The organism is Singulisphaera rosea (assembly GCF_054877945.1).
The window spans coordinates 230,686-288,356 of sequence record NZ_JBTYIP020000012.1 but is presented as its reverse complement, the minus strand read 5'-3'; the positions used below and the strand labels follow the sequence as shown (position 1 = coordinate 288,356).

The 57,671-nt window shown below is 63.7% G+C and carries 41 protein-coding genes, 1 tRNA gene and 1 pseudogene (1 of these 43 running past the window's edge); 24 read left to right on the top strand and 19 right to left on the bottom strand.

The features are described 5' to 3' along the window. Positions 1 to 224 precede the first annotated feature (224 nt). Positions 225 to 650 carry a hypothetical protein gene (locus ACYOEI_RS21225; RefSeq protein WP_462851566.1) on the top strand — a complete coding sequence of 142 codons (426 nt, stop codon included), beginning with the start codon at positions 225 to 227 and terminating at the stop codon, positions 648 to 650. 35 nt (positions 651 to 685) lie between these two features. Further along, on the top strand, positions 686 to 955 hold the full coding sequence (locus ACYOEI_RS21220) for a type 2 periplasmic-binding domain-containing protein (RefSeq protein ID WP_462851565.1): 270 nt from the start codon (positions 686 to 688) through the stop codon (positions 953 to 955). A 94-nt stretch (positions 956 to 1,049) separates the two neighbouring features. Here the strand turns inward: ACYOEI_RS21220 and ACYOEI_RS21215 are convergent. The 3 genes and pseudogenes from ACYOEI_RS21215 to ACYOEI_RS21205 all read right to left on the bottom strand — a co-directional run bounded on the left by ACYOEI_RS21215 (position 1,050) and on the right by ACYOEI_RS21205 (position 4,216). Next, positions 1,050 to 1,121 (bottom strand) — tRNA-Ser (locus ACYOEI_RS21215). A gap of 252 nt (positions 1,122 to 1,373) precedes the next feature. Then, a pseudogene (locus ACYOEI_RS21210) lies at positions 1,374 to 1,823 on the bottom strand (IS3 family transposase); the annotation flags it as partial. Between the two features lie 473 nt (positions 1,824 to 2,296). Next, the gene (locus ACYOEI_RS21205) at positions 2,297 to 4,216 is read right to left on the bottom strand and encodes an ABC transporter permease subunit (RefSeq protein WP_462851564.1); all 1,920 of its coding nucleotides are present in this window, start codon (positions 4,214 to 4,216) and stop codon (positions 2,297 to 2,299) included. A 584-nt stretch (positions 4,217 to 4,800) separates the two neighbouring features. On the opposite strand from ACYOEI_RS21205, the gene ACYOEI_RS21200 reads away from it, so the two are divergent. The 7 genes from ACYOEI_RS21200 (at position 4,801) to ACYOEI_RS21170 (ending at position 14,116) form a co-directional block, all read left to right on the top strand. Beyond that, positions 4,801 to 5,682, top strand: a complete 882-nt coding sequence (locus ACYOEI_RS21200; protein ID WP_462851563.1) for a cation diffusion facilitator family transporter — start codon at positions 4,801 to 4,803, stop codon at positions 5,680 to 5,682. Further along, positions 5,679 to 6,719: an LIC_10091 family protein gene (locus ACYOEI_RS21195; protein WP_462851562.1), complete on the top strand. Its 1,041-nt coding sequence runs from the start codon at positions 5,679 to 5,681 to the stop codon at positions 6,717 to 6,719. The genes ACYOEI_RS21200 and ACYOEI_RS21195 overlap by 4 nt, the downstream gene beginning before the upstream one ends. A gap of 240 nt (positions 6,720 to 6,959) precedes the next feature. After that, entirely contained in the window at positions 6,960 to 8,618 is a 1,659-nt protein-coding gene (locus tag ACYOEI_RS21190) for a DUF6599 family protein (RefSeq protein ID WP_462851561.1), read from the top strand. A 126-nt stretch (positions 8,619 to 8,744) separates the two neighbouring features. Continuing rightward, a complete protein-coding gene (locus ACYOEI_RS21185) occupies positions 8,745 to 9,854 on the top strand; it encodes a DUF362 domain-containing protein (protein ID WP_462851560.1) in 1,110 nt (369 codons plus the stop codon). A 30-nt stretch (positions 9,855 to 9,884) separates the two neighbouring features. After that, positions 9,885 to 10,478 (top strand): Uma2 family endonuclease, encoded by a 594-nt coding sequence (locus ACYOEI_RS21180; RefSeq protein ID WP_462851559.1) that lies wholly within the window; start codon positions 9,885 to 9,887, stop codon positions 10,476 to 10,478. A 102-nt stretch (positions 10,479 to 10,580) separates the two neighbouring features. Beyond that, a complete protein-coding gene (locus ACYOEI_RS21175) occupies positions 10,581 to 12,263 on the top strand; it encodes a 4Fe-4S dicluster domain-containing protein (RefSeq protein WP_462851558.1) in 1,683 nt (560 codons plus the stop codon). 185 nt (positions 12,264 to 12,448) lie between these two features. Further along, positions 12,449 to 14,116 carry a hypothetical protein gene (locus tag ACYOEI_RS21170; RefSeq protein ID WP_462851557.1) on the top strand — a complete coding sequence of 556 codons (1,668 nt, stop codon included), beginning with the start codon at positions 12,449 to 12,451 and terminating at the stop codon, positions 14,114 to 14,116. 34 nt (positions 14,117 to 14,150) lie between these two features. Here ACYOEI_RS21170 and ACYOEI_RS21165 read toward each other — a convergent pair whose 3' ends face one another. The 5 genes from ACYOEI_RS21165 to ACYOEI_RS21145 all read right to left on the bottom strand — a co-directional run bounded on the left by ACYOEI_RS21165 (position 14,151) and on the right by ACYOEI_RS21145 (position 21,903). Next, on the bottom strand, positions 14,151 to 17,030 hold the full coding sequence (locus ACYOEI_RS21165) for an ABC transporter permease (RefSeq protein ID WP_462851556.1): 2,880 nt from the start codon (positions 17,028 to 17,030) through the stop codon (positions 14,151 to 14,153). An 83-nt stretch (positions 17,031 to 17,113) separates the two neighbouring features. After that, on the bottom strand, positions 17,114 to 18,070 hold the full coding sequence (locus tag ACYOEI_RS21160; protein WP_462851555.1) for an ABC transporter ATP-binding protein: 957 nt from the start codon (positions 18,068 to 18,070) through the stop codon (positions 17,114 to 17,116). After that, a complete protein-coding gene (locus tag ACYOEI_RS21155) occupies positions 18,067 to 18,483 on the bottom strand; it encodes a GntR family transcriptional regulator (protein WP_462851554.1) in 417 nt (138 codons plus the stop codon). The genes ACYOEI_RS21160 and ACYOEI_RS21155 overlap by 4 nt, the downstream gene beginning before the upstream one ends. A gap of 238 nt (positions 18,484 to 18,721) precedes the next feature. Then, on the bottom strand, positions 18,722 to 19,555 hold the full coding sequence (locus tag ACYOEI_RS21150) for a sulfotransferase family protein (protein ID WP_462851553.1): 834 nt from the start codon (positions 19,553 to 19,555) through the stop codon (positions 18,722 to 18,724). A gap of 272 nt (positions 19,556 to 19,827) precedes the next feature. After that, positions 19,828 to 21,903 (bottom strand): carboxy terminal-processing peptidase, encoded by a 2,076-nt coding sequence (locus ACYOEI_RS21145; protein WP_462851552.1) that lies wholly within the window; start codon positions 21,901 to 21,903, stop codon positions 19,828 to 19,830. A 543-nt stretch (positions 21,904 to 22,446) separates the two neighbouring features. Here ACYOEI_RS21145 and treZ point away from each other — a divergent pair. From treZ to ACYOEI_RS21115, 6 genes are all read left to right on the top strand, one after another. Beyond that, positions 22,447 to 24,276 (top strand): malto-oligosyltrehalose trehalohydrolase, encoded by a 1,830-nt coding sequence (treZ, locus tag ACYOEI_RS21140; protein ID WP_462851551.1) that lies wholly within the window; start codon positions 22,447 to 22,449, stop codon positions 24,274 to 24,276. 263 nt (positions 24,277 to 24,539) lie between these two features. Next, positions 24,540 to 27,188, top strand: a complete 2,649-nt coding sequence (gene treY, locus ACYOEI_RS21135; protein WP_462851550.1) for a malto-oligosyltrehalose synthase — start codon at positions 24,540 to 24,542, stop codon at positions 27,186 to 27,188. A gap of 99 nt (positions 27,189 to 27,287) precedes the next feature. After that, positions 27,288 to 30,638, top strand: coding sequence for a maltose alpha-D-glucosyltransferase (treS, locus tag ACYOEI_RS21130; protein WP_462851549.1), 3,351 nt, complete (start codon positions 27,288 to 27,290; stop codon positions 30,636 to 30,638). A gap of 199 nt (positions 30,639 to 30,837) precedes the next feature. Beyond that, positions 30,838 to 32,820: an alpha-1,4-glucan--maltose-1-phosphate maltosyltransferase gene (locus tag ACYOEI_RS21125; protein WP_462851548.1), complete on the top strand. Its 1,983-nt coding sequence runs from the start codon at positions 30,838 to 30,840 to the stop codon at positions 32,818 to 32,820. 294 nt (positions 32,821 to 33,114) lie between these two features. Then, complete coding sequence (locus ACYOEI_RS21120) at positions 33,115 to 33,792, top strand: 7-cyano-7-deazaguanine synthase (RefSeq protein ID WP_462851547.1); 678 nt, start codon at positions 33,115 to 33,117, stop codon at positions 33,790 to 33,792. 36 nt (positions 33,793 to 33,828) lie between these two features. Beyond that, positions 33,829 to 34,230: a 6-pyruvoyl trahydropterin synthase family protein gene (locus ACYOEI_RS21115; protein ID WP_462851546.1), complete on the top strand. Its 402-nt coding sequence runs from the start codon at positions 33,829 to 33,831 to the stop codon at positions 34,228 to 34,230. A 109-nt stretch (positions 34,231 to 34,339) separates the two neighbouring features. On the opposite strand, the gene ACYOEI_RS21110 is transcribed toward ACYOEI_RS21115, so the two are convergent. The 4 genes from ACYOEI_RS21110 to ACYOEI_RS21095 form a co-directional block, all read right to left on the bottom strand. Further along, complete coding sequence (locus ACYOEI_RS21110; RefSeq protein WP_462851545.1) at positions 34,340 to 35,146, bottom strand: DUF4190 domain-containing protein; 807 nt, start codon at positions 35,144 to 35,146, stop codon at positions 34,340 to 34,342. 144 nt (positions 35,147 to 35,290) lie between these two features. Then, complete coding sequence (locus ACYOEI_RS21105) at positions 35,291 to 35,821, bottom strand: hypothetical protein (RefSeq protein ID WP_462851544.1); 531 nt, start codon at positions 35,819 to 35,821, stop codon at positions 35,291 to 35,293. A gap of 330 nt (positions 35,822 to 36,151) precedes the next feature. Continuing rightward, positions 36,152 to 37,189, bottom strand: coding sequence for an SMP-30/gluconolactonase/LRE family protein (locus ACYOEI_RS21100; RefSeq protein ID WP_462851543.1), 1,038 nt, complete (start codon positions 37,187 to 37,189; stop codon positions 36,152 to 36,154). 318 nt (positions 37,190 to 37,507) lie between these two features. Continuing rightward, entirely contained in the window at positions 37,508 to 40,318 is a 2,811-nt protein-coding gene (locus ACYOEI_RS21095) for a tetratricopeptide repeat protein (protein ID WP_462851542.1), read from the bottom strand. A 259-nt stretch (positions 40,319 to 40,577) separates the two neighbouring features. On the opposite strand from ACYOEI_RS21095, the gene ACYOEI_RS21090 reads away from it, so the two are divergent. Further along, positions 40,578 to 41,120, top strand: a complete 543-nt coding sequence (locus tag ACYOEI_RS21090; RefSeq protein ID WP_462851541.1) for a peroxiredoxin — start codon at positions 40,578 to 40,580, stop codon at positions 41,118 to 41,120. A gap of 480 nt (positions 41,121 to 41,600) precedes the next feature. Here ACYOEI_RS21090 and ACYOEI_RS21085 read toward each other — a convergent pair whose 3' ends face one another. After that, entirely contained in the window at positions 41,601 to 42,329 is a 729-nt protein-coding gene (locus tag ACYOEI_RS21085) for a TIGR03067 domain-containing protein (RefSeq protein ID WP_462851540.1), read from the bottom strand. Between the two features lie 376 nt (positions 42,330 to 42,705). Between ACYOEI_RS21085 and ACYOEI_RS21080 the strand changes: the two genes are divergently transcribed. Beyond that, positions 42,706 to 43,662, top strand: coding sequence for a DUF6599 family protein (locus ACYOEI_RS21080; RefSeq protein WP_462851539.1), 957 nt, complete (start codon positions 42,706 to 42,708; stop codon positions 43,660 to 43,662). Positions 43,663 to 43,835: 173 nt separating this feature from the next. On the opposite strand, the gene ACYOEI_RS21075 is transcribed toward ACYOEI_RS21080, so the two are convergent. The 5 genes from ACYOEI_RS21075 to ACYOEI_RS21055 all read right to left on the bottom strand — a co-directional run bounded on the left by ACYOEI_RS21075 (position 43,836) and on the right by ACYOEI_RS21055 (position 47,642). Continuing rightward, positions 43,836 to 44,870, bottom strand: a complete 1,035-nt coding sequence (locus ACYOEI_RS21075; RefSeq protein WP_462851538.1) for an aldo/keto reductase — start codon at positions 44,868 to 44,870, stop codon at positions 43,836 to 43,838. Between the two features lie 164 nt (positions 44,871 to 45,034). Beyond that, positions 45,035 to 45,226 (bottom strand): hypothetical protein, encoded by a 192-nt coding sequence (locus ACYOEI_RS21070; protein ID WP_462851537.1) that lies wholly within the window; start codon positions 45,224 to 45,226, stop codon positions 45,035 to 45,037. Positions 45,227 to 45,405: 179 nt separating this feature from the next. After that, on the bottom strand, positions 45,406 to 45,999 hold the full coding sequence (locus tag ACYOEI_RS21065) for a hypothetical protein (protein WP_462851536.1): 594 nt from the start codon (positions 45,997 to 45,999) through the stop codon (positions 45,406 to 45,408). 64 nt (positions 46,000 to 46,063) lie between these two features. Then, positions 46,064 to 46,810: an SDR family NAD(P)-dependent oxidoreductase gene (locus ACYOEI_RS21060; RefSeq protein WP_462851535.1), complete on the bottom strand. Its 747-nt coding sequence runs from the start codon at positions 46,808 to 46,810 to the stop codon at positions 46,064 to 46,066. 76 nt (positions 46,811 to 46,886) lie between these two features. Beyond that, complete coding sequence (locus ACYOEI_RS21055) at positions 46,887 to 47,642, bottom strand: ThuA domain-containing protein (protein ID WP_462851534.1); 756 nt, start codon at positions 47,640 to 47,642, stop codon at positions 46,887 to 46,889. Positions 47,643 to 48,045: 403 nt separating this feature from the next. Between ACYOEI_RS21055 and ACYOEI_RS21050 the strand changes: the two genes are divergently transcribed. Together ACYOEI_RS21050 and ACYOEI_RS21045 are read left to right on the top strand one after the other, a co-directional pair. After that, positions 48,046 to 48,660, top strand: a complete 615-nt coding sequence (locus ACYOEI_RS21050; RefSeq protein WP_462851533.1) for a sigma-70 family RNA polymerase sigma factor — start codon at positions 48,046 to 48,048, stop codon at positions 48,658 to 48,660. Positions 48,661 to 48,737: 77 nt separating this feature from the next. Next, positions 48,738 to 50,036 (top strand): anti-sigma factor family protein, encoded by a 1,299-nt coding sequence (locus ACYOEI_RS21045; protein ID WP_462851532.1) that lies wholly within the window; start codon positions 48,738 to 48,740, stop codon positions 50,034 to 50,036. 12 nt (positions 50,037 to 50,048) lie between these two features. Here ACYOEI_RS21045 and ACYOEI_RS21040 read toward each other — a convergent pair whose 3' ends face one another. Then, positions 50,049 to 51,143: a S49 family peptidase gene (locus tag ACYOEI_RS21040; RefSeq protein ID WP_462851531.1), complete on the bottom strand. Its 1,095-nt coding sequence runs from the start codon at positions 51,141 to 51,143 to the stop codon at positions 50,049 to 50,051. Between the two features lie 134 nt (positions 51,144 to 51,277). Here ACYOEI_RS21040 and ACYOEI_RS21035 point away from each other — a divergent pair, with 134 nt between their 5' ends. From ACYOEI_RS21035 to ACYOEI_RS21015, 5 genes are all read left to right on the top strand, one after another. Further along, the gene (locus ACYOEI_RS21035; protein ID WP_462851530.1) at positions 51,278 to 52,201 is read left to right on the top strand and encodes a hypothetical protein; all 924 of its coding nucleotides are present in this window, start codon (positions 51,278 to 51,280) and stop codon (positions 52,199 to 52,201) included. 182 nt (positions 52,202 to 52,383) lie between these two features. Continuing rightward, on the top strand, positions 52,384 to 53,337 hold the full coding sequence (locus tag ACYOEI_RS21030; RefSeq protein ID WP_462851529.1) for an ABC transporter ATP-binding protein: 954 nt from the start codon (positions 52,384 to 52,386) through the stop codon (positions 53,335 to 53,337). 2 nt (positions 53,338 to 53,339) lie between these two features. Further along, positions 53,340 to 54,104 (top strand): ABC transporter permease subunit, encoded by a 765-nt coding sequence (locus ACYOEI_RS21025; RefSeq protein WP_462851528.1) that lies wholly within the window; start codon positions 53,340 to 53,342, stop codon positions 54,102 to 54,104. 48 nt (positions 54,105 to 54,152) lie between these two features. Further along, a complete protein-coding gene (locus ACYOEI_RS21020; RefSeq protein ID WP_462851527.1) occupies positions 54,153 to 55,967 on the top strand; it encodes a GldG family protein in 1,815 nt (604 codons plus the stop codon). A 119-nt stretch (positions 55,968 to 56,086) separates the two neighbouring features. Next, positions 56,087 to 57,671: the 5' portion of a DUF4340 domain-containing protein gene (locus ACYOEI_RS21015; RefSeq protein WP_462851526.1), read on the top strand. Its footprint extends 761 nt past the window's final position; only the first 1,585 of its 2,346 coding nucleotides appear in the window; its start codon is at positions 56,087 to 56,089; its stop codon lies beyond the right edge, outside the window.

Below are 57,671 nucleotides of genomic sequence, written 5' to 3'. Positions count from 1 at the left end.
CCGCCGTCTTCTCCGGCCGTTACGGCGCCGTGACCCGGCAAAGCCAAGCAAGTCATATGCAGTCGGCACGCCCTCTACGTGCAGGCCCATCGGCTCGAGCTACGGTTGCATGCCACGGACTCCGCACCCCCTCTGCCCAACAATCCCGTCGCGCAAGAGCCCCCATTGCGCCCACTGTCCTGAAGGTCGCCACGTCGAAGCGACGAGGCGTTGATGCTCGGGGCGTGGCCGGGGCCGCCCGCGCCGCCTGGGACCGGGCGTGCCGGTATTTTGCCCACACCGAGTGCCTCGAATCCGCCTGGGGGCGGGCCCATGCGTCATTGGACCTGTTCGGCCCCGACGACCGGCTCAACGCCCGGACCCATGCCGGAGGGGAGATCGCCTCGTTCTTGAAGGACCTGATCAACGAGGACTGGGCCAAGGTCCGGAATTTCCTGAAGGACCGGCGGAGCCTGTCGTTCCCGGACCGGATGCACCGGCGATTGGAATCGGTCGAGCCGTGGGGTGAGGCGATGGCTTGGCGTTGGTGGTTACGGCACCGTCGTCCGACGTCTCCGGGCCGGCTGTCGGGCCTGATCCGGTCGGTGGGCCGAGATGGGGAGTTGGCTGAGGGGGCCGCGCCTCGTACGAGAGGGTGTCGTCGGCCTTGAAGGGGACGGTCCGTTCGAGTAGCTCCGTGGAGTGCATGAACAGCGTGATCTGGATGCAGGCACGCCATCGGAAGAAATCATCGGGGGGCGGCATCCGGGAGGAATGGAAGTCATCGCTTCGTATTTTCGATCTCGCCGCGCATCTCACCGGCTATTTCCTCCTCATCGAAGAGGAAACCGGTGTCAGGTCCGCACGCGGGTTCATTGCAACCGAAGACGGGGCCTGCATCGTCTCGAGAATACACCGGAAGTCCAGGCAGCCGGTGCTCCGCGTGGCCGACCAGATCCGGGCGTCACGGCGGTAGATGGCCGAAATAATGCGGGTGGTTTCGCCGTCGGCGAAAGTGCGGGGCGTGGGGACAAAATGAGAATTGCGGCCAGGCGAGGGACGTAAGATTGCGCAGGGGGCGGGATTTGAACCCACGGCTCCGGGGTTCTAGCCCGGTGAGTTGACCGCTACTCCACCCCTGCGAAGACCTTGCATTGCAAAATTACCCGGTCATCACGGCTTCTTGGGCGGCGGGGTCGCGGCCTTAACTGGGACTGCCTTCGGGGCCTGGGACTTCTTGGGCTTCTTCTTTTCCTTGCCCTGCGAATTGTTGCCTTTCGCCATCGCGTACCTCGGTTCCTGAGCGAGAATTGGCCTGGTGTGGCCAATCTGGCCTCCTGGCAATTCAAGCAAACCACGCTTCGAGAATCGCGTCAAGGAGACGGCGGCGGCCGTCACAGCGATTGGATAACGGAACGTGGGGGTGGTTGCCGCGAGGCCGAAGTCCGGATGCTCCTCGCGCAGCGGATCTGCCCCAGGCGAACGAACGTTAGGGCTTGGTATCGCTGAATCCAATGATCCCGGAATGGCCGAATTGCGTATCGGCCTTGAATCAGGCTCTGTCGCGCAACGAGCGGGCTGTGGCTTCGGCGGGTTGACAGTTTGAGCGGACGACCGTCCTCCGTACGATCGTGTATAAAATCGTATGTCCAAATGTCGTTCTTGAATCGCGACGGCCGGCGCGTGCAGATGTTGGCGCTCACGCCGGACTTGGGGCCGAGTTCCCGCGGTTTTCTCAGCCTGATCGGGCTCTTCAGGCCCAGTTCTTTGCGGAGCCGCCTCACTCGTTGGACGCTCACCGACCAACCCTGCCGCGCCAACATCGCATGGATCCGACGATGCCCATGGCACGGTCGTTGTTAACCTGGGCCGGGACGTGACGCCGCCTCCATCGCTAATATGTCGTCCCGGCGATGGCGACCTTTCGGCAGATGTCAGAGATTGTCGGACCTTTGGCCAAGTCGCGGTCGAAGTCGCGAGACTTCCTCGGCCGTCCTTCGTTTCTTCATCGGTCCCTCCTTGGCACGGTTTACCGAGGGACTCCCATTTCGAGTGGATCGGTTTTCGGGGGAATTCCACGTCGTTCGACTTCCGGGAACTGCTCCGGACCGACCTCAGCCGGCTGGTGCAAAGACTGTCAACCGTTCAAAATACGGAATGAGACAGTCCCGGCGAGCTGCCGCGCAATCCCGCCGGGCCCTCGGCGATCAACATCGTCGATTCCACGATCAGCCGAGGCCTGGGTACGTCGTCGGAGATGTGCTTTCGGAAATTCCTCCATCCCGGCCTCTTTCCGAGAGACCGGGTGTGGAGACGTTCAACCTTGAATGGCACTGGTGCGGCCGAGAGCGATATCGAAGTCGCTGACCGCGGGGACGAGCATCGCCAGGAGGGCGAAGCCGTAGACCCCGACGCTGACGAGCAGCGCGGCCATGATGTCGCCGTTGAGGAGGCTGATCACGCAATAGAACGAGCAGAAGGGTGTCAGGAGCGCCACGAGGGCGATCGCATGCGACGGGTTCTTCGCACCGAGAGAGCCGAATAGGGCGACGCTCCCCGCCCCGATGAAGATCAGGAAGCTCAGGAGCTGCCGGCCGAATTCGCGGTCGCTCAGCAGGATGAGGAACGCACAGACGAGGATGCCGACCATCAGGAAGAAGATCGTCCCCAGGCTGTTGGCCACCGCAGTGCGGCTGTTCGTGTATGTGATCGCGGCATGGATCCCCAGCATCGCCGCGAAATGCGCGAGCAGTAAGAAGTCGATGATCACGTAGGCCGCTGATTCGAGCGTCATCGCCCCGATGATCGCGAACCAGGCGGCCAAGAGGACAGGTAACGCGACCATCTCCTTGGCGTTATAGAGGACGCCATAGAGCTTCCCGTAGATGAATTGCTTGGGAGAGAGCTCGGTCACGAGGAGCAGGTCGAGGGCCCCCGAATCGCGTTCGCTCGTGAGCGAGGTGACCCCCTGGGCGTTCACGAGCACGAGGCTCAGGATGGCGAGCGGGATCAAGGCCCGGGCCGGCCTCCAGGGGTCGTTTTCGACATCAGGGTTGGCATAGAAGAAGGCCACCGCGAGCGCGAAGGCGAGGATGTAGGCCCCCTTGATGATCAGCGGTTTCGTCCCGTAGGCGCGAGTCATCAGCTCTCGCCAGAGGATCGGGTGATCTCCCCACGGCCGGCGGTATGAGCCGATGGTCTTGACGATCCGGCGATGGGTTCGCCTCGGCACATGCAAGCCGGTCGTGACGCCAGGGTCGTCCGGCAACCCAGCCCCCGCCATTGCCGGGGTGCCCGCGGTCGAGGGAGGGACGTTCGCGGAGGAGCCGACCAGCGTGGTGGATACTCCGGCCCCGACGAGCACGGGCTCGGCCATCTCCTCGACCTCGATGAGCGTCTCCACAATCTCTTCTTGCTCTCCTTCGCGTTGCTCGCGAGGTTCTTGGTTTCCGGGGTTCCAGACGCGGAGCCGGAATACCCCGAAGACCAGGAGTGCAAATGCCAGCGAGGAGGCGACCACGACGAAGCTCAGGCTTGGCCGGACCATACCTCCGGCGGACCCTTCCGCCTGGTGGATGATCGCGAAGATCGTCCGATAAGGGTTGAGAGCCGTCGCGATCGGCGTCCCGAAGAGCCGGGCCTCGGGGAAGGCGAGACCGACGGCCTCGATGCCGATGATGGCGAGCACGACGAGCAGGACGGTCAGGGCCAGCGACTGGAAGGTCCGGTCACGCCAGAGCGCGACGAGCAGCCCGAGCGATCCCCCCGCCACGCCGGCGGCGGCGGTCACGCCGATGATGTCGACGATTTGGGCCGGCGCGATCCCACCCATGAGCATGCATAAGAAAAAGACCGGGGTCGACGTGGCGAGAAAGGTCACGATCTGGAGCAGGCTGGCCATCAGCTTCCCGAGGACGATCTCGGTGTCGCTCAGGTCGGTCATCAGGAGGAGGACGAACGTTCGGCGATCCTTCTCGTGGGCGACGGACGTCGCTGCGGCCAGGGGAGCAAAGAAGAGCATCAATGTGAGCTGGATCAGGACGAACAACTGGAAGAGCAGGCCGCCGAACCGTGCGATGACACCGAACTCGCGGATTTCGCGCCAGCCGATGAAGGACTGCCACGCCGTCCACATCAGCACGAAGAGCAGACCGACGTAGGACGCACGCGCCACGTAGAACCTGAGCGGCCGAGGGGCGGTGATCACTTCTCGGGCGATGATGGGGCCGGCGAACAAGAGCAGTCCTCCCAAGGAGTGTCGGCGCGAACGGACGAACGCGGGCCCCGGGACCCACCTTTTGTTTGTCGCTACGCTCGTCGGCAATAAAAAGATCGATCCGCAGATGAATCCAACGCGATTTTCTCGCGGGGTTCGGGTCACGTCGACCACGCTCGCACAATTCTCGACCCCGGCAGGTCCGGGACCCGCCGGGATCCTCACAGGTCTCTTGGAGGAGCCATTGGCCTGCCTCCACTCTTGCCAGTCTACCAAACCGCTCCGACGCTTCCCAAGAGCGAGAAGCCACCTTCTACAAGTCCTCCTCCTTCCTTCATCGATAGCCCTCGTTGAATCTTCGGGGCCTAGATGGCAGACTCGATGGTCGAGACTTCGGCCGGAACGGCGGATCGCGAGGGCGGGCGGGTCAGTCGCTCGCCCATGGTCTGGCCTAGCAAGGCCTCCGCCGTCCGCAGCCGAACATTTGGGACGGGAGATCGAGAGCCGGACGGGGATGGATCCACACTGCCCCATTCGTCGCGGGTCGGAGACCGCATCCTTGTTCTCGTTCGACCGTCGAGAACCCGAGAACCCCCGGGACGGATATGGGCGATACGCATACTCTCTACCGACAGGCGCGGCAGGCGGCCGCCCTGGGGCTCGGGGTGAACCTTAGCTTCGGTCTGGTCAAGCTCCTTGGCGGAATCTTTGGGCATTCGTTCGCCCTGGTGACCGACGCCTTCCATTCGCTCATCGACGCGGTCATCTCCGGAATGCTCCTCGGCGCCCTGATCTACGCCGAACGTCCGGCGGATACCGAGCATCCCTATGGGCATACCCGCGTCGAGGCCGTCGCCGGTGCATGCATCGCACTATTCTTGATGGTGCTCGCACTCGGAATCTGCTGGGAGGCCTGGAGCCGTCGCAATCAACCACATTCGACCCCTCATCTGGTGACACTGTTGATCGCGGGAGTCGGAGCCGTCGTGCAGGAAATGCTTGCACGCTACGCCGCGAGGACGGCCCAACGGACCGGGTCGAACGCACTCCTCGCGACCGCCTTCGACTATCGGATCGACGTCATGGGATCGGTGGCGGTCCTGCTGGGAGTCGCGATCACACGTTGGGGAGGCCCGGAGTGGGCCTGGGCCGATGACGCGGCCGCCGCATTCATCGTCGCCATGATCTTGATCCTGGCCGGCCGGCTCTTTCGCGACAACGTCCAGGAGCTCATGGATCGTCAGGCCGAACCCGGGATGCTCTCCGAAGTCCGCCGAGAGGCGTTGGCGGTCCCGGGTGTCCGGGGCGTCGAGAAGTTGAGGGTCCGGAAGGCGGGCCTGGAATATCTCGTCGACATCCACGTCGAAGTCGACCCCGAGCAGACCGTGCGCGAGGGGCATGCCATCGCCCATGCGGTGAAGGATCGCGTGATCCACCAGGTCGTGCCGATTCGCGACGTCCTGGTCCACATCGAGCCCTCGGAATGAACCCCGAGGCGCGTTCACTCTCGGAGATCCTCTTCCCGGCACGGGATGCACGGTTCGATGCGATCATCGAGGCGCTCTCCGTCCCCGAGACCGGGCCCGCCTCCGATAATCTTATCAGCAACGAAGATTCTTATCCGCGCGTGGCCGGTGAGATCGCACGCGAAGTCGGCCCCGAGGGGGTCTACCTGGGCGTCGGGCCCGACCAGAACCTGACGCTCCTCGCCCACGCTCGACCGAGCCTCGCCTTCATCCTCGACTTTCGCCGAAAAAACCTCCTCCTCCACCTCGTCCACAAGGCGTTGATGACCCTGGCCGAGGACCGAGTGGATTACCTTTCTCGATTGACCGCCCGACGTCCCGGGCGGCTTCCGGCCGATCCGACCGTCGAGGACTTGGTGGATGTCTTCGGTGCGGCACCATTCGACCACGCCCGCTTAAGCGGTGTGATCGCCGACGTTGCCAGGGTCTTGAAGCCTCTCGGTGTCGTGCGCGAGGGCGAGTGGGCTACGATCGCGACCATCCAGGCGAAGCTCGCCGGGCCGGGACTAGGGGCGCGCTTCCTCGCGCTCAAGATGTACCCGACCTTCGCTCGGCTCATGCTCACCAAAGATCGAGATGGGCAGCCGGCCCATTTCCTCGCCCGAGAGTCGACATATCAGCTCGTGCGATCGCTGCAGGTCGGCGAACGGATCCTTCCGCTGGTCGGCGAGTTTGGCCGAGGACCGTGCCTGGAGGGGCTTGGCCTTTGGCTTCGGCGGCATGCGCTCTCGATTTCGCTCATCTACATCTCGGATGTCGAGTTCTTCCTGTTCCGCTCGGGTCGATTTCCGACGTACCTCGATGAGCTGGGGCGGCTTCCCTGGACCAGGGACGCGCGACTCGTTCGGACGAGTACCCGCGAGATCGTCCACCCCGATCGAGTCCCGGGCGACAGTTCGACGACCTCGATCGTCCCGGTCGCGGCCTTCCTTGCGGCCGCCCGCGCGAAGGCATACCGCTCGGTCGACGATCTGTTCGGGATCGACGAGCCCCAATGACCGCCACGCCGAGGCTCGGTCCAAAATAGTTGGGCCGTGGATTCGAGTTTCGTCGCTATTTCCCCTGTGGGACGATATGCGCAAGACGTTCCGAGTCCCCTCCACCCCTGCCTGGACGATCCCAACCCGGCTCAGACCAGGCGATTGCTGACTGATTCCCCCCTCCGCTATAATACGGAAAACCACGATCGATCACGCTTGGGTGATCGCCGGATTCCCGCACTCGAGGCCGATGCCACGATGAATTCCACGGCGACCGCGGCGAAACTCCGAGACTTCTTCTGGAACGATCCCCTCATGGCGATCGCGGTCGCCGCGGCCATCTTCGCCATCGCGACGACGCCGATCGCCTTCGCGATCTTGGGCCGGCTCGACTGGTTCAAGGCCCGTCGCGGCCGGGTGATGCAGCGTCCCGAGTTCTCGTCGATCGTGTGCGGCATGCTCCTCGTGATGGGCATCCCCGCCATGTTCACGGCACTCGTGATCAAGAGTCAATATTTCGACAAGAATCGATACGAGTTCGACCCCAACCGCACGTGGTCGGTGCTGGAGCAAGGGCGCGGCTACGGCGACCTGAAGGACGCCGACGAGGCCGTGAAACGGGAGATGACGCGTCTGGCCGACGTCCGCAAGAACATGGTCGAGAACGTCAAGAAGCTCGACGAGGCGATGCTGGCGCTCCGCTCGGTCGCGGGCACGTCCCCCTCGGTGGCCAGGGCTCTCCCGGCCGTCTTGCAACGGCTGGCCAAGGTCCACGAGAGCATCAACCTCGATGGCCCGCAGCAGTTGATGGACTTCACCGCACCCCCGGCCGAGCTCGTCGCGGCCGGCGGAGCGATCCCGGCACCCGCCGTCGCCGCGTCGGTCACCCCGACGGCCCCCACGAGCCCGACCCTGGCAGCTCCCGCTCCTGCACCCGCCGAAGGCGACGGAATGACCAAGGCCTTGGCCGACGCCGAAATCGCGACCGTCCCCGAGCCGCAACGGCCCCTTGCGAACATGCTCCCCTTGACCGATCTCCCGGCCGGCTGGGTCGTCGGCAAGTCGGGGGACAAGCACCTCGAGTCGTTCAACGCCGAGAACCTCTTCGAGAAAATCGACGGCCGGGCCGAGAGCTTCATCCAGTACGACGTCAAGGGGATGGCCTACACCAACTATCACCCGGCCGGCGACGAATCAAACGAGCTTCAACTCTACATTTTCCAGATGGGTGACACGCTGAAGGCCCTGGGCAAATACGGCTCGGAGAAGCCCGAAGAGGCGAAAGCGTTGTCGATCGGCGCCAGCGGCTATACCTCGGCCGGGAGCACTCTCTTCTACTCGGGCCCCTACTACACCCAAATCGTCTCGACGACCGACGACCCCAAGTTCTCGGCGTTCGCCCTCGAGCTGGCCAAGCGGATCGCTGACCAACAGAAGCCGAAAACCGAAGCAGGCGGCTCGCCGGACCCGTCGGGCCCGGCTACTTCGACGCCCGACGCGATCTTCGCCCTCCTGCCGGCGGGTCACGGCCGGTCGACACCGAAATACGTGGCGCAGGACGTCTTCGGGTACAGCTTCCTCGCGGACGTCTTCATGGCGGATTACGAGGAAATGGGGGTGACCTGGCAGGGGTTCCTCCGCCCGTATGCGACTCCGAAAGACGCACAAGCCGTCCTCGACCAATACCTGGAAGGGGCGAAGAAAGATGGGGCCGAAATCAAGACTCTGGAGCAGGCAGGCGCCGACCGGATGGTCATCAGCTCGAACATCGGTTTGGTCGATGTCTTCTTCTTGAAAGGGAACGTGATCGGAGGCGCCAATGGGGCGACCGACCCGAAGCCCGCTGAGGCGTTCGCCCGCGAGCTCGTGACGGCGCTGCCGGCCACCGTCGTCCCCGTCGACACCGGCAAGAAATAATTGAGCCCAGGCCGTAAGGCGTCGAAGCCGAGACGGATGAGTCGACCCCCCCCCTGCCACGCGTCGGCTCGCTTCGACGACAACCTACCTTGACGGTTTTCGAGTTTCCCCTACCCGAGGGCCGCGATGAGCGAAAAACTGACCAGGACCCAGCAGAAGAACCTGGAACGGCTCGGCGGCGTGAACCCGGCCGACGAGATGTTTTCACGACGCCAGTTCCTCACGCAGGTTGGCGGGACGGGGCTCGTCGCCGGCGGTGCCCTCGCCGGGGGCCTGCTCGTCCGCGATCGTTGGGGGATGGAAGGGGTCAAGCCGCCACCCCCCGTCCGCCTCAAGGACTACTCGGTCAGCCTCTCGCCCAGCAAACCGAATCTGGTGGTCGTGCGATCGACCCCCCCTCGGCCCGAGCAATTCGACTCGCGCGAGGCCGAGCTCCAGGCTCGCGAGGACCAGGCATTCAAGATGGTGAAGGCCGCCCTCGACACCATGGGGGGTGACAAGGGGATCGGCCAGTTCATCACCAAGGGCGACGTGGTCGTCATCAAGCCCAACGTGGCGTTCGACAAGAACCCCGACCTCGCCGCCACGACCCAGCCGGATACCGTCTCTGCGGTCGTCAAGCTCTGCTTCGGGGCCGGCGCCCGCAAGGTCATCGTCGCGGACAACCCGATCAACAACCCCGAGAGCTGCTTCTTCAAGACCAAGGTCGGCGAGGCGGCCGTTCGCGCGGGCGCCGAGCTGATGATGCCGCAGGACAGTTACTTCGAGCAGCTCTACGTCGGCGGTGAGACGATCACCCATACCTGGCGGATGTTTTATAGGCCCTTCCGCGAGGCGACGAAAGTCATCGGCATCTCGCCGGTGAAGGACCACAACCTCTGCAAGGCGACCGTCACGATGAAGAACTGGTACGGGTTGCTCGGCAACCCCCGCAACCAGTTCCATCAGAACATCCACGGCATCATCTCCGACTTCGCCTTGATGATGCGGCCCACCTTCGTGATCGCCGACGGCCGCAAGCTCCTGATGCGCAACGGCCCGACCGGCGGTAGCCTCAATGATGTCAAGAAGTCCGACACGATCGTGGTCGGGACCGACTGTACGGCCGTCGATAGCTGGTGCGTCACCCGCCTGCTCGAGAAGCAGCGGCACGACATCATCTACCTTGATAAGGTGATCGCTCGAGGCCTCGGCAAAGACTGGCGCCCGCAGTGGACCCAGGAGATTACCGTCTGACGACCGCTCCCTCGTCTGGACTCGCGATCCATGAGTCGTCTTACCGAACCCCTGATGCTGAAATTCCGCCCGGGCCTCGTCCTGTCCGACGCGGAATTCGGGAAGCTCTGCGCGTCGCATCCCGAGCTTCGTCTCGAACTCTCTTCGAGCGGTGAGCTCGAGATCATGGCTCCAGCAAGTAGCGACACTGGGGGGCGGAACTTTCGCCTCACGGTTCGGCTTGGTTACTGGGTTGAGGCGACCGGACGGGAGAAGGCGTTTGACTCATCGGCCGGGTTTACCTTGCCGAACGGCGCAATCCGCTCTCCCGACGCCTCGTGGATCGACGAACGCCGTTGGAATCTCCTCCCTCCCGAGGAACACAATCGCTTTGCTCGAATCTGCCCCGACTTCGTCGTCGAGCTCCGCTCACCGACGGATCGTAAGAGTGTACTTCGTCGTAAAATGCGAGAATACCTCGATCAAGGTGCACGCCTCGGTTGGCTCATCGACCCCCTTAAGGAAACGGTCGAGGTCTACCGAACCAACCAACCGGTCGAGGTCCTCGCTCGCCCGTCGACGCTCTCGGGCGAAGCGGTCCTGCCCGGCTTCGTGCTCGACTTGAAGGGCATCCTGTTCGACTGAACTCGTTCGATCTTTTCTTCCTCTGACTCGGTTTCATTCCGCAACTAACCTGGTGATCGCGTCTCGAGTGGGGCGAAATCACTCGCCGGACGGAGAACGCTGATGGTCAAGATCCGACGAGCTTATGAAGCCCTCTTCCTCGGGCTCTTCTTGTTCTTCCTCCTGATCACCGACCTGCGCTATCTCAAGGGTTGGCCGGTCTCGATCTTCCTCGAAGCGACGCCGCTCGTCGCCGTCTCGACGGCGCTCACGACCCACACACTTTATCGCAACCTCGTCTGGGGCCTGGTGATCATCGCGATCACAATGGTCCTGGGGCGAGTCTGGTGCAACTGGATGTGCCCCTTCGGCATCCTGCACCACATCTTCGGCGTCATCGGCAATCGCCGAAACACGAAGCAGATGATCGAGGTCAACCGTTATCGCAAGATCTTCGCGATCAAGTATTATATCCTGACCGCTATGCTCGCGATGGCCAGCCTCTGGATCGTCCCCACCATCTTCTCAACCCCCGGCGCGATTTACTCCGCGTACACCAGCAAGGAACTGCCTCAGTCGGGCGTCTCTCGCGTCTTCGCGGCGATCGGCACCGGTGTCTCTCAGGCGGCCGAGGAGCACAAGACGGGCAACAGTACGCTCCAGATCGGGCTCCTCGACCCGATCGCGTTGACGGTCCGCTCGATGACCACGAGCGTCCTCCCGACCGCCCAGATGGCGACCGAGAGCATCTACACCGAGCCTCGCGAATACTGGCAGGCCTGGATCGTCGGGATCATCTTCATCGGGTTGCTCGTCGCGAACTGGTGGATCCCGCGCTTCTTCTGCCGGACGCTCTGCCCCCTCGGGGCCTTGCTCGGGATCTTCAGCCGGTTCGCCCTCTGGCGGATCGACCGCGACCCGGTCCGTTGCACCGATTGCGACCTCTGTCTCAAGAGCTGCGAAGGGGCGTCCGACCCGCAGGGTGACCTCCGCAAGAGCGAGTGCTTCGTCTGCCTCAACTGCATCGAGGATTGCCCCCATGATGCCCTCGCCTTCCGATTCTTGCCCAGGAAGGCGAGCGAGGTGGCCTATCCGCTCGTCGGACGTCGTCAGCTACTCCTCGCCGGCCTCTTCGGCATCCTCTTCTTCCCGATGGCGAGACTGTCCGGAGGCGTCCGAAAGAACTTCAACCGCGCCGTGATCCGGCCTCCCGGCTCGGTCGCCGAGGACGAGTTCCTGCGACGTTGCATCAAGTGCGACCAGTGTATCCGGGTCTGCCCGACCAACGTCCTCCAGCCGAGCCTGTTCGAGTCCGGGGTCGAAGGCCTCTGGACGCCGATCATGATCTCGAAAATGGGCTGGTGCGAGCTGAACTGCACCCTGTGCAGCCAGGTCTGCCCGACAGGGGCGATCCGCGAGATCTCGATCGCAGAGAAGCTGGGCGTTGGCCCGTTCGAGGCCAAAGGACCGATCAAGACGGGGACCGCGTTCTACAACCAGGGGCGATGCCTCCCCTGGGCGATGGACACGAGCTGCGTCGTCTGCGAAGAGGTCTGCCCGGTCAGTCCTAAGGCCATCTTCACCCGAAACGTCGAGATGACGGATCGCTGGGGAGCGACTATCGAGCTCAAGCGGCCCTACATCGACCCCGTGCGCTGCATCGGTTGCGGCATCTGCGAGCACGAGTGCCCCGTCAAGGACGATCCCGCAGTGTATGTCACGGCGATCGGCGAAACTCGTGACAAGAGCCGTTCGCTCCTCCTGACCTTGGTCGAGGACGACGTGCAAGAGATGGTTTCGATCTGAGCCCTCCTCGGGCCGGTCGTCACCTGCCTCCCTAATGAACCCGCTCCTTCTGGAGCGGGTTTTTTCATGCCTGCTCTGTTCTTGCACCGGGAGGGCGAAACCCCCCGCGTCGAGCTTCCCTTGGCACTCTCGGCCGCTTCTGCTCTAATCCGCCGCGATTCGACCCCTTCGCAACGGAGTGCGCGATGGCGGCAGCATCGGAGAACGCGCGGACCTGGGCATGGTTTCGAGGTCTCCTCGTCGGCCTCGTGGTCTGCCGAGGACTCGTCACGCTTTGTCTCGTGCCCCCGTTCGAAGGCTGGGACGAGTATCAGCACGTCGGCTACATCGTCCATATCCTCGAGACCGGCCAGCCCGCGATCCTGGGCGAAACCAAGGTCCCGCGGTCCCTGCTCGAGCACGCCATTGCGTTCCCGGAGCCGAAGGATGTTGCCGACCTCCAGCTCGGTTCCCTCGGCTTCGTCAGTTATGCCGACTACTGGAAGGCCGGGCCGGCGCCCCGGTTGAAACCGGGCGAGATCGACCTGTACCAGGCCCAGCACTCGTCGTGGTACTACTGGCTCGTCTCACCCCTCTTTGCGGCGTTGGGAGGTGTGGAAAACTTGCGAGCGTCGGTCGGCGGCCTCAGGCTGCTGAACCTGGCATTCATCGCGGGTGCGGTCTGGGTGGCCCTCGGCACAATCTCTCAACTCGTGACGCGGAGGCGTGACGCCGCGCTGATCGGGATCGTGATCGCCGCCCATCCGCTCTTCCTGATCAATGGGTTGAGGGTCTCCAACGACGCCCTCGGGGTCTTCCTGGCGACCCTCGCCGTCTCGGGCTGTCTGACGCTCCGCGACGATCGACTCATGCTCCGGTGCCTCGGGATCGGCCTCGCGACGGGGGCCGCGGTCCTGGCGAAGGCGGTCCACTTCGGGCTCGTCCCGTTCGTCGCATTCTGTTGGCTTGCCTTCGCTGTCAGGTATCGGCCTCGTCCCGGTCGTGCGGCCCTGGCGGCACTTACCTTGTCGGCCGGATTCTTGCTCGTGACCCAGGCGGAGCTGCGCTCGAACCTCGATCGCTTCGGCAGCCTGACTCCGATGCAGGAAGGGGTGGTGAATCGCTCGAAGGGGAAGACCGCGTCCGACCTCATGCGCACCGCCCGAACGTTCGACTGGAGCGGCCAGACGCGCCGACTTTGGTTGCGAGAGACCTTCTACGCGGGAGGCTGGAGCCATCTCGGGACGGCAGGAGGCTTCATCAAGGTTTACTCGACCGTATCGCTGATCGCGATCCTGGGTTATGCGTGGTGGCTCGTCTCTCCGAAAGCCCGACGTGAACCGGTCTATGCGTCGTCCTTCACGCCGTTGGCGTGCGCGGTGCTGTGTCTGAGCGTGACCGCGGCGCTGGGTTACCACATGGTCCAGTCGAAGCTGGCGTGGGGGCGGCCGACGACGGGCCCCTGGTACGCGAGTGCGGCGATCCCCTGGTTCCTGGCGATCGTCGGCGGAGGGGCCCTGGCCTGGCCATTGGGTTATCTTCGGGTCATCGTCCCGGCCATTTTGACGGTGACCTGCCTGGCGGCCGAATTTTCGGCACTCTGGGGCCGCATGGTCCCCACGTTCTCCGGCGGGGCCACCGGCTGGGAAGCCCTCCGGCGCCTCGGGTCCCTCCAACCGTTCTTCCTCGCGACGCCGACGCTGTTCCTGGCCCTGATTGGCCAGGCCCTGGTTTTTGCCCTGCTCGTCGTAATCGGTTTCACGCGCCTACGCGGGGCGGGCCACTCATCATTGCCGCCCAACACGCCTCTCACCTCAAAACGAATCGCTCGCCGAGGGGCCGTCAGTCCCGGGCGAGCGATCGAGTCGCGGTGAGGAGACTCTCCGTTCGCCTTGCCGTTCGTTGATTTCAAAGCGGGCTCGCCGGATCCGGGCCGCGGCCCGCCTTGCTGAGGTGATGGAGGGCCGTATTGTCGTCGAAGTAGAGCTTCAACTTCGACGTCTGGTCGATGCCCGTGCGGTAGAGCAAGGCATCTCCGGGAGAGATCTCTTCTCGCGTGCCCTCCGTAATCAGCGGAGAAGCCTCCCCGGAGTTGAGCTGAGCGGCGAGTTCCTCGCCGACCAAAAGATAAAGGAACGGCCGGCCCGTGAAAGGATCCAACGGGATCCCGGCAAGGACCGATGGGACCAACTCCTCGAGCGCTGTCGGAAACGTCCCATTGTGCTCGAGCTGCCAGACCCTGAGGGCGAGGCTCAACTCCAACTCCCGGGCGCGTGAGGCTAAGTACTGATAGTTGCGATACGGCCCGAAAAAGTTGGGGGCAATCATCCTCGCCAGCATTGAGGTACTGAGAAGCTGAGTTTCTGGGATGCTGACCCCTTGATAGGAGCCCGGCGAACCCCTGCCCTCATACATGACCGCCGAACGCAATCCGAATCGTGCGTCGAGGAGCCGGCCATCGCTAACCTGACCGCGGGCCTCCGGGGCGATTTGCCGTAACACGCGTTTGGCGCGTTCGCGTTCCCAAGGGGTATAGAGGACGAGGTTTTCCAGGACTTGCATCCACGGGACTTGATCCTTGCGGGATCCCTGGTGAAAGCGGTCGATGAGCTCTTCCGTCGGCAGATTTAGGTCCTGCTCGAGGAGGTAGAGATCCACGGTCAGCGCCAACTCCGGCGAACGCATCAGGGGCAAGCGCTGGAGATCCGTCAGGGCCGTGCGGAGGTGGGCGGCAGTCTGACCCGGCTCGGCCACCCAGGAGAATGCTCCATCGATCGCGATGGTTTCGATGTTGTCCGCGACGAGCCAATGCCAGATGGTGGCCGGAGGCCTGCTGAGCTGGTCGGCCATGTGGAAGAGGACTCGATTCGCATCCCAGGCCGCCGCGAACTCTTTCTTGGGAAGCCGCTGATCGCGATCGAGGGCCACCAGGTGGGCCAAAGTCATCATCTTCGCGACCACGGGATCACCATCCCCGCTGATGCTTTCGCGTGAGAAGCTCGCTTCGGGCATGGCCGCGGCCGTGCGGACTAACTCCAACGCCTCTTGATTCTCGCGCCACCACGGGATCCCCAGGTTCTCTCGCTGCTGCAAGAGTCCGTCGGACCTCGCTTCGAATGAGGCACTCTGCCGACCGCCGGCCCTCCACCTCTGCGGCTCGTTCCGCGGTCGGTTGGCATCGAACTCGGCGGCCGGGATCACGGGGCCGGGGTTGGGGATGTCGTAGGATCGGAAGACGAGCTTGTCGATGGCCTGGCCGTAAACCTTGGCGGCATTCTGGCCATCCGGGATTTTCAAAGGCTCAACCTGGGCGAGGTTGTATGCGGGCCCGATATCGGGGATGTCGTAGGCCCGAAACGCGACGTACAGGCCTCCCTGCAGGACAACGGGCACGGTCAGGAGGAGGGTCAGACGGATCGATCGGCCGAGTCCTGGGCGGTCGAACATCCATTCTCCGACCCAGACGAAGCTCATCAGCAGGGCGAGGGCTGGGGTCAGAATCAAGCCCCATTCCGGGATCATATTCGCCCGGACGAGGCCAACCTGCGGCATCATGATCAGGAAGAGCAAGAGTAGCGAGACGACGCCCGCGGTAATCCCGCGTCGGATCAGCATGCCGCAGAGTTGGGCGATCGCGAATGCCTCGAAGAAGGCCAGGATCGCCATCAGAGTACTCTCAACCGAGTGTGCCCACGCCACATTCAGGAACCAAAGGCTCAGGCCACCCAGGATGACCGTGGCGAGTAATCCCACTGTCCAGACGAAGACCTTCACGGTCCAGAGTAGCCTCGGCCTGACCCCGTGATGGACGTAAAAACGGAAGGTGCGTTCGGGAGACTCGCCCCCGAAGACCGAGACCCCGGCGACGACTCCAAGGACCACGCCGAAGGGGAGCGCGATCGTCATTCGGTCGTACCACTGGATCACGTGGGAGAGGACGAACTCGGAAAGGAGTAGTGCGAACCCATAGATCAAAAGCAAGGTCCAACGCGCTTCCCGTATCGTCTTCCAGACCAGGCTCCGGATCGCCCGCGATTGGAGGTCGAGGACCTGGATTCTCGCGGTCGACGACAGGTAGCGAGTCATCCGGCTCCCTCGGCTCCGTTGCGCACCGACCGAGGTCTCCACGAGGGTCGGTACCCTGGGAGCCCTGGGCCGTTTTGGTCGATGTCTGGAGACGATTTGATATCGTGAAACAACCATGGCGGCGGCCGCCAGGGCGAGTCTCCAGGGGGCGGTCTGGGCGAGAAGCACGTCGTCGATGAGCCCCGGCTCCCCGGTGATCAGCATGGCGACCACGCCGACCGTGGCCATGCCGAGGACGGCCGCGATCAGGGCATTGCCCGCGAACGACGAGAAGAAAAGCGACCAGGCGAGCGTCTCGAGTATGAGCGACCCGAAGCCGGCGATGATTCGCCCCAGGGGGTAGATCGTCTCATCCCGTTGTTGAGTGCCGAGTGCCGCGGTCGCGAGCAAGACCAACGCCAGTGCCAGTGACGACAAGACGCCGAACGTCACCTTGCCGAGCCAGAGCGTCCGGCGTTCGACGGTGAGCGTGTCCAGGAGGGCGAGTGTGCCGGTCTCTCGCTCCCCGGCGAACGCCGTCGCGCCGACCGCACATGCAAAGAGGCTCGCCCACCCGAGGGCGATCGGCGTGAGGATCCCGGCGTGGAACAGAGGAGTGCCGCTGCGGAGTAACGCCCACTGCATCAACAATGCCATCAGGCCGACCGCCACCATGAGCGGCGCGAATACCCGGAACTCCTTCCACCAGAGTCTCGACAACATCGCCATCTCTCCCCTTTCGGATCGATCGGGACGCTTCCCATCCGGTCTAATTCCCAACTCACCACCGATGATCGCCATCGCCGTCAGGCCACGTGCGCGATCTTCGGCGTGAAGCCCGCGGGACGCCGCCTCCGCATATAGCCAATGTAGATGTCTTCGAGACTCGGTGAGACGATCTGCACGTCCGTCACGCCTGGGAAGGCGCGGAACGGCTCGAGGGCCAGGGGAGAATCCGCGTGCACGAGCCAACGCGCCTGCCGAGGGGTGTCGTCGACGTCGATCAACTCGATCGACGTGGCCGGCGCGAGGGTCGTGGGGTGTTCTCGGCCGGTGAACGCGAAGGAAATCAGGAAGGTGCGGGCCTTCAACTCGTCGAGGGGTTCCGCGAGGATCAACTTCCCTTGATGGAGCAGCGCCACGTGGCTGGCCACCCGCTCGACTTCGCCGATCTGGTGGCTCGAGAGGAGGACCGTCCTGCCCACGCCCGCGAGGTCGACCATGCTCTCGAGGAAGTCGCGCCGGACCAGGACATCGAGGCCGGACGTCGGCTCGTCCAGGATCAGGAGCTCCGGCTCCGAGGCCATCGCCAGCGCCAGCGAGACCTTGGCGCGCATGCCCTTGGAGAGCTCGCGGATCTTCCGCTTGGGGACCAGGCCGAAGCCTTCGCAGAGGGTGCGGTAGCGCGTCTCATAGCCGGGGACCCCTCCCGGGCTCCGGGAGTGGAACCCCGCGGCGAACCATCCGATCTCCGTGACCGTCATCCACTCGTAGAGGGTCGGCCGCTCCGGGACGTAGCCCACCCTGCGGCGGACTTCGAGGCCGAAGTGGCCGGGTTCCAGCCCCAAGGTTTCGACCCGACCCTCGTCGGGCAGGATCAGTCCCAGAAGCGACTGGATCGTCGTGGTCTTGCCGGCCCCATTCTCGCCGAGCAGCCCGAATACGGAGCCGACCGGCACCTCGAGGGTCATTCGGTCGACGGCGACGTGCCCCTTGTATCGTTTCGTCATTTCCGAGATCTTGACCGCCAACGCCGGACTCATGCGGATTCCCCCTCGGCCCCATGACCCGAAGACTTCCCGTTCGTCCTGACCCACTCCTCACGGAGGATCACCTCGATCTCCGACGGGTCCAGGTCGCTTCGCCTGGCCTCGTCGATCGCCGTCCGGAGCCGCTGCCGGACGAGTTCTCTCCGCTCGGCCTGGCAACGCCTCGGGGCGTCCTCCGTCACCTGGAGCCCCGTCCCTCGCATCGGTTCCAAAAGCTGTCTCGCCTGCAACTCGCGATAGGCCCGAGCCACCGTGTTCGGGTTCACCACGAGCTGCCGCGATAGTTCTCTCACAGACGGCACCATTTCGCCCGGCCGAAGCATCCCGGACGCCACTGCATACGTCACTTGGTCCGCGATCTGGGCGTAAATCGGCCGATCATCCGTCGTGTTGAGACGAAAGAGCATGATTGGCCCTCGAGTACTGTATGGCTACGCTAATACAGTATTCAATGACAAACGTGGGAGGTCAAGAGGTCGCGGGAGTATTTTTCGGGGAGGGGGCCGAGAGGAAATGAAGAGAGGACTTGAGAAACGCGGACGTGGTGCCGCGTATCGCTCTGCGAGATATCAGATCCGGTGGGGGATGCTCAAACTACCGCGGTGCTCGCGATTCCCCGAGCGGGGCATCGTCTACCAAAGCCCATTAAAACTCGTCCCGATATCCGAATCGCTCCATGAATTCGAGGACAACCTGGCTCTCCCGGATGCGGTCGAGGTGTTCGGCGGAGAGCGTCGCTCGCCAGGATGTGATACGCCTGGGTTCGAAGTCTTGCTTCATCCCCGTGGCGTAATCCACGGCGGTGGACCAGAGGAACCGTTCCGGAAACGCCCTGCGGAACGACATCAGGAATCGTTGGGAAGGTCGTAAGCCGAGGTGTTGATAGACCAATGCCATCGTCTCCGACGGGCTGGCGACGAGGTCCTCATAGCGAACGATCAGGATGTTCGGGGAGTCGAGATGCGGCTTCCATGCGAGATAGTTCTGGATGAGGCTCTCCCAGCGGATAGCCTTCTCCTCGACCGAGGAGTCATCCTGGCCCTCGATACTCGAGAAGATCGCGCGAGGGTCGCGGACCGAATACAGGAGGGGGTAACTCTCGGAGAGGTGGCGGATGAGCGCCGGGCTCCGGAAGAGGTCCGGGCTCTTGTCGCCGAGCATGACGACGTTTTCTTTGCCGTAGAGGTCGGACAATCTCGGGAGCACGGCCGAGTACCAGCCCTTGAAGCTCGAGAGGTCGTCCTGCTTTCGGAGGTTGAGGAAGCCGATCGCCTCGTCGAGCGTCAGGCCGTGGGCCATCATCCGCCAGTAATGGTACTGGACGTCATATTCCGGGAAGAGTGCGCGATTGACCTCGGATTCGCAGAGGCAAATGCAATCGGGATGATCGTCGAGACATCGCGACAGCAAAGACGAGCCCGTCCGCAACGGTCCAATGATGAAGAAGCGGCCCGGCGTGGAAGTGGCAGGATTGGCCATTTGGGGGCACTCTCGGGCGATAGTCGAGGATGTTGGAAGTGGCCCACGGGGTTCATCTCGTTGCCAACAAACGTCGGCTTGCCTCAAGGTTATCATAAGGCAGAAATTACGGTCGCGACGGCAGCGCGAGTCCACAGTGCCGTCGTGGATCGCGATGCGCATAAAAAGAGAGAGGCGAGGACCAGGCCTCGCCTCTCTCCATCGTCGGACGAATTCGTGTCGAGCTCGGCTTCGATCCCGTCACGGGATCTCGTCGCCGCGTTCGAGCGACCTTAGCGATCGCTGGCGATGCGTCCCGAGGCGTTGGCCAGGACTTTCGACCCGAGGGTCAGGTAGTCCGTGACGATCTTGACGATCTCGTCGTTGTAGAAGCTCGGCTCCCAGGCCGGGTGGTCGGCATGCTTCTTACGAGGAGTGGCCTTATTATCCTTCGCCTTGGGCTTGTCTTCATCCTTGACGATGTCCTCGTCGGGGATGAACTCGCTGCGGAATTTGGCCTCGTTGAGCGAGATCGAGTGTCGCGCCTTGCGCTCGGCGAACTTGTTGATACGCTCTTCCTGCTTCTGGAACTTGGGGTTGGCCTTGCGACGGTCGAGCGAGCGGGTGGCCAGTTCCTGGACCAGGTCCGGGGTCACGCGGTTGAGCTTCGCGTGCGGCAGCTCGGTGACCTGATCGAACTTCATCGCGTTGTCCATCTTCCCTTCGCCGAGGTCGAGCTGGTCGCGGATCGAGGGGATGTGGATGTCGGGCGGTACGCCTTTGACCTGGGTGCTCTCGCCGTTGACGCGGTAGAACTGCTGGATGGTCAACTTCAAGGCGCCGAGTTTCGGGATGTCTTCGCCGCGACGGAGCTGGTCGTTAATCGGCACGATGCTCTGGACGGTTCCTTTGCCGAATGTGCTCGAGTCGCCGATGATGAGCCCGCGGCCGTAGTCCTTGATCACGCCGGCGAAGATCTCGCTGGCGCTGGCGCTCAGGTGGTCGATGAGGACGACGAACGGTCCCGTCCAGGCGGCGCCTTCGTCGTTGTCGTCGATGTGCTTGACGCCCGAGTTGTCCTTCACCTGGACGACGGGACCGCGGTCGATGAACAGGCCGGAGAGGGTCCGGGCTTCTTCGAGCAGCCCGCCGCCGTTCCCTCGCAGGTCGAGCATCACGGCGTTGACGCCTTGCGTCTTGAAGTCGTTGATCAGCTTGCGGCAGTCCTCGGTCGCGCTCACGGCCTCGGGGTCCTGGTTGAGGACCGCGGCGGTGTCACCGTAGAAGGCCGGCAGCGAGATCACTCCGATCTTGATGAGCTTCCCGTCATCAGCCTTGGCGTCGATCACCTGGCCTTTGGCGTGCTGGTCCTTCAACTCGATCTTCTGCCGGACGAGCTCGTAGATCTTGCGGTCCTTGGTCCCCGCGGGCTGGACGATCAGGCGGACCTTGGTGCCGCGAGGCCCTCGGATATAGCGGACGACGTCGCTGAGCTTCTTCTCGACGAGGTCGATCTCGGTGCCGTCTTCCTTCGAGATCCCCACGATCTTGTCTTCGGCCTGGAGACGGCCGTCCTTGTCGGCCGCCATGCCGGGGACGATCTCCTTGACCACGGCGTACCCGTCCTCGGACTGCAGGGACGCGCCGATGCCTTCGAGCGACAGGTGGAGGGTCTGGCCGACCATGTCCTCGAGGGTCTTCTCGCTCATGTAGCTCGAGTGGGGGTCGAACGTCCGCGTGAGGCTGGTCAGGTAGAATTCCAGAAGCTCAGACATGTCCCACTGATGATAGAACCGGTTCCGGTCCTTGTAGCGAATCTTGAGGCGATCGACGGCGTCTTTGTCGTCGACCTTGTCGACCTTGAGTTGGAGGAGGTCGAGCTTGATCCGCTTCCGCCAACGGTCGTTGGCCTCGTCCGCGTTCGCCGGGTAGTCGATCAATTCGGGGTCGTCGACGATCGACTCGTCGAGGGTGAAGTCGGGCTTCTCGCCGAGCGCCGCCATTGCGGTCTTGAGTCGTTCGTCGGATCGCTTCAAGAAGCGGGCGAAGACGACGCGAGCGAACTCGAGGTTGCCCTCTTTGATCTTGTCGTCGAGGGTCGTGGCCTGGGCCATGAACTCATCGACGTCCGGCTTTTCGAAGTAGTATTTGAGGGGATCGAGATCCTTGAGGAAATTCTTGCACCACTTCTTGGCGATCTCGTCATCGATCTTGGGCTTGGCCATGTGGCCGAGCTCGAGGAGATTGACGACGACTCGCGCGGTGTCCTCATCCAGGGCCTTAGGGCTCGGGGATTGCGCACCGACGACCGCCGCGATCAGTGCCATGATCGCGATCGGCGCAAGAGGACGGAATGCGAGTCGAGGCATGTGATTGGATCCCATGGAGATAGGATTTGGTCGTCGGGCGGGACTCGAGAGCCCACCTGGGCATGATAACCATCGGTCGATCGATCAACAAGGCCGACCGCGAGGCCGATCCTCACGCATCCGAGACGCCTCACCTGGCGGATTTGGCGCGTCCTAAGCCGATCCGACGTGAGAAATTGACCCTTTCAGGAAACCCGCTTGTCGAAATCAGCGGCAGTCGGGAGAAGCTCGGCCACACCGATCGTTCTCTCTGCTGTAATCACTAGGCCGCCCACGTTCTTCCGAAACGGATCCCCAATCCGTCTTACGTCCCGACGACGAACTCAGTTCGACGAGCCCTCGAACATTCTTCGAAGAAGTTTCCGGTGGGCTGGCCCTTAGGAGATGACCATCCATAGGCTTACGAAGCCCTTCGCCGGGACGTGACCCAACGAATGTCGACAACGTCGGCGCAGGACTTGCCTGAATGAGCGGTGGATCCTGCTATCAGCAATCGGCTCGGGTCGTGTCATCGTAACTCTTCCCCAAAATAGGGTTGGCCCCGTGATCGACGATCCGGAACTGCCCAAGGTCGGACTCGCAACACAGGAGGGCTCCGACGCGACATGGTGCGTCTGGGCTCCGAAGGCGGAATGTGTCGAGCTTGTGCTCGAGGCCGGGGGCGATGCCCGGTCTTTCACGATGGTTCGGGACCAACGGGGCTACCATCAAAGCGTGACGCGGAAACCGGCTTTGGGCCAACGTTATGGCTTCCGCCTCGACGGAGGCCCCCCCCTGCCCGACCCTTGCTCGCGTTGGCAACCCGAAGGGATCAACGCGCTTTCCGCCGTCTTCGACCCGACGACGTTTTGCTGGGATGATGACGAGTGGATCGGCATCGACCGAGCCGACCTCGTCTTCTATGAGTTGCACGTCGGAACTTTTACCGAGGAAGGGACCTTTGACGCCGTCATTCCGAGGATTAACGCACTCCGCGCCCTGGGAATCACGGCGATCGAGCTGATGCCGGTCGGACAATTCGCCGGGACCCGGAGTTGGGGGTATGACGGGGTCCACCCGTTCGCCCCCCAGAATCGTTACGGGGGACCTCACGGCCTGAAGCGGCTGGTGGAGGCCTGCCACCGGCGCGGGATGGCGATCTTCCTCGACGTGGTCTACAACCATTTCGGGCCCGAAGGGAACGTCTTCCCGATCTTCGGCGACTACCTGACGGAGAAATACAAGACCGACTGGGGTCCTGCGCTCAATTTCGACGGCCGGGGTTGCGACGCGGTCCGGGCGATGGTCCTCGATAACGTCCGGCAGTGGATCCGCGACTATCGGTTCGACGGGCTCCGCATCGACGCCGCCGACCAGATCGTCGACCGAAGTCCCCGGCACATCCTCTCCGAAATCGTCGAGGTCGCTCACGAATCGGCCGCACGCCTCGGACGACAGGCGCATGTGTTCGCGGAGACCGACCTGAACGACGCCCCTCGCTTCCTCGAGCCCGTTCACCGCGGGGGCTTTGGGCTCGACGGCCAATGGAACGACGACTTCCACCACGCCGCCAAGGTCGCCCTGACGGGAGAAACCCGCGGTTATTACCTCGATTTCTCGCCCGGGCCCGTCGCGCTCTGCAAGTCGATCGAACGCGTCTTCGTGAACGACGGGGGCTATAGTGCCTACCGTGGCCGTCGCCACGGAGCACCCGTAGGTGAGCTTCCTGGCGACCGCTTCGTGGCGTTCGTCCAAAATCATGACCAGGTCGGGAACGGCCGAGGATCCGAGCGAAACGCGACGCGTCTACCGAGGCCTGCGGTCCGGCTCGCCGCCGGCATCCTTTTACTCTCCCCTCGCTTGCCCTTGCTCTTCATGGGCGAGGAATATGGAGAGACTCGGCCCTTTCCTTTCTTCTGCGACTACAGCGATCCGGAGTTGATCAAGGCGGTTCGCGACGGGCGCAAGGCTGAGTTCTCGGCCTTCTTCCACGACGCCGAGGTCCCCGACCCCGTCGCCCCTTCCACCCGAGATTCGGCGATCTTAGGTTGGAATTGGGATTCCCCGGAGCGCGCGGGATTGCGGCGACTCTATGGCGAGCTCCTCTCCCTCCGGCGAACCCTGGCAGGCCTTCGCGAGAACTCACGGGCAGTCGCACGCCTGCTCGGGGAGAATCTGATGGAGATGCGTCGGGGGAAAGGAGCGTCCGAGCTCTCGATAATCTTCAACCTCGCGAATGCCGAGTCTTTGCTTCCGATCTCTACTGGCGAGACCCGAGTGTGTTTCCGATCCGAGGCGGAGCGTTTCGGGGGAACGTTCCCGGATGAGACCGGATGGACGGGGTACTTGTTGCCGTTCGAATTCGCGATCTTCGAGAGGATAGGACTCGACTGAAAGCCTACCCATACCCCCACGAATGCCCGCTCAACCCAGAAGTCCCTGTCCTGGGAATTGCCCCGGAATAGGCTTGCTTTGGCATCAACTTTGCTCGACCAAGTGACCGATCGCACCGGGAACTGGACCTTGCCCGAGGGCGCTGGGATGATCCGGTCAACTCGGCAGACGTTCCTGAGGCGACGATCGCTGGCTGCCCTCGGGGGTTGGCCTCGCGAGGTCCTCGACGACTGACATTGTCACATGCTGGATTCTCACGGCTCATGCAAGTTCCGCTGGCAACATACCGCGTGCAGATGCACGCCGGCTTCGGCTTCGACGCCGCGGCGGCGGTCGCCGATTATCTCCACGAGCTTGGAATCTCCCACCTTTATGCCTCCCCCTACCTCCAGGCGGGCAAGGGGAGCACGCACGGGTATGACGTCCTCAATCACCGGAAGGTGAGCGACGAGCTTGGCGGTGAGGAGGCCCATGATCGCCTCTGCAGGACGCTGGGCGACAACGACCTCGGGCAGATCCTCGACATCGTCCCGAACCACATGAGCATCGCGAGCCGGGACAATGTGTGGTGGTGGGATGTGCTCGAAAACGGGCCTTCGAGTCGCTATGCCGGGTACTTCGACGTCGACTGGGACTCGCCCGAGGCGAAGCTTCACAACATGGTGTTACTGCCCGTGCTCGGTGACCACTACGGCCGAGTGGTCGAGGCGGGGGAGATTCAGATCCAGCGAGTGGGTGGGAGTTTCACGTTCCACTACTTCGACAACGTCATGCCCATCGCCCCGCGGTCGCTCAACGACCTGCTCCAGCGGGCGGCGAGGCGGTGCGACTCTCCAGATCTGGCGTTCGCGGCCGACGCGTTCGGGAACCTGCCCATCTCGACGGCGATCGATTGGGCCAGCGTGACACGTCGGCACCGCGACAAAGAAGTCCTCCGGAAGCAGCTCGAACGTCTTTGTGCGGAGGAACCCCGAGTCGCGGCCGCGATCGACCAGGTCGTCGAGGAGATCAATGCGTCGTCGACGGAGATCGACCTCCTGCTCGATCGGCAGAATTACCGGCTCGCCTACTGGAGGACCGCCGGCCAGGAGCTCGACTATCGGCGATTCTTCGACATCAACACGCTCGTCAGCATCCGAATGGAAGACGAGCGGGTCTTCAACGACACGCACGTCATGGTCTTGAAGTGGGTCCGCGAAGGCGTGCTCGACGGCCTCAGGGTCGACCACCCCGACGGCCTCCGCGACCCCGTCCAGTATTTCCAGCGGCTCCGACAGGCCGCCCCCGAGGGTTGGATCGTCGTCGAGAAGATCCTCGAGCCCGGCGAGTCGCTCCCCGAGGACTGGCCCGTCGACGGGACGACCGGGTACGACTTCCTGAATCGGCTCGGCGGACTCTGGATCGACGGCACGAATGAAGCGTCGATCAACGATATCTATACGCGTTTCACGGGGATGTCGACCGACTACCTGGCGATGGTCCACGACAAGAAGTATCTCGTCCTCAAGCAGCTCTTCGCCAGCGACGTTAGCCGACTCACCTCTCTCCTAATTCAGATTTGCGAACGCCAGAAACGATATCGCGACTACACCAGACGCGAGCTCAACGCCCTGCTCCGCGAGGTCATCGCGTGCTTCCCCGTCTATCGGACGTATGTTTGCGAGGAAACGGGCCAGGTGACCGCGCGGGATACTCGATACGTCTTCGAGGCCATCGAGGCGGTCAAGGAGCGTCGGGCCGACATCGACGTCGACCTGCTCGACTTCCTCCGCGACCTGCTATTACTCCGCGTCCGAGGGCCGCTCGAATCGGAACTGGTGATGCGGTTCCAGCAGAACACCGGCCCCGTGATGGCGAAAGGGGTCGAAGACACCGTCTTCTACAACTACAACCGGATGACTGCCTTGAACGAGGTGGGCGGGGATCCCGGTCGCTACGGGCTCTCGGTCGAAGCGTTCCATTCCGAATGCACCGAGACGCAAAGGCTCTGGCCGCGGTCGATGCTTGCCACAACCACCCACGACACGAAACGGAGTGAGGATGTCCGGGCGCGGATCGCGCTCCTCTCGGAAATCCCCGAAGCCTGGGCCGAGGCGATCGAACGTTGGGCGTCGCGGAACGGACGGCATAAGACGGCCGGAGCCCCCGACCGCAACACCGAATACCTGCTCTACCAGACCCTCGTCGGCGCCTGGCCGATCGACGTCCCTCGGCTAACCGAATATATGTTGAAAGCCGTGCGCGAGGCCAAGGCCGAGACCTCCTGGAACGACCCCGTGCCGGAGTACGAGGACGCCCTCAAGGACTTCGTCGCGGCGCTCCTCGGCGACGCTGGGTTCGTCGCCGACCTCGAGCGGTTTGTCGTTGGGTTGGTCGAGCCGGGGCGCGTGAACTCGCTGGCCCAGGTCTTGATCAAACTGACTGCGCCGGGGGTCCCGGACATCTACCAGGGGAACGAACTCTGGGATCTCAGCCTCGTCGACCCCGACAATCGCCGCCCGGTTGACTACGGGATTCGGCGCGAGCTCCTCGCGAGCTTGAAGTCGGCGACGGCCGAGCAGATCATGGCCCGATCCGACGAAGGGCTGCCGAAGCTTTGGGTGACGAAGCAGGCCTTGGCGTTCCGCAGGCGACAGCCCGAGTTGTTCGGGGCGGAGGGGGCGTATACGCCGGTCTTGCCGGACGGGCCGGCCCGGGAGCATGTCGTCGCCTTCCTGCGAGGCAACGGGTCCTTGACGGTCGTGCCCCGGTTGTCTCACAAATTGGCCGGGCGCTGGGAGGACACGTCCTTGCCGATCCCGGTCGGCCGTTGGCGGAACGAATTGACCGGAGACGAGATTGAAGGGGGACCGACCCCGTTGCGAGCGATCTTCTCCCGTTTCCCGGTGGCCCTTCTCTCAAAGCAGGGCTGAGACCTGTGTCTCCGGTGAGGATCCTACACCTCGAGACCGATCGGACCTGCGAGATTCGCACGACGAGACATTGAAGGCGGCGTGCTTGAGGAAACCTCGATGATCGAATCCGACCCGCTTTGGTATAAAGATGCCATTATTTATGAGCTGCACGTCAGGGCGTTTTTCGACAGCAACGACGACGGGATCGGAGACTTTCCCGGGCTGATCCAGAAGCTCGACTACCTCCAAGGGCTGGGGGTGACCTGCCTCTGGCTTCTTCCGTTCTACCCTTCGCCGCTCCGAGACGACGGATACGACATCGCGGATTATTACGGCGTCCACCCCGGGTATGGCACGCCCAAAGACTTTCGCCTGTTCGTCCGCGAGGCCCATCAGCGCGGGATGCGCGTGATCACCGAGCTGGTCATCAACCACACCTCCGACCAACACCCTTGGTTCCAGGAGGCGAGGGTTGCTCCTCCCGGCTCGGCGAAGCGGGATTTCTACGTCTGGAGCGACACCCCGGAGAAATACGCCGGGACCCGGATCATCTTCACCGACACCGAGAAGTCGAACTGGACCTGGGACCCGGTCGCGGGGGCTTATTACTGGCACCGGTTCTTCCACCACCAGCCGGACCTGAATTTCGACAACCCTCAGGTCCTCAAGGCGGTCTTCAAGGTCATGCGGTTCTGGCTCGACATGGGGGTCGACGGGCTCCGACTCGACGCCATCCCCTACCTGATCGAGCGCGAGGGGACGAACTGCGAGAACCTGCCGGAGAGCCACGAGATCCTCAAGCAGTTCCGCCGCGAGCTCGACGCACGATACAAGGATCGGATGCTCCTGGCGGAAGCGAACCAGTGGCCGGCCGACGTGCTTCCCTACTTCGGGGACGGCGACGAGTGCCACATGTCGTTCCACTTCCCGCTGATGCCCCGAATCTTCATGGCCCTCCGTCAGGAGGACCGGCACCCGATCGTGGAGGTGCTCCGCCAGACCCCCGACATCCCGCCCGACTGCCAGTGGGCCATCTTCCTCCGGAACCACGACGAGCTCACCCTCGAGATGGTGACCGACGAAGAGCGGGACTACATGTACCGCGAGTATGCCGCCGACCCCCGGATGCGGCTGAACCTCGGCATCCGCCGCCGGCTCGCGCCGCTCATGAACAACGGTCGGCGGAGCATCGAGCTGATGAACAGCCTCTTGCTCTCGATGCCCGGGACGCCGGTCATGTATTACGGCGACGAGCTCGGCATGGGGGATAACATCTACCTCGGCGACCGCAACGGGGTCCGCACCCCGATGCAGTGGACGAGCGACCGCAACGCGGGCTTCTCGCGTGCCGACTTCGCCAGGCTCTACGCCCCCCCCATCGTCGACTCGCTCTACGGCTATCAGAGCATCAACGTCGAGGCCCAGGAGCGCGACGGGTCGTCGCTCCTCAACTTCACGAAGCGTCTGATCGCGCTCCGCAAGCGATTCAAGGCCTTCGGCCGGGGCACGATCGAGTTCTTGCACCCGCGCAACCGCAAGATTTTGAGTTACATTCGTCAATATGAAAATGAGACGATCCTGATCGTCGCGAACGTCTCTCGGTTCGTCCAGCCGGTTGAGCTCGACCTCTCCCAGTTCCAGGGCTATGTCCCGAAGGAGCTCTTCGGCGGGGTCGCCTTCCCGAAGATCGGCGAGCTGCCCTACTTCCTCAGCGTCGGGCCGTATTCATTCATCTGGTTCCAGCTCGAGCTCGATCCCCACGCCGAGCTGGGCCTGGGCGGCGCGCCGAGGCCGGGCAAGGAGCCCGCGCTCGCCCCGCCAACCGAAGCGTTGCCGAAGCTCAAGCTCGGCGGCGGTTGGGACACCCTGATGGAAGGCAAGTCGCGGGCCGTGCTCGAGCGCGTCGTCCTGCCGAAGTATCTGCTTCGACAACGCTGGTTCGGGGCCAAGTCCAGGACACTCGAAACGGTCAGCATCCGAGATTGGGTCCCCTTCGTGGAGGGGCCGTCGCCCGTCTATCTCCTGTTCGTCAGGGCCTATTACAGCGACGGGCAATCCGATAAATACACGTTGCCATTGGGACTCGCGGCGGGCCTCGAGGCCGAGTCGATCGTCCTCCACCAGACCCCATCGCTCATCGCGTACGTCGAGGGCTCCGACGATTCGGGTGTCCTCTACGACGCGATCGTGAACGACCAGTTCTGCGCCCTCCTGCTCCGCTCGATCGACGAATCTCGCGAGTGGAAGACGCGCTCGGGTCGAATCCTCGGCCATCCGACGTCGGTCTATCCCTCGCTGCGCGGGGACGACGACCCGACGAAACAGATCGGTCGCGGCTCGGCCGAGCAGAGCAATTCGACGCTCTTCTACGATCGGCGGCTCCTGCTCAAGCTTTTCCGGAGGCTCGACTCGGGGCAGAATCCGGACGTGGAGATCGGGCGATACCTGACCGAGAAGGCGGAATTCCCTCGCGTGCCGAAGATGGCCGGTGCCCTCGAATATCAGCGGCCGCGCACCGAGCCGATCACGCTCGCACTCCTCCAGGAACTCGTCCCGAACCAGGGCCAGGGCTGGCAATGGATCCAGGACGTCCTGAGGCGATTCTACGAGCACGGCGGCTCCGAGTTGCATCGCCTCGACCGAATCCAGCTCGATGGCCGTTCGTTGCTCGAATTGAGCGAGGTCGAGACGCCTCCCGACGTCTTCGAGGTCGTCGGCCCGGCCCTCCACTGGCTGGGCATCCTCGGTCAGAGGACCGGTGAGCTCCACCTTGCCTTGTCCGCAGGCGCCTCAGGCGACGCCGAGTTCACGCCCGAGCCATTGACGTCCGGCGAGCTCGAGGGCCTGACCCGACACCTCCGAGAGCAGTCCAGGAAAGTCCTCGCGACCCTGGACGTGAAACGCGAAGCGCTTTCGAACTCGGCCCAAACGCTCGCGGCCCGAGTCCTGGCCGAGGCGCCGAGTTTGGTCTCGCGACTCGGCACGCCCGCCAAGGATCCTGAAGGCCTGGTCAAGATCCGATGCCACGGCGACTACCATCTCGGCCAGGTCCTCTGGCAGGAGAACGACTTCTTCATCCTCGACTTCGAGGGGGAACCCGGCAAGACGATCGCGCAGCGCCGGGCGAAGCAGTCGCCCCTTAAGGATTTGGCCGGGATGCTCCGGTCATTCGACTACGCCGCGTACAGCGTCCTGTTGAAACTCTCCAGCACCCAGCCCGAGGAATTCGACCGCCTCGAGCCCTGGGCGAAGATCTGGAAGTCGTGGACCTCCGCCGCCTTTTTGCGTGAGTATCGACGGGCGGTGGCCGGATCCTCGCTCTTGCCGAGCGACCCTAAGACCTTCGAAAATCTTCTCGACTTTTTCATGCTCGATAAGACCCTCTTCGAGCTCCAATACGAGCTGAACTACCGCCCGGATTGGGTGCTGATCCCCATGCTGGGGGTCTTGCATCTGAGCCGGGCCTAAACCGAAACGAACCGATTCGGCACGGGACTCCTCGGTTCCGGCCGAGTCTTAAACCTGGCTGCTTACCTTTTGTCGACGGGACCTGGGCACGCCTCACCTCTCTCGACAGAATGGGAGACCCGACGACGAGGGGTCGTCGCGGGGACCGGGCGGCAGCACCCCGGTCACAGGCAGGACGTTCCCACCGAGAGGAAACCTCATGGCGTCGGAAGGGCGGATGCAGCGCGTGGCCGGCAATGATCGGGCCCCCTCGCGGGTGATCATCGAAGGGGTCGAGCCTGAGATCGACGAGGGGCGGTTCTCGATCAAGCGGACCGTGGGCGAAGAAGTCGTCGTCTTCGCGGACATCTTCGCCGAAGGCCACGACGTCATCGTCGCCCTGCTGAAGCACCGAGACGTGGGGGCCTCGAACTGGGATGAGGTCGCGATGTCCTCCCTCGGGAATGACCGTTGGACGGGACGTTTCACGGCCCTCGCTCAAGGCCGGCATGAATACACGATCGAGGCGTGGATCGATGCCTTCGCCTCCTGGCGTTACGAGCTGACCAAGAAGTTCGAAGCGGCCCAGGACCTGACGAGCGAGCTGCTCGAAGGGTCCGAAATCGTCCGGCATGCCAGCGAGCGGGCCTCGGGCGAGGACGCCGACCGTCTACGAGCCTTCGCTCAACAACTCAAGAACAAGGACGATCAGCCGAAGCGGGTCCAGGCCGGGCTCGACCCCGCACTCGCCGAGCTCATGGCGAAGCATACCGATCGTTCACGAGGCCAGAACTACGGCCGATCGCTCGGAGTCATGGTCGAGCGTGAGCGGGCTCGCTATGGCGCCTGGTACGAGATGTTCCCCAGGTCGTCCGCACCCGAGGCCGGAAGGCACGGGACGTTCAAGGATACCGAGGCTCGGCTCTCCTACGTCGCGGGGATGGGATTCGACGTGCTCTACCTCCCGCCGATCCACCCGATCGGCCGGAGTTTCCGGAAGGGGCCGAACAACACGCTGACCCCGGGGCCCGGAGACCCCGGAAGTCCCTGGGCCATCGGTGCCAAGGAAGGGGGACACAAGTCGGTCCTGCCCGACCTCGGCACGCTCGAGGACTTCGACCGACTCGTGGCCAAGGCCCGCTCGCTCGGGATCGAGATCGCGCTGGATATCGCGTTCCAGTGCTCGCCCGACCACCCGTACGTCCGCGAGCACCCCCAGTGGTTCCGCCACCGACCGGACGGCACGATCAAGTATGCCGAGAATCCTCCCAAAAAATATCAAGATATCTACCCGATCGATTTCGAGTGCGACGACTGGGAAGCCCTCTGGGACGAGCTGCGCGACGTCTTCCTGTTCTGGATCGGCCGGGGCGTGAGCATTTTCCGCGTCGACAACCCGCACACGAAGCCGTTCCGATTCTGGGATTGGGTGATCCGCGAAGTCTGGGATCGGCATCCGGACGCGATCTTCCTGTCGGAGGCATTCACCCGCCCCAAGATGATGCGCCAGCTCGCCAAGGCGGGCTACTCGCAGTCCTACAGCTATTTCACGTGGCGGACCGCCAAGCACGAGATCATCGAGTATTTCACCGAGCTGACCCAGACCGAGTCGGCGGAGTACATGCGGCCGAACCTCTTCGCCAACACGCCGGACATCCTCCACGCGTCGTTGCAATATGGTGGCCGGCCTGCCTTCCAGGCCCGGTTCGTCCTCGCGGCGACGCTCGGCGCGACCTATGGGATCTACGGACCCCCCTTCGAGCAGTGCGTCGGGGAGGCGCTCCGGCCGGGCTCCGAGGAGTACATGGACTCGGAGAAGTACCAGGTCCGGACGTGGGATCTCGATCGTCCCGGGAATCTTCGAGACTTCATCTCTCGGGTCAATTGTGCCCGACGCGCGAACCCTGCCCTCCATTTCGACCGCAACTTGCGGTTCCACCACGTCGATAATGACCAGCTCCTGGTCTACTCCAAGTCGACCCCCGACCGATCGAACCTCATCGTCGTGGTCGTGAATCTCGACCCCTACCATACCCAGTCGGGCTGGGTCCAACTCCCGACCTACGACCTCGGCCTCGGCGGCTCGTACGAGCTCCACGACATCCTGGACGACGCCAAGTATCGATGGAACGGCGAGTGGAACTTCGTGCGACTCGACCCGGCCGTCTGCCCGGCCCACGTCTTCCGCGTCACGAAGCTCTGATCGCAGCAGAGACGGGAAGTCTCCGGACGCTTGTTCGGTCGACTCGGCTGGAGATTCACCACAAAGGCACGAAGGTCTCCGAGGAGACGCCCGCAAGGATGATCATTCTCTCAGCATGCTCCCTTTGAGATTTGGTGCCTTTGTGGTGGAGAGCCCTCTGGGTCGAGAGCCCATCAAATGGGTTGCTGCTCGAGGTGGGTAATCCTAGAATGACCAAAATCTTCGCCTCGGGCCCGCAACAACGGTGGTCGCACGCAGCGCCCGGCGATCCCGCGCTTTTTCGGTCAGCTCTCAATGGACGACGATTCAAAGGGCCGTGATGTGGCCGTCCTGGTCAGCGGCGGGGTGGACAGTGCGATCCTGTCTGTCGATCTCCTTCGCCATTTCCCTCGCGTCTTTCCGATCTACGTCCGGTTCGGACTGCGCTGGGAGGACGTCGAACTCGCCAGCCTTCGACGTTTCCTGGACTCGGCCGCGCGCGAAGGGCTAGCATCCCTGACCGTGCTCGACGAGCCCGTCGCGGACGTTTACGGTTCGCACTGGAGCGTCTCGGGGCCGGCCGTCCCCGGGGAGGAGACCCCGGACGAGGCCGTTTATCTTCCCGGCAGGAATCTCCTGCTCGTGTCCAAGGTCGCCGTCTGGTGTCGGCTCCGGGGCATCGAACGACTCGCGCTCGGTTGCCTCGAGGCGAACCCCTTTCCCGACAGCACGCCGGAGTTCTATTCGGCCCTGGAGGCCGTGGTCAACCGGGCGATGGAAGGTCGCTTGCGATTACTCCGACCCTTCGATCGGCTCAGCAAGTCGCAGGTCCTTCAAAGAGGGACCGGCCTACCGCTCGAACATACGTTTTCGTGCCTCAGCCCGATCTCCGGCCGGCATTGCGGGGCCTGCAATAAGTGTGCGGAGCGCCGCAAGGGCTTCCGCGAGGCGGGCATCACCGACCCGACGCCTTATGCCGCGGTCTCGTCCTGAAACGCCTCGGTCATTTCCTGGAGCGAGACCCCGATCATGTATCGTGTGACCCGCGAAATCCTCTTCTGCTACGGCCACCGCCTGCTCAACTACGACGGAAAGTGCAAGCACCTGCATGGCCACAACGGGCGGGCCATCATCGTCCTCGAAGGGGCGACCCTCGATGAGCGAGGGATGCTCGTCGATTTCGGGGACATCAAGCAGAAGGTCCAGCAGTGGATCGACGACCACCTCGACCACAATATGCTGCTCTGCCGCGAAGACCCGATCCTGCCGATCCTGCAGGCCCAGGGCGAACGGGTCTTCATCATGAACGAAAACCCGACGGCCGAGAATATCGCCCGACTGATCCACGACAGGGCCGTCGAGGCCGGACTCCCCGTCGTCGAGGTGACTCTCTGGGAGACCGAGAAATGCTACGCCTCGTACATGACCTGAGGTCGAGCCCATCAACACCACGGACCCCGACGTCCTTGGATGACGCGGGGTCCGCGGTATCATAGCGACTCGATGCGATCACCTGGCGGGGCCGAGTGCTGCGGGGCGATTAGTGCGCGTGGCCGTGTCCGTCGTCGACGGGCTTGGACTCGATCACGTACGAGGCGGGCTGATACGGGAACTTCGACTCGTCGATCCACCACTCGGGCTTGCCGTCGTGGACGACCTGCTTGAGCAAGAAGAGAGCGGTTTGCTCTTTCTCGGGCTCTCCCTTTTCGGGCGGCGTGTGGACCTCGATCAGTGCCGTCGCATAAGGGCTGATCCCGTCCAGACCATGCGTCTCGATGCCCGTGAAGTGGATTTCCGTACCCGGATGGTCCTCGACTTCCTTCTTGATGGCCAGGATCGCGCCGCTCTGCATCTGGAGTACGTTCTTCTCGGGGGGCTGGCTCTTCAGCATCTTGTAATATTCGTCGGGAGACTTCCCCTCGCGCATCGTGGGGGACGCCGTGTACCAGATGGCGTTCTCGAGCTTCTCGGACTTGAGGACGTCGGCATATTTGGCAGCGAACCGCGAGGCGTCCTGCTTCCGCAGGTAGCCCGTCACCATCGTCATGGTGATCGCACCGAATCCGAAGGCCACGCCGAGAGTGGTCCCGATCTGGGCCAGGGTCCGGCCCGTCCAGATTTCGGGATCCTTCTTGATCCGCCGGTCGGCGTAGAGTCCGAGGAGGACGGCGATGACCGAGAAGGTCAGGAAGTACGGGCTGGTGAAGCTCAGGAGCCCGAGGATCCCGAGAAGGACGCTCAGCACGGCATAAGGATTGATAGCCCGATAGGCCGGGATCTCATTATCGATCCCCGAGTACGATGGCGTCTCTCGAGTCGGCGGGGTCAGATTCTGGTCGACGGCCACGGCTGAAGCTCCTGAAATCGGGCGGCGTTGGGGTTCGATCCGAAAGGTCGGTGCGCGCGGGAGGACACGAAAGGACACGACGCAACCCGCCCGAGGGATCTGGCCCCTTCGAAGCTAATCGGAGGCAAGCGGACCGTCAAGCGATCAACGCGACGCCAGTCCGATGTAGCGGCTGGGGACGAGCGTCGAGAACGCCATCGCGACCCAGTAAACCCCGAGGATCCAGCCCGTGACGTTCGTCCAGGACCAGTGTCGTGCGCCGAGCCGGCAACGCCAGCCGGCCACCAGGACTGCGAGCATCGTCAGCCCCATCGTCTCGTATCCGAGCGGGGTGACCCAGGCCTGCGATCGCCACAATCCCCGGACGGCGGCGGCGCCGTCGAAAATCCAGACGAGGAAGCCGCCGGTCATCCAGAGCAGCTCACCCAGCCCGCGTTCGCTCGACTCGACTCGCGCGAGGACGAACGGGCCGACCATCGCCAGGCAACCGGCGACCGTGTAGATGCTGGCCATCAACTGGTGGGGAGGCCAGTTCACTCGCCCCTTCATGACCAGGAGGCCGAGCCCGTAACTGAGGGCGGCCGCGACCATCAATGCAGTGACCAACGGCGGCGAAGACGTCCCGCTCGACGACGGCGACGCCGAAGACTTGGAGTTTGCGCGTTTGGGGGGCATCGGTGGTGACTTTCCGGAGCGTCAGGAGGTTCAACTCGGGGGGACGTTCCCTCACCATCTCAGGCGGCGAGATGACTCGAGAGATTGATCCTTGCTTCGGACGACAACCACACCGGCATTCATTCGAAAACCGACAAGCAGGCTCCGAATCTGACGACCCCGCCGATGCTCGCGACCCTGCGGGATCCCGACTCGCGAGTCCGACGATCTGACACAAACCACCGGTACGATCGAACGCAGGGAACGACGCCTCGTTCCACTCCCCCTTATCGAAGCGGCCCATCACTCGCGCGGGGGTGGGCGATGGGCCGGTCTCGATACCGCGGGATTTCAGCGACTACCGAACCCAGTCCCGGTGGTGGTCAGTTTGATCCGGGCGAGATACATGTCGGCCGTGATGTAGAGAGTCGAGCCGTCTTCGCCCCAGCCGCAGTTGGCCGTGGCCTCGCCGGTCTCGATCGTCCCGAGGTGGGTCCCGTCGGCGTCGAAGATCAGGACGCCCCCCGGGCCCGTCGCGAACAAGTTGCCGGACCGGTCGACTTTCATCCCATCCGGGAGGCCCTTCTTGGACTTCGCCATCGGCGTCGCGTCGAAGAAGACTCGACCCTTGCCAAGCGTGCCGTCGTCCTTGACGTCGAAGGCCATCCAGATCGCCCGGGCCGAGTCGGAATTCGCGACGTACAAGGTCTTCTCGTCGGGCGAGAGGGCGATGCCGTTGGGGTAGGAGAGCTCCGTGGTCAACAGGGTCACGCCGGTCTTCGAGACCCGATACACCCCGTTGAACTTCAGCTCCTTCGCCGGGTCGTTGTTCTGCCCGAGGAGTCCGTAGGGCGGGTCGGTGAAGTAGAGGTCGCCGTTGGACTTGAACACCGCGTCGTTCGGGCTGTTGAACCGCTTCCCTTCGTAACGGTCGGCGATGTTCCCGAACGGCCGCCCTTCCCCTTCAAACAGGGCCACGCGACGATCGCCGTGCTGGCAGAGGACGAGCTGGCCGCTCGAATTCATCACCAAGCCGTTGGAGCCAGGCTCGCCGCCTCGAGGGGTGGTGCCTGTGTATCCGCTCGGCTTGAGGAAGACCTTGACCCCTTCTCCGTCCTTCCAGCGGAAGACCGTGTTCTGGGGCACGTCGGAGAAGAGCAGGAAGCCCCCACGCTTATCCCAGACGGGCCCTTCGGACCAGTCGAAGCCCTCCGCGAGCTTCTCCAGCGTCGCATCCTTCGGGATGATCCGGTCGAGGCGAGGGTCCTTACGCTCGATCGAACCAAAGCTTGGATAAGACTTCCGCTCCTGTGCGTTCGCGGAGAGGCCGCCGATTGCGAGCGTCGCCCAGGACACCAGGACGACGAGACGAAGCCGATTCGTGGTCATGATCATGCCTTCACGGGAGAGTCATGCGTCCCTACGCGGCAACGACTTTTTTGAGGGTTGGGACGCGCCTCGACCTTATCCCGCGCCGACTCGACCGGCAATCCCGTGCCCCTCTCGTTCCGGAACAATTCGCCGGTCCTCGTCGCCGACCCGATCGAAAATAAGCTCCAAAATCCCACCCGAAACGCGGAATTGGTGCGGGATGTGACGGATCAAGGGTAGCACCGGTTGTTCCAACCGGCGCCACCCGAATCGGGTAGGAGCCTCTCTACCCAGCCGACGCATGCGACAGCACCGATCGCGCTGTGGGGCACACGCTCAGCGAGTGCTGTAAGGTACAACCTCCGACACGATCGATTCCGCAGCCGTCCTCGAGTAGGTGCTCGGGGCGATTCCCACCGCCTTGCGTGCTTCGGCGAGGGCCTCGTTGGCGTGGCCCTCATCCTGTTCGAGCACGGCCAGTCCGTAGCGGGCCTCGAAGAGGCTCGGGTCGAGTCGGAGGGCCTCCTGATATTGCTTTCGAGCCTCCCCGAAGTCCCCTTCCGCGAGGTAGGTGATCGCGACCCGAGCCGGTCGGATGGCGGGTTGGGGAGGCGGGACGGCCTTGCCCCAAAGGGTACGGGCCGCCTCGGTCTCGCCGAGGTGGAGGCGGAGTGTTGCGATTCGATCCGAGACGTCCCAGGGGCGGTTCTCGGCCGGATAGGCGGACTCCAGGAGCGTCGCCGCCGATTCCGCGCGGCCCTTATCGAGGAGTTGGGTCACGACCTGATCGAGCTCGCCCAGGTTCTTCCAGGCGTTCGAAGGCATCGGTCCCATCTTCGACCGAATCTGAGTGAGCTCGGCCTCGGCACCGAGCTGTCGAGCCTGCTGCTCCTGGTTGATCGGCTTGAGGGTCAACTGATGCTCGAGCAAAGGGGCCGCCGCCTCGTCCATGCCCCGCTTCTGGTACTCCATGACGAGGAGCATCAGGGTCAGGAAGTCGTCGGGGGCGGTCCGGTGGGCTCTTAGGAGCGAGTGCGTCGCGCGGACCGTCGGCAGGTCGAAGACGGGGTCGAAGGGGAACCGATAGCGCGGGACCGCGCGATCGAGGACCGGCTCGCGGGTCGCCTCGAGCTCACCGGCGAGCTTCCAGCCATCCGCGGCGTCGGGGGCGATCCGCTGGATCCGACGCGCGTAGTCGAGTCCCAGCATGGCGAGCGGTCGTGCTTGGTCCGAGCGGCCCTTGGACTGGCAGATATTCGCATACAGCCAGAGGGTTTTACCTATCGCCTTGAGGGCTCGGAGGCCGCTCGGCTCGACCTTGGAATCGGGGTGAAAGTGGCGGGCGGCGAAGTCGACCGTGTGCGACCGGACGACCCCCTTGTAGGCGTCGTGGACGAACACCGCGGCGATCGGGTCGAACCAGACGCAGCGCCAGTGCTGGCTCGTCATCAGGTTCGCGCCGAGGTTCGCGGCGTCGGCGTTCCCGGCGAGGATCGCCGGCCGCTTGAGGTCGTCGAGCTCCCTCGACCACGCGGACTCATCCCTGTCCAGCGAGATGCGTTTGCGCAAGTTGATGTAGCGTTCGAACACCTCGGGGCCGATCACCTCGAGTCGAGCGTCGGCGAAGACCTTCCGCTCGGGACCGTTGTAGTAGTCATAGAGGCCCGAATAGCCGTCGTGGAAGCTGATAAATCGCTCGGGCATCCCCGGCTTCCCACTGAACTTGATCGCCTCGTGCGGATACCAGAGCGGTTCCTCCCCCAGGCCGATCTCCCGGCCTTCCGCGGTGAGGTCGTAGTATTTCCCGGTGGCCACGACGACGAAGAGGACGGCCAGACAAACCTGCGTGACGACCTTCGGCAAGAGCGTGAACCCCGAGATGCCGACCCCTTCGGAAACGCGCCGGGCGCGGACCGCCGCGACCCACTCGCCGAAATTCCAGGCGGTCACCGCGCCGACGACGGCCGCAAACTGGTGGCTGTTTCGCGTCGCCTGCCAGCTCAGGAAGCTGAACGACGCGAAGAGGAGGAGTCGGAAGACACTCAGGCTCCACATCGGCTCGCGTTCCTCGGCCCCCTTCCCGGCTTTCTTCTTCCGAGGCTTCGACGGCTTTTCGCCCTCCTTGGCCTTCTTCCCTTTGCGAGGAGTCGCGTCCAGTTCGTCGGCCGACCGAGCCGCGCGAAGCCGAGTGGCCATCGTCCAGGTCATCGGGATCAGGAAGCTGAATGCCCCGAGGACCATGGTGATGAGGTGGAGCTGGAGCGGGACGTTCGACCAGCCGACGTTCCGCTTGATGAACGTCGGGATCGGTGTGAGCTCGGCGATGTTCTCCGAGAAGACGGGATTGCCCATCGTCCCGGCGAGCTGGATCGGATAGAGCGCCCCGATCAGGCCGTAGGGGTTGAACAGGCACGCGGCGCCCGTCAACAACGTCGAGATCCCCACGACCCGCCACCAGCGCTTCTTCCCTTCGGAGAACGCCCCCGGCCGGAGGATGGCGTCGATCAGGGCGAATCCGAGGACGATCGGCCCCAGCACGAAGAGTCCTTGCGTATTGACCCACGCGAGCTGGACGACCGGCAACAAGAACGCCCACCTCGGCTCCCGATGCAGGCGGGCGAGGATCGCCAGATCGATCGACAGATAGAGGAGTGAGAGCGTCTCGGGCCGGACATACATGCGCCCGCTCAGGACGAGGAGCGCCGGGAACCAGGCGAGGAGCATCACCGAAACGGGCCAGTCACGCTTTTTTGCCGCGATCAGCAAGAGGAGTGCCGCGCAGGTGATGACGCACTTGGCCAGGTTCAGCGCGGGGACGCCGCCGTGCTGATACCCCCAACTGATCGCGACCTGGAAAAGCCAATGCAGGTCGATCCAGGGAGCCTTCGGGACCGTGAACGTATAGAGGTCGGTCGAGGGGACCTGCCCCGTCTGCCGGATCAGGTCGCCGGTCCGGAGGTGCCACCAGAAGTCGGTGTCCTTGAGCGGGAAAATGCCGAGGAGGAACGCCAGCGCGAGGAACGACGCGATCAGCGCCCAGTCGAACAGCCTCAAGCCCGGCGACCCGTCGAGGAGGGCGAGCGAGGACGCCTTGGTGGACGTCAGGGACCGCGACTTTCGCGCCGGGGGGCTCTCCGAAGGCATCATCGATCCTCGGGACGGGACGGGAGACTCACGCCTTGGGCACGCATACCGCGAGCCCGACGACAAGGCTGTTGCTGAGGACGGCCGTTCCCATCGAGTCTAACGCGGTCCGAGGGCCAGGGTCGAGAGCGTCCGAGGCCTTCAGGTCGCCATCGACCCGTCCGCGTCGTTGAAATCGTTCGGTTGTGGTGCTACCTTCGGTCTCGGCATTCCCGGCCTTTGGCCGGGAGGCGGTCGAAACCTCTACCATCAGGAGTTCGAGATGAGCCAGTCGATCGGGAGAATCGCCGTGCTCGGGCTAGGCATGGTCCTGGCCGGCGGTCTAACGCGTGCGGCCGATGCCGACTTGAAGGTCGGCGACAAGGCCCCCCCCTTCTCGCTCGTCGGGACGGACGGTCAGACCTATTCGCTCGAGGACTTCAAGGGCAAGAAGTCCGTCGTCCTCGCCTGGTTCCCCAAGGCCGACACGCCGGGCTGCACGATCGAGTGCAAGTCGATCAAGGAGAATGGCGACCTCCTCAAGCCGCTCCATATCGCCTACTTCACGGCCAGCGTCGACAAGCCCGCCGACAACAAGAAGTTCGCCGAGAAGCTCGGCCTCGACTACCCCATCCTGAGCGATCCCGACAAGACCGTCGCCGAAGCCTACGGCGTCGTCCACGGCGCCCGCAAGGTCGCCGAGCGCTGGACGTTCTACATCGGCAAGGACGGCACCATCAAGGCGATCGACAAGAAGATCGACACCAAGAAGGCCGCCGCCGATATCGCCACCAAGGTCAAAGAGCTGAGCCTCTCGGGCGAGTAGTCGCCCGCTATCAATTCGCCCTCTGGCGGCCAGGAAGGCCGCCCGCCATCTGCCGAAGGCCCTCTCTTCCCTCCCTCGCTATTGGCGTTGCAACTCACCCCAGCGGCACTTCAGTTCTCGGGGGAACTGATGCGGGTGCTGAGCATGTCGCGCCCCAAGAGTGTGCCGAACCCGACTCGTCACGGCGGATTGTGCTTGTATGTTGATGTCAAAGTCGACCTTAATCCATCGTTAATCCACGGCCTCCGGCCGTGCGACCCGAAGAGCTTCGAGCGATCCGGCGTGCATACTCCGGCGTTTCACAAAGGTATCGGCATGCGGTGAGAAGATCAGGATAGCCTCCGCTGCGTGCGACAGGGAAGAACTTGGCTTGCCCGATCCTCGTGCCCCCGACGGGGGCTACTTCACGTAGACGGTCCCCTCGGGGGGCCTCCCTAATACCACGGCCTTTGGGCGTGGTTGGTTATTTCTGTGGCCCACTCAGTGAGGGGCGTCGATCTCGTAGATCAGTTTCTGGAGAAAAGCGAGCCGATTTCTCAGTTCTTTCTCTTTGGCAGGCACTGGGTTTGTGTCGCGGATCACGCTGTTGGTCGTCTCAACCTCCAGCTTCAGCCGGCCCTGAACCCATTGGTAAAGGCTGGTGGTATGGCCCGCGCGAAGTGCGGCCTTGCGCAGCTCGGCGAGTTTCGCTGTATCGGCCTGGGTCGGAGTGACTGGGAGTTGGAAAGCCAGCAGTCGATCGACGTCCAGAATGGACCGCCCGATCGCGGTTGCCTCGTCCTCCCGCTCGTACTCGACGAGGAACAGTTGATCGCCTGCCGTCGTCTTGAACGCCTTGGGACGGCCTTTGCCGCTGAGATCGTAGCAGACTTTGAGAGTGTCGCCGTCCTTCTCATAGATGCAGAGCATCGTCCTGCCCTTGTTGGGCCCTTCGGTGCCGGTAATGTCCATCTGCTTGGGCGTCTTCGACGGGTCCAACTTCACGATCCCGTGATCGGGTTTATCACCGACCGTGACGATGGACTTGCCGTCACCGATGACCAGCCTGATCGATTTGCGAACCTCGTCGGGGAACCTCGCTCCCCCGAGTTCGGCGGACGAGGGTGACCAGGTTCCGTCCGTCGACTCTGCCCCCATTTTTGCGTCGTCGCTCCGGACGGGCGACGAGCATAAAATCATCAGGACAAATGAAAGAAATGGCTTGATCATGAGATTGGCCTACGTGTTGGGTTTGCTCTCGAGCCGGTTTCGAGGATCGAAAGGTTTCTGAGCCTACGGGCGTTCATCTCGGGGACGACCTAGCTTCCAGCTTTTTCGCACGCTCAACAGTGTGAAAAGACTCCTATGTAATACATGCCACGACACCTGTAACTTCAAGATGGAAGACGAATTGGATAGGCCATCGAACGTCACCGCACCATCGTAAACAAACTAGAAAATAGGTCTGACTTTGCGCATGCCCGACTCCGCGTACTCCCCGGCCGAAGTGCCCACAGAGCTCTGTCTGACGACGCTATTCCCAAAGGTCTTGCCTTTCGCGGCGTCTCTCCCATACCGTAAAAAAAGCCCCGAAAAGGAGGATCTCATGAGAGGATTGCTGGCCTCGCTGCCGCTGATATTCCCCGTCCTCGTCGTCGCCCAGGACTCCGTCGGCCCCGTCAAAGACGTGCCTCCCCAGATCACGGCCGAAATGAAAGCCAAGACGGAAACCATCGCACGGGCACTCGAGGCCCTCATGCCCGAGGGCTTCTCGAAGAAGAGCCTGGTTGAGCGTTACACCGAAGCCAATTTGTACGAGAAGATCGATGGCCGGTCTGAACTGGTTCAGTCCTACGACGTGACCGGCATGACCTTCGTCACGTTCTCCAAGGCGGACGACCCATCCAAGTTCATCGACGTCTTCCTCTACGACATGACCACTCCACTCGGCGCCTTCGGCGTCTATTCGGTCGAGCGCTCGCCTGGCAGCAAGCCCATCGCCATCGGCGACGGCGGCCACCACACCGGGGCCGATCTCTTCTTCCGGAAGGGCCAGTACTACGCGACGATCCTGACGTCGGGAACTGACAATGAGGTCCAGAAGGCGACATCGGCCCTGGCTGAGACGCTCGCGAATCGCCTGAAGGGCGAAACTGCGGAGTTGTGGGGTCTTGCCATGCTCCCGGCGAAGAACCGGATCGACGATACGGTCCAGTACCTCATGGTCGATGCCCTGGGGCTCGATTTTCTGACCAACGCGTTCAAGGCCCAATACCGCGACGGTGACTTTCAGTTCACGGCCTTCGTCGCGCGATGCAAATCCGCCGCGGACGCCGCGGAAGTCCTGGCCAAGTACAAGGCCCACCTCGAAGAATTCGGCAACCTCGCCGAACCGGCCAGGATCGAGGGGGCGTCGGTCATGCTCGCCGAGGTGGGCGGAGGCGATTTCGAGGGCGTCTGCCAGGTCGGCGACGTCATCGCCGGTGTCACGGCAGTCAATGGCCGCGATGTGGCCGTCAAGGCCATGACCTTCCTGCTCAAAGGGCTGAGGATGCCGAAATGACCTGGCGTCGCGTCTCCTGATGGGCCAAGAGGTTGGCCAGTCCCTTCGGATCGGGGCCAACCTCCGGCTTCTCAGGCTTCATCAACGGACCGTTCGTCCGCCTCGAGGATATACCGACCCGGCGAAAGGTACGTGCAACCCCGCCGTCGAAGCATACCATCGTGTCGAGTCGATCAAGCCGTGACGAAGAGCTCTGCCGAGCGCTGAACCGCGGCGAGGTTCTCTTTGAAATGGGCGAAGTTCTGCATGTCCGAATTGACCACGTCGACGCCGTGGGCGAGGACAAACGCATAGGACCGTTGCCAGGCCGAAAGCCCCGATTCCATCAGCTTGTCGCTGTAGTGCCCGTCGAAGGCCTTCTCCAAATCCTTGCCGCCGCGGGACGACAAGTAACGGGCCGCCTTCATGCCGACGAGACCGATGCCGGCGTCCTGGGCCCGCTTCAGCGTGGGCTGGAGCTTATCCATCGACGGCGTGCCGGGAAGGAGACTCTTCGAATCCCAGTCGTACCACCCGGCGGGGGTGATCGCGATCATGGCGAGGTCATACCAGCCGGTTTCAATCATGGCCTCGAGCACCTGCTGCGCCCGCTTGTGGGTACTCACGCCCCAATGGCCCACCTTCCCGGCCTGTTTCGCCTTGAGGAAGGCCTCATGCAGTTGCTCGCAGCGGATGACCTCCGGCTCGCCGACGCCCATGAGGTAGTAGGCGTCCACATAGTCGGTACCCAGATCGGTGAGGCTCGCGTCGAGCAGCCCCGTCCAGTAATCGGCCAGAAACTTGCCCTGCTCGACGGTCAGTGCCTTGCCCGGCTCGTAACCGTCGACCGGACGCAACGGCGCCTTGGACGTGACCCAGATTTTGCCGCGGTGCGCCGCGAGGAAGGGGGCGAAGGCACGCTCGCTCCCCTTGTAATAGGCGTTGGAGCCGAGATCGTAAAAGTTCACGCCCACGTCGAACGCCGCGTTGAGCAACCGGACGGCCTTCCCGCCCATCAACGCCGCGCCGCCGCCGAAGACCAGGCGGCTACACATGAAATTCGTCCGTCCGAGCTTGCGATACGGCATGCCGCTCCGCTCGTTGCGGTGGATCAGCCCGTCTGCCGGCGCGTCCTGCGCCCCTGCCGTCGACACGACGGCCGCCGTGGCGGTGGCCGCAGCGGTGGACTTGATGAAGGCCCGACGGTTCATCTCGTAAGGTGCGGTCATGGTGCTACCCCTGCATCCGGTCGATCCCGGCATAGCGACACGGCGCCACTCTAGGTTGGAAGGGCGGATCGCGTCAACCTTCGGCAGTGGGTCGGTTTGAATTCTCAGGTGTTTTCGAGTCACGGCCGGGCGCGTTCACTGACCCCAAGTCCCCAGGGCCTGATTCAGATGGACAGCGTCGATTCGATCGAGAAATGCGTTTGCTCGATCTCACGCGTGCCGAGCAATAAGATGTCGGCTGGGATTCCCACCATTTTGAAGATCGCGTGCCGCAGGTGTCGCCGAATTGCTATCGCTTTGTCGTAGCCGTTCACGGCCTCATATAGCATTTGCCAATACATCAGGACGGCGCGCACCACTACCCTCTCGCACAAATGGGCTTTGGCGATCGAATGGGCCAGTTCTTCTCTCGAACCGCACAGCGGTTAGCGCAGACCGCTCCCTTCGATGGGCGTTCTCGTCGCGTCAATGGTTTCCCGGTCTCTCGAGCTTGCACCATCTCGCGCTTGCTACGCCGATCCCGACGAGCGTCTCATCATCCCTGGCGTTGCAACTCACCCCAGCGCCATTTCAGATCGCCGAGGATCCGCCAGAAGAGTCGGCTGTGCATTCGCCCGGGGACTCGGCCGCAGGAGCTGGCTTTGTAGGAGTCGGGCTCGGTGTATTCGAGGTGGTGCGCCATCTCGTGGAGGAACGTGTCGAAGAGTTCTTCGAGGGGGCGTCGGCCGAGCTCGCGATCGTGGGAGTAGATGCGCACGAGGTTTCGGGTGCGGTAGTAGCCGCCCAGGACCCTGGTCGTTGGCCTCGTGTTGATTTCGAGCTCGTAGGCGACCTTGCAGGTGATGATCCGCTCGAGGCGGCTTCGGAACAAGGGCGCGAGGGCTGAGACGGGCGCCTCGAAGCGGCGAGGGGGACCCACGGGTCCCGGAATGGCTTCGAAGGAGGCGGATGGGGTGGTTGCCGGCTCGGGGGCAGGAGCGGGCGCGGGCTCCGGGCGGGGGGCGTGCTCGATGACTAGCCGGCCGCCGATCTGGGCGGCCTGGAGGGCGAGTCGTTGGACGTCGAATTGACCGGGGTCGATCAATTGACGTCCGCCGTTGGGATGGACGAGCCAGTAACGCTCGGACATGCGATGACCCTGGTCCGATCCGATCCGATCCGAGGGAGGTTTTCCTCTGGCCTGCCAGGTCCATTCAATAGGTGGCGCGGCCGCCGCTGATGTCGTAGCACTGGCCGGTGGTGAAGCTCGCCTCGGGGCTGACGAGGTAGTGGACGAGCGCGGCCACTTCCTCGACGGTGCCCGGGCGGCCCATCGGGATCTTTGAAAGCATATATTCGACGGTGCTCGGTGCCATCCCATCCAGGATCGGGGTTCGGATGACCGCCGGCGCAATCGCGTTGACCGTCACATTCGCCTTGCCCGCGAGTTCCTTGGCGAGCGACTTGGTCATCGCGATGACCGCCGCCTTCGACGCCGAGTAGGGCAAGAGGGTCGGATTCCCTTCCTTGCCGGCGATCGAGGCGATGTTAAGGATGCGCCCGTAACCTCGCTCCAGCATCCCAGGGACGGCCGCCTTGCAGAAGAGGTAGGGGCCGAGCACGTTGATGTCGAGCACCCGACGGACCTCGTCGAGCTCGAGGTTCCAGCTCAGGTCGGTCTTGCCCGTGACCCCCGCGTTGTTGACGAGGATGGTGAGGGGACCGACCTCCCGGGCGATTTTGGCCATCGCGGCGTTGACGTCGGCCTCGGAGCGGACGTCGCCGACGAGGCCGATGCCTCCGAGGCTCTCCGCCACGAGCTTGGCCCGTTCGGGGTTCGCGTCGAACACCGAGACCTTGGCCCCGGCCTGGTGAAGCCGACGCGCGATCCCTTCGCCGATCCCCTGTCCCCCGCCCGTGACGAGCGCCGATTGTCCCGACAGTCCGAAGAAGTCCGCCATGCGTCGCTGCTCTCTCCCGTTGAAGTTCCCATCGCGACGAGCCGAATGCCGGGCGAGGCCTCGACCTCGGCCTCGGTCAGTTCAAACGGCCCGCGGCCCACCGCGTCCCCCGGATGAGGGTATCGATGAACTGGCGGTTGTGCATCGCCTTCAAGTCGTGCCCGAGCGCACTATGATACATCCTCCCCTTGCCGTAACCGGAGAGGAAGAGCAAGGGCTGGGTTTTCCCCTTGTAATCTCCGGCGGCGAGGACATGGATGTTCTTCTGGAGCTTGAGGTTCGTGTACATCTCGTCGGTCGTGGTGAAGGTCGAACCGAGACCTTGCGTGATCGGGTGATTCAGGTCGACGACCGTGACGCGGAACGGACCATAGGCCGGGTGGAAGGTGCTGCGGCCGGGGAAGGCGGTTCCGTTCGATCGCCAGGCACCTCCGACGAGTCGTTCATATTCGGGCCAGCCGGGGAAGGCGTTGTCGGCGGCATGGAGCACGACCAGGCCTCCGCCCTGCCGGACGTAGTCGAGGAGGTTTTCCTCCCGCTCGGGCGTCCAGCGCGGGTCTCGGTTGAGGTTCAGGATCAGGACCTGATACCCGACCAAGGATTTACGGTCTGACAGGACCGGCGCGTCGGGATCTTCGGAGACGTCGACGGAAAAATATCCGCTCGCTTCCAAGGTCTTCTTCAGGTAGGGGGTGGTCGCTTCCCAGTCGTGGTCGTTGACTCCGGTCAGGATCAACGCTCGCGCTTTTGCCGGTTCGGCCGGGGAGGATCCGGGGGTCGAGACGTTCGGGGTCGAGAACGCAATGGCCAGTACCAGGAGGAATGCGGTCACGGGAAGGGCCTCCGTACAAGGCGGGTGTCGGCGATCGCACGCCTCCGTTCGGGCGTAGCCCACCATAACGCGCCGAGGGGTCGATGGCCATGGGAAGCCGTATCACCGGAGGGGCCCGAGCTCCGGACGGAATCCCATGATCGACTGTGAGTTACCACGTGAGGAAGGTCCGGGGGCAGGGCCTCGAATCAGGCTCGAGGGGTCGAAGGTCGCTTTGGACTTCGCCCGCGAGGGGGTCTCGCGAAACGGTGAGGAAATTCGCCCCGATCGGCCGGATCGTATAGGATGAACGTAGAAGGGATCAGTCCGGATGGACTCGGGCATCCTCGTCTGCCGGGGAGCGATTGCCGACGCCCCGCGATCCCCGGCCGTTACTTTTTTGTCGGAACGATTTCCAACCCCGGTGCGTCTAAGGTTACTGATGATCGGGTGTCACGACGACAAATGCCTCATTGATGCATGTCGAGCGGGGAACACGGAAGCGTTTGGGCTCCTGATCCAACGATATCAGGATCGCCTTTACCCGACCGTCTTCCGCCTGACCGGCTGCGCGGAGGATGCCCTCGACCTCTTGCAAGACGCGTTTCTCCGTGCCTTCGAAAAGTTGGACCACTTCCAGGGCGAGAGCTCGTTCTACACGTGGATCTACCGGATCGCGGTCAACCTGGCCTTGAGCGGTCGACGTCGGCGAAGGCCCACCCTGTCGTTGCGGAACGACCGCGACGGGAGTGTGATCGAGCCGTACGACTCGGAGGAGAGCGATCCCGGCGCTCGCCTCGAGCGGGCCGAACGCGACCGCTCGATCCAGGACGCGTTGAACGCCCTGGCCCCAGATCATCGGGCGGTCGTGGTGATGAAGGAGTACGACGGGCTGCGTTACGAAGAAATTGGGGCCGTACTAGGGATCCCCGTGGGCACGGTGCGAAGCCGTCTGCATCGGGCCCGCTGCGAGCTTCGCGAGCGGTTGCGAGGCGTTGTCGAGGAGGGTGTTCCGGAGCGGCACGCCTCGAACCACTGAGCTCACTGTTTGATCGCAAAATATAACCGACCGGGCAAGAGGCCCTGACGCCGTTGGCCCTGACCCGCTGAGAGACCATGAATTTCGACGACGAATCGATCCTATCGGCCTATATCGACGGCGAGCTCGACCCTGAGGATCGGCAACGGGTCGAGTTGGCCATCCTCTCCGACCCGTTCCTCGATGAACGAGTTCGGCAGTTGTCGAGCGTCCAGCAATGGGTCGGCCAGCTCTCGCGACCGACCTCGGGCGTCGACCTGACGTCCTCCGTCCTCCAGGCGATCGACCGGCAGCTGACGTATGGCCCGACCATGCCCAGCTCTCGCCGGTTCGCTGGTTGGCGGGCCGTCGCAGAGTATGCCGTGGCCGCGACGATCGTCCTGTCGTTGTCGGCGGGCCTGTGGACCGTGCTCAAGATCGTCCCACCGAACGTGAGGACGCCGGTCCAGGTCGCGAAGACGACCGCGCCGGTGCGTAAGCCCGACGGTCGGGTTGTCCCCTGGCCTCCCAGGCCTGTTGCGCGGACGACGGTCGCACGGGCCACGAGCCCCGCCGAGGTCAAGCCGGTCCTCGTCGCTTCGGCTAGCTCTGCCCCGGCTTCCCTTGCCCCTGCCCCCGCGCCGGTCCGTCAGGACGCGCAAGGGGATCGGAAGCGGATGCGAGAGATGCTCGCGAACTCCGGCTCTCGCGTGGTCTTCTTCGTCACCGACGTGATCGGCGGCCATGCGAGCGATCAGGTCAACTCGCTCGTCAAAGAGATGCCGCGGCTCGACTCGTCGTATGGACGAATCACGGTCGGCCAGGGGATCGTCATCGATCCCAGTCGTCCCGACGAGGCGACGGTTTACGCCCTCGTGATGAACGATCGCGAGGTCGAGCGGTTCCGAGATAAGCTCCAGGGGGCGTTCCCGAAGTCACTCAAGGAGGCCGGGGCGAGCTCGGATGTGGTCGCACGACTTTCCGACGTCGGGCAGATCGCCTACTTCGACGGACAGTCGGCTGCGGACCTCGTGCCCGTGCCTCGCGAGTCGACCACGCACGTCGTGACGAAGTCTGCCTCGAAGGCTCAGCGTGCGGAGAAGGTCGCGTATGCTCCCGAGTTCGATGGGATCACGGTCGTGGAAGTCCACGAGGCCGAGGGTTCTAGCTCGACGCAGGAAGAACCGACCCCGCAGCAGTTGCGAAGCGGGTCCCACCCGTCGAATCGCAACCTGAAGGACTCCGATCCTCCCGCGATCGTCGCCGATCGAGCCTCGTCGACGAAGGGTGCAGGCCCCGCCGACCCCGCGAAAGGTGGGACTCGTCGCCCTCAGTCCTCTTCCGTGGTTCTGGTCTGGGTTTCGACGCCGAAGGGCGCGGGGACTCGAGTCCGCTGAGATGGTCCGACTCTACTGGCCGCCGGCTCGCGTGATCGTCGGGTCGGGTTGCCAGAGGTAGAGGAACGTGGGAAGCTTACTGCGCTCCAGGCCAGGATAGCTGATGGGGATCAGGTCCGTCTGGAGCGGGACGTTCGGGACGATGGCATAGATCGAGCGAGTCGGATGGCCCGCGCGTTGAAACAAGACCACCTCCGAACTCGACGTACCCACGGCGCGATCGGCCTCGGCCAGCGCGTCCTCGACGTAGCCGAGCTGGTCGATCATGTGCAGGGCCAAGGCCCGGGGGGCCGAAACGATCCGTCCGTCGGCGATCGCCTTATGATCGGCGGGCGTCATCATCGGCCGACATCGCGTGATCCGGTCCGTGAATCGACCGCGGAATCCGTCCGCCATCTCCTGGAAGAGGGCCCGGGTCGAGTCGGACATGGGGGCGGTGACAGTCCCCATGTCGAGCAGCTCGCCGGACTTGATCGGCTCGATGCGGACGTTAAGCTGCGACATGGCGTCTTCGAGGTTCGCGTGGTTGATGAGCGCTCCGACGCCGCCTGTAATGGTCGTCGGCAAGGCAATGATCCGGTCACAACCGACGGCCAGGTAATAGCCGCCCCCGGTCGCCACATCCATGAGGCAGGCGACGGTCGGCTTGCCCGTGCCGAGTCGGAAACGCCTCAACTCCTCGGCCATGATGTCGGAGGCCGCCACGCCACCGCCGGGGGTATGGATACGCACTACGAGCGCACGAACTCGAGGGTCGGCCGCCGCCGCCTCGAGCTTCTCGCGGAAGGCCGAGACCGGATTCTCGCCGACCGAGTAGAGGCCGGTCCGGTTCTGGTTCACGAGGACCCCGTCGACGTCCACGAGCGCGATCCGAGGAGAGTCAGGGCCGGCAATCCCTCCTCGGACGACGACCGGAACCATCGGCCCGGGGTCGGGTGCGGTCGGCATCTTGACGTCGAGCGTCCCCTGGATGCCCGCATTGACGTTCGCGTCGGCCTGGATTTTGCCGGCAATCGGGATCGTGTGACAACCGGAGAGCATCATCGCCAAGACAAAAAGCAGGCGGGTGTGCTCTCGCGTCATGCCAGGCGTCTTTTCCGTGAACATTGGCGAGGTTTCCCGGCGACCGACGCCACCCTTGGCGACACCGGTCGCGTGCGATTCGTGTCCGCATCATCCTTGAGATCGGCACGAACGCCGGGAAACTTGGCCGCGACATCCTCACGACCCCAAAAACCGATATGATCCGTATTGCTATTCTTGTCGTCACGATTTGCGCCGGGCCCACGGTCAAGGCCGACGTCGAGGGCGCTCATGCCGCGAACCCCGCGTACCGGGCCCTGCTCGAGCAAGGCCTGGTGATCGAGGGGCAGAGCATCACCCTGGCTCCTCCCAGGCTCCGAGACGGGCAATCCGCGGAGGAACAACGGAAGCTTGTCCGGGAGATCGCCGGGTCGGAGCGGGCGGCCATGGAGTTCCTCAGGGATTCGGTCTCCGCGCCGTTCGTCCTCAAGATTCGAGAAGAGTCACCGCGGAAAGAAGTCCTGATTCGAGGGGCGGATCTCTGGTTCGCGGTTCGCGCCGACCTGGAGGCCCTCCGTCCGGGCGAAATGACGGCCAAATCTCCGGACCAGCCCCCCGTCGAGGTGGGGAACATGCGATTCGCCACGAAGATCTTCGCCGAGAAGGAACTGTCGGGGCGTGGGCTCTCCGGGTCGACCAAGGGGCTCGACCAGTGGTATGTCCACACGACCGGTCGGCTGCTGGACCGGCTCCACGTCGAGGCGACGAATCAGGTCGTGGCGACGCGGGCGACCGACTCTTGGGTCATCGCGTCGTTAACCGACCCGCAGTTTGCCGGGGATCGCGAATTCCCGAATCGATGGTGGGCGATCACGCGGAAGGGGGCGACGGAGACGCCAGGCCAGGTGTATCCTTACGCCGGGGGTGCGAGCTATGTGAAGATCAGCCGACTGGTCGAAGATCCGGGGACGCTCCTGGTCGAATCCCATTTCGTCTTCGCCGAACCCCGCGCCTGGTTCGACGGCGCCCCGATCCTCCGCTCGAAGATCAGTTTGATCGCCCAGGACCAGATCCGTCGGCTCCGTCGAGAGCTGGCCAAATTGCGTTCGACGACCACCGGAAAGGCGAATACGACGCGTTGACGGTGGGACGTTCGGACCGTCACGAGACGGCGAACCGACCGTAGTTAGACCTAAAAACGTGGGATTGAGCTGTTGTCCGGAACACCCCGAGGTTGGGTGTCGGTTTCTGAAACGCCCCGACGGCCGGAGCCTGGCGGAAACGCAAAGGCGGGCCTGGGCCTTCTCCGATTCGTGGACCCCCAATGATCCAGGTGGATCGGCTGTCGAAGCGATATGGCTCGGTGAAGGCGGTCGAACGCTTGACGTTCTCCGTCGGCCGGGGCGAGATCGTCGGGCTGCTCGGACCCAATGGCGCCGGCAAGACCACGACGATGCGGATCCTGACCACTTTCCTGCCGCCGACGAGCGGTCGGGCGAGGCTCGCGGGGCACGACGTCCTCGACGAGCCGCTCGAGGTCAGGCGCCGGGTCGGCTACCTCCCTGAGAACGTTCCTCTCTATACCGAGATGAGGGTCCGGGAGTACCTGACCTATCGGGCCCGGCTCAAGGATGTCCCGCGGTCGAAGCGACGCTCGGCGATCGACGAAGTCATCTCCCGTTGCCGACTCAACGACGTCGAGTCGCGGATCCTCGGCCAGCTCTCGAAAGGCTATCGCCAGCGAGTCGGGCTCGCCGAGGCGATGGTGCACGACCCGGACATCCTGATCCTCGACGAGCCGACGGCGGGCCTCGACCCGATCCAGATCCGCGAGGTCCGAGCGCTGATTCGAGAGCTCGGGGACCGGCATACGATCCTGCTGTCGACCCACATCATGTCCGAGGTCGAGGCCGTCTGCGGACGAGTCATCGTCATCGCCCGAGGCCAGATCGCCCTCGACGACCAACTCGACCGGCTCCAGGCCGAGAGCTCGATCGTCGTCGAATCGTCCGGTCCCGCGGATGCGGTCCGGCGAGGCCTCGAGGGAGTCCCGGGGGTCGTCCGGGTCCAGGCCGGGTCGAAGGACGGTGAGTTCACCACGTTCCAGGTCCAGACCCGAGACGGGGCCGACCTCCGCGTGGAGCTCGCGAGACGAGTTCACCAAAACAACTGGCCGCTCCGTCAGCTCGACCTGAGACGCGTCACCCTGGAAGATCGATTCATCCAGGCGGTCAACCGTGCTTCCCTCGTCGCCGACACCGAACGCGAGGCCGTCTGAGAATGCGACACGTCCCGACATTGCTCCGGCGCGAACTGGCCGCTTACTTCCTCGGCCCGATGGCGTTCCTGATTTTGCTCGCCTTCCAGGTCATCGCCTGGCTCAACTTCTGGGATTTGATCGACAGCCTGAGCCAAGGGCAGCAGAGTCTCTCGAGCCTGCGAGACCCGCTCAACAGCTACATCTCGGGGAGCGCCCCGTTCTGGATCGCGATGATGGTCGCGATCCCCGCGCTGACGATGCGGCTCCTCGCCGAGGAGTGGCGCTCGGGCACGATCGAGTCGCTCCTGACGGTCCCCGTGACCGAGTCCGAGATCGTCGTCGCGAAGTGGCTCGCGGGCGTCGTCATGTACCTGATGCTGCTCCTGCCCTTCGCGATCTATCTGCCTTTCCTCTACTACCAGGCGAAGTTCCACTTCGACCCGGGCCCGGTCACTGCGCTCGGCATCGGCCTGACCACTCTGGGGATGATGTTCATCTCGATCGGGCTCTTTTTCAGCGCCTTGACTCGTAATCAGATCATCGCCGCCATCTGGACGTTCGCCGTCCTATTCCTGCTCATCCTGCTGACCCGGCTCGTCTACTTCTACGCGGCGGGCCAGCAGCTCGACTGGATCGAGGGGCTACGCTTCATCTCGGTCCTGAGCCAGGTGCAGAGCTTCGGCTCGGGCCAGCTCGACCTGAGGTTTTTGGCGCTGCACCTCTCGGTCAGCGTGTTCATGCTCTACCTGACGGTCAAGGCGCTCCAGTCTCGCAAGGTCCGCTGAGCGTCTCGCGCGGATGATGATATGCCGACGTTTTTCGGGGTAGTGTCCATGGCACAGAGCTTGTCGTCGTTCCTCGCAAGGCCGGAGCTGTGGGCGCTCGTGCTCGCCTTCGCGGCCTTCCTCGTCCTCTACTGGGCCTTGCGGGGTTCCCCGGTCGGGCAGGCGGCGGAAGACGAAGGGGAAGACTCCCCTCGCGGCGGCTACCGCGACCGCGTCATCGCGGCCGTCGTCGTTGGCCTGATCCTCGTCATGGCGGGAGCCTATGTGGCGACGAATCGGAGCGTCCCCTGGTCGATCCCCCCCTTCGTGGTCGGCTTCGGGATCTTGCTGACACTGATCGCCGTCAACCAGCGTCATCGACACGCCAGCCCGACACTCCGGCGGACCTTGGACGTCTCCAGCACGGTTCTCCACGCGACGCTGATCGCGGGTATCCTAATCGTGCTCAACGTCCTGGCGTTCCGCTATGGCGGGCGTGCCCTCGACTTCACTCGTGAGCGGACGTTTTCGCTCTCGTCGCTCACCGCCAATCAACTGGCCAGCCTGAAACGGCCCGTCGCGTTCACGCTCTTCTACGGCGACAGTCCGCGTGCCCAGCTCGAGTCGGACCGCGTCCGGCAACTTTTGGAGCTCTATAAGGCCGCCAAGCCCGACTCGGTGCGGGTCGACTCGATCAACCCGTATCGGGATCTCCAGAAATTTGAAGATATCATGAAGCGTATCCCCGAAGTGGCCGTCACCCAGGGGGGGGGTGTCCTCGTCGAGTATGGCGAGGGGGAGACTGCGACCCGGGTCGTCGTGCGCAACAGCGACCTGTTTGAGCTCCCGCGCTCGGCCCGCGTCGAGGACAACACGGCCCTGTTCGAGTCGTCATTTCACGGCGAGGATGCGTTGACCTCGGCCCTCATCGGTCTCCGTGAGGAGAAGCGGCCCAAGGTCGTCTTCACGACCGGACATGGCGAGGCGTCGATCGCGGGGACAGATCCCCGCAAACAGGGCATTGGCGTCTGGAAGACGGGGCTTACTGCCCTCGGGGCCGACGCCGTCGAGGCGAACTTGCTCCGCGACGAGATCCCCGAGGGCACGTCGCTCGTGATCGTGGTCGCCCCCAGGAGCCCGTTCAAGCCCGACGAGGTCGCGAAGATCAAGACCTTTTCGGAACGGGGCGGTCCGCTCTTGATCCTCTCAGGAAGCCCCGACCCGACGGGGTTGGAAGACTTGCTCAAGTCGTTCAACATCGCGATGAGTCAGGGGATCGTCATCGACCGGAGCCTGAACTGGCGAGGGCAGGCGGGGCTCGTCTTCGTGCCGATCACTCCGGACACCCGCCACCCGATCGTCGACCCGCTCATGAGTCGCGCGACGTTGGTCCCCGCGGCCAGGGCGATCCACCCCCCGGTCGTTGCGACCGGCATCCCCGCCAATGCGAACGTGGTGGTCTCTCCCCTGCTCCGGACCGGGAAGCAATCGTGGTCCGAATCCGCCCCGACGGAACGTCCCGTCACGTTCGATAAGGCGAAGGACGAGCTCGGGCCGATCACCGTGGGCGTGGCCGTCACCGACCGTGCCAAGCCCGGCGACGAGTCGTCGGCGAGGCCCAGGCTGGTCTTCGTCTCGTCCGACGTGTTCGCGGACAACACGATGCTCGCGCTGGAGCCGACGAATCAGGATGTGCTAATGAACGCGATCGGCTGGCTCCGGGGCCGCTCGGACCTCCAGGGGATCGCGCCCAAGACACACGTCTCGCTCACGCTCGCCGCCGACCCCGTGCTCAGGGCCCGCCTGATCATGGTGCCGACCGTCATGGCAGTGCTCCTGATCGTCGCGCTCGGGATCGCAACCTACGTGGCGCGTCGCGAATGAACCGGACAGGCGTGGGCGGTCGTGCGTGCTCATAAACAGGAACCGAGACGCAGATCGCCTTCCACTCGAGATTTCGAAGCCAAGGCCCGACCAATCGAGACCCAAACCGGTTCGATGCCATGAAGAAGCACCACACCACCATCGTCTTGCTCACGCTGTTCTTCACGGGGCTGATCGTCCTCTGGTGGGCCGACTACGCCGAGATCCCGACGGCTGAGCAACTCCGACGGGCGAGCGGACTCGTCCTCCCGGAGTTGAACGACGTCCAGGCCGGCGAAGTCCGCCGCGTCGAGGTCGATCAACTCGCCGGCAAATCCGAGGGGACGGACGCGACACGCCACCTCGTGTTCGAACGTCGAGGGGAAGGGTGGCAGTTGATCAAGCCCGTCGACGTCGCGGCGGATCCGTCGAGGATCGAGGCCCTCGTGCGGAATCTCAAACTCCTCAAGCGAGTCCCAGACGCCGGGACGATCGTCGACCCCGCGAATCAGTTTGGTTTCGACCCCGCCCAGGCCGTGATCCGGGCCTTCGGCAAGGACGCGAAGACTCTCCTGGCGACCCTTGAGGTCGGCAAGGCCGTCCGAGACCGGCTCTACGTCCGCCCCGCGGGACAGACGGGGGTGGAGGTCGTCGACGGCCGGCCGTTCCAGGGTATTAGTCAGCCCCTAGCCGATTGGCGAGATAAGGCCGTCTTCAACCTCCCGTCCTTCCTCGTCGCGGGCTTCTCCGTCTCGGGGCCGTCGCGAGACCTCAAGGCCGAACGTCTCGAAGGGCATTGGAAGTTGTCGAGTCCGATCCGAGCCTTGGCCGAGGACTCGAAGGTCGAGGAGGCGCTCGGGGAGCTCACATCCTTGACGGTCTCGGAAGGGACCAAAGGATTCGTCGCCGACGACGTGCGCGACCTCAATCCTTATGGTCTCGAGAAGGACCCCATGAAAGTGGAGCTCGTGCCCCCGCCGGGCCGAGGCCAGCCTCAGACGTTGCTGGTGGGGAAGGCGGTCTCGGACAAGCCGGAAAAGTTCTATGCCGTCCGATCCGACCAGAATGACGTCTTCGTGGTCGATGCGAAGGGGTTCCGCGAACTCGGGCTCAACCCGAACGCCTTGCGCAGCAAGAAGGTGACCGACTTCATCCCGGCGCTCGCGGATCGGATCCGCATCGAAGCCTATAACCATGTGTTCGATCTTGCCAGGACGACGAACGGTTGGGAACTGCTCAGGCCGACCCGGGAACGGGCCGACGCCGAGTCGATCCCTGGGTTGCTCACGAAACTGAGCGAGCTGGAGACGAGCGAATTCTTCGGGGAGGACAAGGTTTCCAATCCCGAGCTCGACCCTCCCCTGCTCACGCTCAAGGTCTGGCAAGCACTCCCCGGGAAGAAGCCAGCCCCCGAGCCTTCGCCGGAACGGACGGATGCTCCCCGCGTCGACCTCAAGTTTGGTCGCCATGACGCCTTGAGGAAGGCTGCCTACGCTCGAGTCGAGGGGGATCGGACGATCCTCGTCTTCCCCGACGCGTTCCTCGCACTCCTCCCCAAGAACGAGTTCGCTTTCCGCAACCGATCGGTCGTGAGCCTTAGCCCGAGCCAGGTGACGCAACTGAGCGTCGCTCGCGACGGCCAGACGTTCACGCTCGTCGGCGGTTCCGCAAGCGATCCCAATCGTTGGCGGGTGACGTCACCGATCGAGGCGCCCGCGAACGACG

Coding starts and splice junctions, on each gene's coding strand:
- ACYOEI_RS21180 (WP_462851559.1), top strand. CDS start 9,885: ATGAGTCGTCTTACCGAACCCCTGATGCTGAAATTCCGCCCGGGCCTC.
- ACYOEI_RS21165 (WP_462851556.1), bottom strand. CDS start 17,030: ATGTTGTCGAGACTCTGGTGGAAGGAGTTCCGGGTATTCGCGCCGCTC.
- ACYOEI_RS21105 (WP_462851544.1), bottom strand. CDS start 35,821: ATGCCCCCCAAACGCGCAAACTCCAAGTCTTCGGCGTCGCCGTCGTCG.
- ACYOEI_RS21125 (WP_462851548.1), top strand. CDS start 30,838: ATGGCGTCGGAAGGGCGGATGCAGCGCGTGGCCGGCAATGATCGGGCC.
- ACYOEI_RS21060 (WP_462851535.1), bottom strand. CDS start 46,810: ATGGCGGACTTCTTCGGACTGTCGGGACAATCGGCGCTCGTCACGGGC.
- ACYOEI_RS21035 (WP_462851530.1), top strand. CDS start 51,278: ATGATCCGTATTGCTATTCTTGTCGTCACGATTTGCGCCGGGCCCACG.
- ACYOEI_RS21150 (WP_462851553.1), bottom strand. CDS start 19,555: ATGGCCAATCCTGCCACTTCCACGCCGGGCCGCTTCTTCATCATTGGA.
- ACYOEI_RS21190 (WP_462851561.1), top strand. CDS start 6,960: ATGAATTCCACGGCGACCGCGGCGAAACTCCGAGACTTCTTCTGGAAC.
- ACYOEI_RS21030 (WP_462851529.1), top strand. CDS start 52,384: ATGATCCAGGTGGATCGGCTGTCGAAGCGATATGGCTCGGTGAAGGCG.
- ACYOEI_RS21170 (WP_462851557.1), top strand. CDS start 12,449: ATGGCGGCAGCATCGGAGAACGCGCGGACCTGGGCATGGTTTCGAGGT.
- ACYOEI_RS21025 (WP_462851528.1), top strand. CDS start 53,340: ATGCGACACGTCCCGACATTGCTCCGGCGCGAACTGGCCGCTTACTTC.
- ACYOEI_RS21200 (WP_462851563.1), top strand. CDS start 4,801: ATGGGCGATACGCATACTCTCTACCGACAGGCGCGGCAGGCGGCCGCC.
- ACYOEI_RS21085 (WP_462851540.1), bottom strand. CDS start 42,329: ATGATCAAGCCATTTCTTTCATTTGTCCTGATGATTTTATGCTCGTCG.
- ACYOEI_RS21040 (WP_462851531.1), bottom strand. CDS start 51,143: ATGTTCACGGAAAAGACGCCTGGCATGACGCGAGAGCACACCCGCCTG.
- ACYOEI_RS21075 (WP_462851538.1), bottom strand. CDS start 44,870: ATGACCGCACCTTACGAGATGAACCGTCGGGCCTTCATCAAGTCCACC.
- ACYOEI_RS21120 (WP_462851547.1), top strand. CDS start 33,115: ATGGACGACGATTCAAAGGGCCGTGATGTGGCCGTCCTGGTCAGCGGC.
- ACYOEI_RS21175 (WP_462851558.1), top strand. CDS start 10,581: ATGGTCAAGATCCGACGAGCTTATGAAGCCCTCTTCCTCGGGCTCTTC.
- ACYOEI_RS21160 (WP_462851555.1), bottom strand. CDS start 18,070: ATGAGTCCGGCGTTGGCGGTCAAGATCTCGGAAATGACGAAACGATAC.
- ACYOEI_RS21115 (WP_462851546.1), top strand. CDS start 33,829: ATGTATCGTGTGACCCGCGAAATCCTCTTCTGCTACGGCCACCGCCTG.
- ACYOEI_RS21220 (WP_462851565.1), top strand. CDS start 686: ATGAACAGCGTGATCTGGATGCAGGCACGCCATCGGAAGAAATCATCG.
- treS (WP_462851549.1), top strand. CDS start 27,288: ATGATCGAATCCGACCCGCTTTGGTATAAAGATGCCATTATTTATGAG.
- ACYOEI_RS21090 (WP_462851541.1), top strand. CDS start 40,578: ATGAGCCAGTCGATCGGGAGAATCGCCGTGCTCGGGCTAGGCATGGTC.
- treY (WP_462851550.1), top strand. CDS start 24,540: ATGCAAGTTCCGCTGGCAACATACCGCGTGCAGATGCACGCCGGCTTC.
- ACYOEI_RS21095 (WP_462851542.1), bottom strand. CDS start 40,318: ATGATGCCTTCGGAGAGCCCCCCGGCGCGAAAGTCGCGGTCCCTGACG.
- ACYOEI_RS21100 (WP_462851543.1), bottom strand. CDS start 37,189: ATGACCACGAATCGGCTTCGTCTCGTCGTCCTGGTGTCCTGGGCGACG.
- ACYOEI_RS21155 (WP_462851554.1), bottom strand. CDS start 18,483: ATGCTCTTTCGTCTCAACACGACGGATGATCGGCCGATTTACGCCCAG.
- ACYOEI_RS21145 (WP_462851552.1), bottom strand. CDS start 21,903: ATGCCTCGACTCGCATTCCGTCCTCTTGCGCCGATCGCGATCATGGCA.
- ACYOEI_RS21045 (WP_462851532.1), top strand. CDS start 48,738: ATGAATTTCGACGACGAATCGATCCTATCGGCCTATATCGACGGCGAG.
- ACYOEI_RS21065 (WP_462851536.1), bottom strand. CDS start 45,999: ATGTCCGAGCGTTACTGGCTCGTCCATCCCAACGGCGGACGTCAATTG.
- ACYOEI_RS21195 (WP_462851562.1), top strand. CDS start 5,679: ATGAACCCCGAGGCGCGTTCACTCTCGGAGATCCTCTTCCCGGCACGG.
- ACYOEI_RS21080 (WP_462851539.1), top strand. CDS start 42,706: ATGAGAGGATTGCTGGCCTCGCTGCCGCTGATATTCCCCGTCCTCGTC.
- ACYOEI_RS21020 (WP_462851527.1), top strand. CDS start 54,153: ATGGCACAGAGCTTGTCGTCGTTCCTCGCAAGGCCGGAGCTGTGGGCG.
- ACYOEI_RS21185 (WP_462851560.1), top strand. CDS start 8,745: ATGAGCGAAAAACTGACCAGGACCCAGCAGAAGAACCTGGAACGGCTC.